This window comes from Trinickia diaoshuihuensis, assembly GCF_003390925.1.
GTDB classification, from domain to species: Bacteria; Pseudomonadota; Gammaproteobacteria; order Burkholderiales; family Burkholderiaceae; genus Trinickia; species Trinickia diaoshuihuensis.
In genome coordinates, this window is record NZ_QUBS01000024.1 from 113,231 (window position 1) to 169,761 (window position 56,531).

Annotated in this window: 53 protein-coding genes and 2 pseudogenes (1 of these 55 cut by a window edge); 32 read left to right on the forward strand and 23 right to left on the reverse strand. The window is 62.8% G+C overall.

The genetic code is table 11. The features are described from left to right. The 6 genes from DXT59_RS06510 to DXT59_RS06535 form a co-directional block, all read left to right on the forward strand. Positions 1-515 carry the 3' portion of an ATP-binding cassette domain-containing protein gene (locus tag DXT59_RS06510; RefSeq protein ID WP_116136096.1) on the forward strand. It extends 1,423 nt beyond the left edge of the window, so only the last 515 of its 1,938 coding nucleotides appear in the window; its start codon lies beyond the left edge, outside the window; its stop codon occupies positions 513-515. A 282-nt stretch (positions 516-797) separates the two neighbouring features. Beyond that, positions 798-2,783 carry a DNA topoisomerase IV subunit B gene (locus DXT59_RS06515; RefSeq protein ID WP_116136097.1) on the forward strand — a complete coding sequence of 662 codons (1,986 nt, stop codon included), beginning with the start codon at positions 798-800 and terminating at the stop codon, positions 2,781-2,783. Positions 2,784-2,848: 65 nt separating this feature from the next. Continuing rightward, a complete protein-coding gene (gene parC, locus DXT59_RS06520) occupies positions 2,849-5,164 on the forward strand; it encodes a DNA topoisomerase IV subunit A (protein WP_116136098.1) in 2,316 nt (771 codons plus the stop codon). A 41-nt stretch (positions 5,165-5,205) separates the two neighbouring features. Next, positions 5,206-5,664, forward strand: a complete 459-nt coding sequence (locus DXT59_RS06525) for a CopD family protein (RefSeq protein WP_116136155.1) — start codon at positions 5,206-5,208, stop codon at positions 5,662-5,664. A gap of 136 nt (positions 5,665-5,800) precedes the next feature. Next, the gene (locus DXT59_RS06530; RefSeq protein WP_116136099.1) at positions 5,801-6,385 is read left to right on the forward strand and encodes a chromate transporter; all 585 of its coding nucleotides are present in this window, start codon (positions 5,801-5,803) and stop codon (positions 6,383-6,385) included. After that, positions 6,382-6,999 carry a chromate transporter gene (locus DXT59_RS06535; RefSeq protein ID WP_116136156.1) on the forward strand — a complete coding sequence of 206 codons (618 nt, stop codon included), beginning with the start codon at positions 6,382-6,384 and terminating at the stop codon, positions 6,997-6,999. The genes DXT59_RS06530 and DXT59_RS06535 overlap by 4 nt, the downstream gene beginning before the upstream one ends. A 37-nt stretch (positions 7,000-7,036) precedes the next feature. Here DXT59_RS06535 and DXT59_RS06540 read toward each other — a convergent pair whose 3' ends face one another. The 7 genes from DXT59_RS06540 to DXT59_RS06570 all read right to left on the reverse strand — a co-directional run bounded on the left by DXT59_RS06540 (position 7,037) and on the right by DXT59_RS06570 (position 15,479). Further along, on the reverse strand, positions 7,037-8,284 hold the full coding sequence (locus DXT59_RS06540; protein ID WP_116136100.1) for a chromate transporter: 1,248 nt from the start codon (positions 8,282-8,284) through the stop codon (positions 7,037-7,039). Positions 8,285-8,331: 47 nt separating this feature from the next. Next, on the reverse strand, positions 8,332-10,683 hold the full coding sequence (locus tag DXT59_RS06545; RefSeq protein WP_116136101.1) for a bifunctional diguanylate cyclase/phosphodiesterase: 2,352 nt from the start codon (positions 10,681-10,683) through the stop codon (positions 8,332-8,334). A 322-nt stretch (positions 10,684-11,005) separates the two neighbouring features. Further along, positions 11,006-11,890 carry a PhzF family phenazine biosynthesis protein gene (locus DXT59_RS06550; protein ID WP_116136102.1) on the reverse strand — a complete coding sequence of 295 codons (885 nt, stop codon included), beginning with the start codon at positions 11,888-11,890 and terminating at the stop codon, positions 11,006-11,008. Positions 11,891-11,904: 14 nt separating this feature from the next. Then, positions 11,905-12,369, reverse strand: coding sequence for a RidA family protein (locus DXT59_RS06555; protein WP_116136103.1), 465 nt, complete (start codon positions 12,367-12,369; stop codon positions 11,905-11,907). Positions 12,370-12,473: 104 nt separating this feature from the next. Further along, entirely contained in the window at positions 12,474-13,670 is a 1,197-nt protein-coding gene (locus DXT59_RS06560; RefSeq protein WP_116136104.1) for an aminotransferase-like domain-containing protein, read from the reverse strand. Positions 13,671-13,759: 89 nt separating this feature from the next. Next, entirely contained in the window at positions 13,760-14,728 is a 969-nt protein-coding gene (locus DXT59_RS06565) for a DMT family transporter (RefSeq protein WP_116136105.1), read from the reverse strand. 43 nt (positions 14,729-14,771) lie between these two features. Then, positions 14,772-15,479 carry a VOC family protein gene (locus tag DXT59_RS06570; RefSeq protein WP_116136106.1) on the reverse strand — a complete coding sequence of 236 codons (708 nt, stop codon included), beginning with the start codon at positions 15,477-15,479 and terminating at the stop codon, positions 14,772-14,774. A gap of 158 nt (positions 15,480-15,637) precedes the next feature. On the opposite strand from DXT59_RS06570, the gene DXT59_RS06575 reads away from it, so the two are divergent. The 6 genes from DXT59_RS06575 to DXT59_RS06600 all read left to right on the forward strand — a co-directional run bounded on the left by DXT59_RS06575 (position 15,638) and on the right by DXT59_RS06600 (position 21,306). Further along, entirely contained in the window at positions 15,638-17,107 is a 1,470-nt protein-coding gene (locus tag DXT59_RS06575; protein ID WP_116136107.1) for an aminotransferase-like domain-containing protein, read from the forward strand. 132 nt (positions 17,108-17,239) lie between these two features. Further along, positions 17,240-19,132 (forward strand): molecular chaperone HtpG, encoded by a 1,893-nt coding sequence (gene htpG, locus DXT59_RS06580; RefSeq protein ID WP_116136108.1) that lies wholly within the window; start codon positions 17,240-17,242, stop codon positions 19,130-19,132. Further along, positions 19,132-19,872 (forward strand): chorismate--pyruvate lyase family protein, encoded by a 741-nt coding sequence (locus DXT59_RS06585; protein ID WP_116136109.1) that lies wholly within the window; start codon positions 19,132-19,134, stop codon positions 19,870-19,872. The genes htpG and DXT59_RS06585 overlap by 1 nt, the downstream gene beginning before the upstream one ends. Further along, a complete protein-coding gene (locus tag DXT59_RS06590; protein ID WP_116136110.1) occupies positions 19,869-20,369 on the forward strand; it encodes a DNA-deoxyinosine glycosylase in 501 nt (166 codons plus the stop codon). The genes DXT59_RS06585 and DXT59_RS06590 overlap by 4 nt, the downstream gene beginning before the upstream one ends. Before the next feature lie 305 nt (positions 20,370-20,674). Further along, positions 20,675-20,965 (forward strand): type II toxin-antitoxin system ParD family antitoxin, encoded by a 291-nt coding sequence (locus DXT59_RS06595; protein WP_116136111.1) that lies wholly within the window; start codon positions 20,675-20,677, stop codon positions 20,963-20,965. 62 nt (positions 20,966-21,027) lie between these two features. Then, on the forward strand, positions 21,028-21,306 hold the full coding sequence (locus DXT59_RS06600) for a hypothetical protein (protein ID WP_162877972.1): 279 nt from the start codon (positions 21,028-21,030) through the stop codon (positions 21,304-21,306). Between the two features lie 349 nt (positions 21,307-21,655). Here the strand turns inward: DXT59_RS06600 and DXT59_RS06605 are convergent, their stop codons facing one another. Next, positions 21,656-22,612 (reverse strand): LysR family transcriptional regulator, encoded by a 957-nt coding sequence (locus DXT59_RS06605; RefSeq protein ID WP_116136113.1) that lies wholly within the window; start codon positions 22,610-22,612, stop codon positions 21,656-21,658. A 158-nt stretch (positions 22,613-22,770) separates the two neighbouring features. On the opposite strand from DXT59_RS06605, the gene DXT59_RS06610 reads away from it, so the two are divergent. The 7 genes and pseudogenes from DXT59_RS06610 (at position 22,771) to DXT59_RS06640 (ending at position 27,218) form a co-directional block, all read left to right on the forward strand. Beyond that, positions 22,771-23,331 (forward strand): flavodoxin family protein, encoded by a 561-nt coding sequence (locus DXT59_RS06610; RefSeq protein ID WP_116136114.1) that lies wholly within the window; start codon positions 22,771-22,773, stop codon positions 23,329-23,331. Continuing rightward, positions 23,328-23,627, forward strand: a complete 300-nt coding sequence (locus DXT59_RS06615; protein WP_006498287.1) for a hypothetical protein — start codon at positions 23,328-23,330, stop codon at positions 23,625-23,627. Before DXT59_RS06610 ends, DXT59_RS06615 begins: the two co-directional genes overlap by 4 nt. Before the next feature lie 133 nt (positions 23,628-23,760). Next, the gene (locus DXT59_RS06620) at positions 23,761-24,786 is read left to right on the forward strand and encodes an aldo/keto reductase (RefSeq protein WP_116136115.1); all 1,026 of its coding nucleotides are present in this window, start codon (positions 23,761-23,763) and stop codon (positions 24,784-24,786) included. Beyond that, the gene (locus DXT59_RS31095; protein ID WP_240324418.1) at positions 24,787-25,329 is read left to right on the forward strand and encodes a putative quinol monooxygenase; all 543 of its coding nucleotides are present in this window, start codon (positions 24,787-24,789) and stop codon (positions 25,327-25,329) included. Between the two features lie 203 nt (positions 25,330-25,532). Then, positions 25,533-25,866 (forward strand): annotated as a pseudogene (locus DXT59_RS06630) (uracil-DNA glycosylase family protein); the annotation flags it as partial. Positions 25,867-26,113: 247 nt separating this feature from the next. Next, positions 26,114-26,662 (forward strand): hypothetical protein, encoded by a 549-nt coding sequence (locus DXT59_RS06635; RefSeq protein WP_116136116.1) that lies wholly within the window; start codon positions 26,114-26,116, stop codon positions 26,660-26,662. Further along, the gene (locus DXT59_RS06640) at positions 26,652-27,218 is read left to right on the forward strand and encodes a hypothetical protein (RefSeq protein ID WP_116136117.1); all 567 of its coding nucleotides are present in this window, start codon (positions 26,652-26,654) and stop codon (positions 27,216-27,218) included. The genes DXT59_RS06635 and DXT59_RS06640 overlap by 11 nt, the downstream gene beginning before the upstream one ends. Before the next feature lie 193 nt (positions 27,219-27,411). Here the strand turns inward: DXT59_RS06640 and DXT59_RS06650 are convergent, their stop codons facing one another. Together DXT59_RS06650 and DXT59_RS06655 are read right to left on the reverse strand one after the other, a co-directional pair. Further along, positions 27,412-27,810 carry an HVO_A0114 family putative DNA-binding protein gene (locus tag DXT59_RS06650; RefSeq protein WP_240324419.1) on the reverse strand — a complete coding sequence of 133 codons (399 nt, stop codon included), beginning with the start codon at positions 27,808-27,810 and terminating at the stop codon, positions 27,412-27,414. Between the two features lie 122 nt (positions 27,811-27,932). After that, positions 27,933-28,789: pseudogene (locus DXT59_RS06655) on the reverse strand (oxidoreductase). Between the two features lie 118 nt (positions 28,790-28,907). Here DXT59_RS06655 and DXT59_RS06660 point away from each other — a divergent pair. After that, the gene (locus DXT59_RS06660; RefSeq protein WP_116136157.1) at positions 28,908-29,888 is read left to right on the forward strand and encodes a LysR family transcriptional regulator; all 981 of its coding nucleotides are present in this window, start codon (positions 28,908-28,910) and stop codon (positions 29,886-29,888) included. Between the two features lie 79 nt (positions 29,889-29,967). On the opposite strand, the gene DXT59_RS06665 is transcribed toward DXT59_RS06660, so the two are convergent. Together DXT59_RS06665 and DXT59_RS06670 are read right to left on the reverse strand one after the other, a co-directional pair. Next, positions 29,968-32,622, reverse strand: coding sequence for a two-partner secretion domain-containing protein (locus tag DXT59_RS06665; protein WP_240324420.1), 2,655 nt, complete (start codon positions 32,620-32,622; stop codon positions 29,968-29,970). Positions 32,623-32,773: 151 nt separating this feature from the next. Beyond that, entirely contained in the window at positions 32,774-33,397 is a 624-nt protein-coding gene (locus tag DXT59_RS06670) for a glutathione S-transferase family protein (protein ID WP_116136118.1), read from the reverse strand. Positions 33,398-33,586: 189 nt separating this feature from the next. Here DXT59_RS06670 and DXT59_RS06675 point away from each other — a divergent pair, with 189 nt between their 5' ends. Beyond that, entirely contained in the window at positions 33,587-34,114 is a 528-nt protein-coding gene (locus DXT59_RS06675; RefSeq protein ID WP_116136119.1) for a hypothetical protein, read from the forward strand. 22 nt (positions 34,115-34,136) lie between these two features. Here the strand turns inward: DXT59_RS06675 and DXT59_RS06680 are convergent, their stop codons facing one another. Further along, entirely contained in the window at positions 34,137-36,776 is a 2,640-nt protein-coding gene (locus DXT59_RS06680; RefSeq protein WP_116136120.1) for a two-partner secretion domain-containing protein, read from the reverse strand. Between the two features lie 76 nt (positions 36,777-36,852). After that, positions 36,853-37,569, reverse strand: a complete 717-nt coding sequence (locus tag DXT59_RS06685) for a surface-adhesin E family protein (RefSeq protein WP_116136121.1) — start codon at positions 37,567-37,569, stop codon at positions 36,853-36,855. Between the two features lie 149 nt (positions 37,570-37,718). On the opposite strand from DXT59_RS06685, the gene DXT59_RS06690 reads away from it, so the two are divergent. The 7 genes from DXT59_RS06690 to DXT59_RS06720 all read left to right on the forward strand — a co-directional run bounded on the left by DXT59_RS06690 (position 37,719) and on the right by DXT59_RS06720 (position 44,813). Further along, positions 37,719-38,270, forward strand: a complete 552-nt coding sequence (locus DXT59_RS06690; RefSeq protein ID WP_116136159.1) for a DinB family protein — start codon at positions 37,719-37,721, stop codon at positions 38,268-38,270. A 128-nt stretch (positions 38,271-38,398) separates the two neighbouring features. Further along, a complete protein-coding gene (locus tag DXT59_RS06695; RefSeq protein ID WP_116136122.1) occupies positions 38,399-38,536 on the forward strand; it encodes an entericidin A/B family lipoprotein in 138 nt (45 codons plus the stop codon). Between the two features lie 296 nt (positions 38,537-38,832). Next, positions 38,833-40,377: a methyl-accepting chemotaxis protein gene (locus DXT59_RS06700; RefSeq protein WP_116136123.1), complete on the forward strand. Its 1,545-nt coding sequence runs from the start codon at positions 38,833-38,835 to the stop codon at positions 40,375-40,377. Positions 40,378-40,540: 163 nt separating this feature from the next. Continuing rightward, positions 40,541-41,506: a class I SAM-dependent methyltransferase gene (locus tag DXT59_RS06705; protein ID WP_116136124.1), complete on the forward strand. Its 966-nt coding sequence runs from the start codon at positions 40,541-40,543 to the stop codon at positions 41,504-41,506. A 242-nt stretch (positions 41,507-41,748) separates the two neighbouring features. Continuing rightward, the gene (locus DXT59_RS06710) at positions 41,749-41,991 is read left to right on the forward strand and encodes a DUF3311 domain-containing protein (protein ID WP_116136125.1); all 243 of its coding nucleotides are present in this window, start codon (positions 41,749-41,751) and stop codon (positions 41,989-41,991) included. Continuing rightward, the gene (mctP, locus tag DXT59_RS06715) at positions 41,988-43,538 is read left to right on the forward strand and encodes a monocarboxylate uptake permease MctP (protein ID WP_116136126.1); all 1,551 of its coding nucleotides are present in this window, start codon (positions 41,988-41,990) and stop codon (positions 43,536-43,538) included. Before DXT59_RS06710 ends, mctP begins: the two co-directional genes overlap by 4 nt. 138 nt (positions 43,539-43,676) lie before the next feature. After that, entirely contained in the window at positions 43,677-44,813 is a 1,137-nt protein-coding gene (locus DXT59_RS06720; protein ID WP_116136160.1) for an FUSC family protein, read from the forward strand. Here the strand turns inward: DXT59_RS06720 and DXT59_RS06725 are convergent. The 5 genes from DXT59_RS06725 to DXT59_RS06745 form a co-directional block, all read right to left on the reverse strand. Further along, positions 44,788-45,207: a VOC family protein gene (locus tag DXT59_RS06725; RefSeq protein WP_116136127.1), complete on the reverse strand. Its 420-nt coding sequence runs from the start codon at positions 45,205-45,207 to the stop codon at positions 44,788-44,790. The two genes, DXT59_RS06720 and DXT59_RS06725, sit on opposite strands and share 26 nt — an antisense overlap. Positions 45,208-45,241: 34 nt before the next feature. After that, positions 45,242-46,195 carry a transaldolase gene (tal, locus tag DXT59_RS06730; RefSeq protein ID WP_116136128.1) on the reverse strand — a complete coding sequence of 318 codons (954 nt, stop codon included), beginning with the start codon at positions 46,193-46,195 and terminating at the stop codon, positions 45,242-45,244. 161 nt (positions 46,196-46,356) lie between these two features. Then, positions 46,357-47,580 carry a benzoate/H(+) symporter BenE family transporter gene (locus DXT59_RS06735; RefSeq protein WP_116136129.1) on the reverse strand — a complete coding sequence of 408 codons (1,224 nt, stop codon included), beginning with the start codon at positions 47,578-47,580 and terminating at the stop codon, positions 46,357-46,359. A gap of 98 nt (positions 47,581-47,678) precedes the next feature. Then, positions 47,679-48,854, reverse strand: coding sequence for a vWA domain-containing protein (locus tag DXT59_RS06740; protein WP_116136130.1), 1,176 nt, complete (start codon positions 48,852-48,854; stop codon positions 47,679-47,681). A gap of 49 nt (positions 48,855-48,903) precedes the next feature. Beyond that, complete coding sequence (locus DXT59_RS06745; protein ID WP_116136131.1) at positions 48,904-49,746, reverse strand: AAA family ATPase; 843 nt, start codon at positions 49,744-49,746, stop codon at positions 48,904-48,906. Between the two features lie 248 nt (positions 49,747-49,994). On the opposite strand from DXT59_RS06745, the gene DXT59_RS06750 reads away from it, so the two are divergent. Both DXT59_RS06750 and DXT59_RS06755 read left to right on the forward strand, forming a co-directional pair. Beyond that, a complete protein-coding gene (locus DXT59_RS06750) occupies positions 49,995-50,363 on the forward strand; it encodes a c-type cytochrome (RefSeq protein ID WP_116136132.1) in 369 nt (122 codons plus the stop codon). A 51-nt stretch (positions 50,364-50,414) separates the two neighbouring features. Then, complete coding sequence (locus DXT59_RS06755; RefSeq protein WP_116136133.1) at positions 50,415-50,783, forward strand: c-type cytochrome; 369 nt, start codon at positions 50,415-50,417, stop codon at positions 50,781-50,783. Positions 50,784-50,929: 146 nt separating this feature from the next. Here DXT59_RS06755 and DXT59_RS06760 read toward each other — a convergent pair whose 3' ends face one another. Beyond that, entirely contained in the window at positions 50,930-51,361 is a 432-nt protein-coding gene (locus DXT59_RS06760) for a DUF1841 family protein (RefSeq protein WP_116136134.1), read from the reverse strand. Positions 51,362-51,560: 199 nt separating this feature from the next. On the opposite strand from DXT59_RS06760, the gene DXT59_RS06765 reads away from it, so the two are divergent. Beyond that, complete coding sequence (locus DXT59_RS06765; protein ID WP_116136161.1) at positions 51,561-52,493, forward strand: DMT family transporter; 933 nt, start codon at positions 51,561-51,563, stop codon at positions 52,491-52,493. 49 nt (positions 52,494-52,542) lie between these two features. On the opposite strand, the gene nth is transcribed toward DXT59_RS06765, so the two are convergent. Both nth and rsxB read right to left on the reverse strand, forming a co-directional pair. Continuing rightward, positions 52,543-53,187, reverse strand: coding sequence for an endonuclease III (gene nth / locus DXT59_RS06770; RefSeq protein ID WP_116136135.1), 645 nt, complete (start codon positions 53,185-53,187; stop codon positions 52,543-52,545). Between the two features lie 31 nt (positions 53,188-53,218). Beyond that, on the reverse strand, positions 53,219-54,040 hold the full coding sequence (gene rsxB / locus DXT59_RS06775; protein ID WP_116136162.1) for an electron transport complex subunit RsxB: 822 nt from the start codon (positions 54,038-54,040) through the stop codon (positions 53,219-53,221). Positions 54,041-54,330: 290 nt separating this feature from the next. Between rsxB and DXT59_RS06780 the strand changes: the two genes are divergently transcribed. Further along, positions 54,331-54,963 carry a TetR/AcrR family transcriptional regulator gene (locus DXT59_RS06780; RefSeq protein ID WP_116136136.1) on the forward strand — a complete coding sequence of 211 codons (633 nt, stop codon included), beginning with the start codon at positions 54,331-54,333 and terminating at the stop codon, positions 54,961-54,963. A gap of 76 nt (positions 54,964-55,039) precedes the next feature. Here the strand turns inward: DXT59_RS06780 and DXT59_RS06785 are convergent, their stop codons facing one another. Then, positions 55,040-56,317, reverse strand: coding sequence for a polyhydroxyalkanoate depolymerase (locus DXT59_RS06785; RefSeq protein WP_116136137.1), 1,278 nt, complete (start codon positions 56,315-56,317; stop codon positions 55,040-55,042). Between the last annotated feature and the right edge of the window lie 214 nt (positions 56,318-56,531).

Consider the following 56,531-nt stretch of genomic DNA (forward strand, 5'->3'; position numbering starts at 1 on the left):
TCGATATTCCCACCTTGGAGTTGCTCGAGGAGTTGCTGGCGGACTACGACGGTACGGTGCTGCTCGTCAGCCACGATCGCGCGTTCCTCGACAATGTCGTGACCTCGGTGATTGCCTCCGAAGGCTCCGGGGCGTGGCGCGAATATGTGGGCGGCTTTACTGATTGGCAGACGCAAAGCGAACGCGCCGAGCGGCTCGCCCAGGAAGCGGCCGCCAAAAACGCCCCGAAGCCGGAGCCGCGCGAGGCGGTAGCCAAGGAGAGCGCGGCGGGGCGCAACGCCCAGCGTACGGTCAAGCTTTCGTTCAAGGAACAGCGGGAGCTCGAAGCGTTGCCCGAGACGATCGCCGCCCTCGAAGCGGAGCAAAAAGCGATCGGCGCCCAGCTCGAGGACGGCTCGATCTTCGCGCGCGACGCGAAAGAAGGCGCCCGGCTCACCGAGCGCTACGCCGCGATCGACGACGAGTTGTTGGCCGCGTTGGAACGCTGGGAGGCGCTGGAGGCCAAGCGTAAGTAGTTCGTCGGGTGTCAGGCGGGCCGCGTTCCGCTCGGCGGCCCCGCGGATGGCCGCCCCGCCGATCACCGCCCGGTAGCCGCCGGCCTCGCCGAATTGCCGCATCAAACGAAACCAGTAAAATACGGCGCGACTATGGCGGACAGGCATCCGGCGCAGCCGGCCGCGCTCGCTTCGCGGGCACGCCGGCCGCCGCCGTTGTTTCGATTCGCTTTTTTTTGAACTTTCAACGCTTTGTCCACGCGGATATCCACACGCGCTGTGGACAACGACCTACACGAGACCATGTCCACGAAAAAGCCAAGCACCGCGTACAGCGAGGCCTCGATCAAGGTGCTCAAAGGGCTCGAGCCGGTCAAGCAGCGGCCGGGCATGTATACGCGCACCGAGAATCCGCTGCACATCATTCAAGAAGTCATCGACAACGCATCGGACGAAGCGCTCGGCGGTTACGGCCGCCAGATAACCGTTACGCTGCATGCCGATCAATCCGTGTCCGTCGAAGACGACGGCCGAGGCATTCCGTTCGGCTTGCACCCCGACGAAGGCGTGCCCGTCGTCGAGATCGTCTTCACCCGCCTGCACGCGGGCGGCAAGTTCGACAAAGCGGCCGGGGGCGCCTATACGTTCTCGGGCGGTCTGCACGGCGTCGGCGTTTCGGTCACGAACGCATTGTCGTCCCGGCTCGATGTGACGGTCTGGCGCGACGGTAAGGTGGCCCAAGTCGGTTTCTCGCATGGCGACGTCATCCGTCCGCTGACCGTACGTCCCGTCGAGAGAGGGGAGAAGCGCACCGGTACGCGTGTCACGGCATTGCCCGACCCGAAATACTTCGATTCGGCCAATCTGCCGCTCGGCGAACTCCAGCGGCTCTTGCGCTCGAAAGCGGTGCTGCTGCCGGGCGTCGAAGTCGTGCTCGTCAACGAAAAAACGGGTGAGCGCCAGAGCTGGAAATACGACGACGGTTTGCGCGGCTACCTGCTCGAAGGCATGGCCGGCAGCGAACTGTTGATCCCGCTGTTCGAAGGCGAGCGCTACGCGGACAGCACGCGCGCGAGCGAAGATTCGTTTGCCGAAGGCGAAGGCGCGGCGTGGGTGGTGGCCTGGAGCGAGGAGGGGCCGCTGCAACGCGAGTCGTATGTCAACCTGATCCCCACCCCGGCCGGCGGTACCCACGAATCCGGCTTGCGCGACGGGCTCTTCCAAGCGGTCAAGAGTTTCGTCGAGTTGCATAACTTGCAGCCGAAGGGGGTGAAGCTGCTGGCGGAAGACGTGTTCGCCCGCGTCTCGTTCGTACTGTCGGCGAAGGTGCTCGATCCGCAATTCCAAGGTCAGATCAAAGAGCGCTTGAATAGCCGCGATGCCGTGAAGCTCGTGTCGTCCTTCGCGCGCCCGGCGCTCGAGTTGTGGCTCAATCAACACGTGGACCACGGCAAGAAGCTCGCCGAACTCGTCATCAAGCAAGCGCAGGCGCGCACGCGCGCTGGGCAGAAGGTCGAGAAACGCAAGAGTTCGGGCGTCGCGGTGTTGCCGGGCAAGTTGACCGACTGCGAATCGACGGATATCTCGCGCAACGAGCTTTTCCTCGTCGAAGGCGATTCGGCCGGCGGGTCGGCCAAGATGGGCCGGGACAAGGAATTCCAGGCGATTCTGCCGCTGCGCGGTAAGGTGCTCAACACGTGGGAAACCGAGCGCGATCGACTCTTCGCGAACAACGAAGTGCACGATATCTCGGTGGCGATCGGCGTCGATCCGCATAACCCGGACGACAACGTCGACCTCTCGAACCTGCGTTACGGCAAGATTTGTATCCTGTCCGACGCGGACGTCGACGGCGCGCATATCCAGGTTCTGCTGCTCACGCTGTTCTTCAAGCACTTCCCGCAACTGATCGAACGCGGTCACGTCTACGTGGCGCGACCTCCGCTGTTTCGCGTCGATGCGCCCGCGCGCGGCAAGAAGCCGGCGCAGAAGCTTTACGCACTCGACGAAGGCGAGCTCGAAGCGACGCTCGACAAGCTGCGCAAGGACGGCGTGCGCGAGACGCAGTGGTCCATCAGCCGCTTCAAGGGTCTCGGCGAAATGAGCGCCGAGCAACTCTGGGATACGACGATGAACCCCGATACGCGGCGGCTCATGCCGGTCGCGCTCGGCGAACTGGAATACGAGGGCACGGTGTCGCGCATGACCATGCTGATGGGCAAGGGCGAGGCAGCGGCACGCCGTAGCTGGCTCGAAGAAAAAGGCAACGAAGTCGAAGCCGATATTTGATGCAAGGCAACGCCTTGGCTACGCGCACTTCTTCTAGCGCCTCCTGAACACGGACACTATTTTCGATGGATCAACAAGACGATCTGTTCGCACCGGCCGCCGCGCCCGACGGCGAGTCGCTCACGCTCGGCCATTACGCCGAGCGCGCTTATCTGGATTACGCGGTGAGCGTGGTGAAGGGCCGCGCCCTGCCCGACGTCTGCGACGGACAAAAACCCGTGCAGCGCCGCATTCTGTTCGCGATGAACGAAATGGGGCTCGGCGCCGACGCGAAGCCGGTCAAGTCGGCCCGCGTCGTTGGCGACGTGCTCGGTAAATACCATCCGCACGGCGATCAATCGGCGTATGACGCGCTCGTTCGGCTCGCGCAAGACTTCTCGATGCGCTATCCGCTCATCGACGGCCAGGGCAACTTCGGCTCGCGCGACGGCGACGGCGCCGCGGCGATGCGTTACACGGAAGCCCGTCTGACGCCGATCGCGAAGCTGCTGCTCGACGAAATCGACGAGGGCACCGTCGATTTCGCGCCGAACTACGACGGCTCGTTCCAAGAGCCGAAGCTCTTGCCCGCTCGCTTGCCGTTCCTGTTGCTGAACGGTGCGTCGGGGATCGCGGTGGGTCTGGCGACCGAAATTCCCTCGCACAACTTGCGCGAGGTCGCCGCCGCGGCGGTAGCGATGATTCGCCATCCGAAGATCTCGCATGCCGAGCTGATGGAGCATTTGCCCGGCCCCGATTTTCCGGGCGGCGGTCAGATCATTTCGAGCGCGACCGAGATCGCGGCCGCCTACGAGACGGGCCGCGGAAGCCTGAAGGTGCGCGCGCGCTGGAAGATCGAGGATCTCGCGCGCGGGCAGTGGCAACTCGTCGTCACCGAACTGCCGCCGAACACCTCGGGCCAAAAGGTGCTCGAGGAAATCGAGGAACTGACGAACCCCAAGATCAAGCTCGGCAAGAAGTCGTTGAGTCCCGAGCAGATACAGACGAAGCAGACGATGCTCGCGCTGCTCGATGCGGTGCGCGACGAATCGGGCAAGGATGCGCCCGTGCGCCTCGTGTTCGAGCCGAAGTCGAGCCGCATCGATCAAACCGAATTCGTCAATTCGTTGCTGGCTCACACGAGCCTCGAATCGAACGCGGCGCTCAATCTCGTGATGATCGGCTCCGATGGGCGGCCGCGTCAAAAGGGCATTACCGAAATCCTGCAGGAGTGGATCGGCTTCCGTTTCGCGACGGTCACGCGCCGTACGCGCCATCGTTTGACGAAGGTCGACGATCGGATCCACATCCTCGAAGGGCGGATGATCGTCTTCCTGAACATCGACGAGGTCATCCGCATCATCCGCGAGTCGGACGAGCCGAAGGCGGCGCTGATGAGCGCGTTCGGTCTGAGCGAGCGGCAGGCCGACGACATTCTCGAAATCAGGCTGCGTCAATTGGCGCGCCTCGAAAAAATCAAGATCGAGAAGGAGCTCGAGGCGCTGCGCGAAGAGAAGTCCAAGCTCGAGGAGTTGCTCGCGAACGAGTCGTCGATGAAGCGCCTGATCATCAAGGAGATCGAGAGCGACGCGAAGCAATACGGCGACGAGCGGCGCACGCTCATCCAGCAGGAAAAGCGCGCGACGCTCGAGGCGCGCGTCATCGACGAGCCCGTGACGGTCGTCGTGTCGCAGCGCGGCTGGGTGCGCGCCCTCAAGGGCCATGGGCTGGATACGGCCGGTTTCACGTTCAAGGACGGCGACAGTCTGTATGCGGCGTTCCAATGCCGCACGCCCGATACCCTCATCGCCTGGGGCAGCAAGGGCCGCGTGTATTCGGTTGCCGTGGCGATGCTGCCGGGCGGTCGCGGCGACGGCGCGCCGGTCACCTCGTTCATCGACCTCGAAGCCGGCACGCACCTCATGCACTATTACGCGGCGAGCGCCGAGCAGCCGTTGTTGCTCGCGTCGAGCAACGGGTACGGCTTCGTTGCGCGCGTGGGCGATATGGTCAGTCGCGTCAAGGCGGGCAAGTCGTTCATGACCATCGACGAAGGCGCGCAGCCGCTCGCGCCGATGCCCGTTTTGCCGCAGGCAACCCAAGTCGCTTGTTTGTCCAGCGCGGGACGGCTCGCCGTGTTCGGGCTCGATGAGATGAAGTCGCTTTCGGGCGGCGGACGCGGGATCATTTTGATGGGGCTCGACGAGGGCGAAAAGCTCGTGCAAGCGTTGGCGATCGCGCCAGCGGGTGTCGTGCTGCTCGGCACAGGCCGTGGCGGCAAACCGCAAGAGGAACGTCTGGCGGGAGCGGCGCTCGCGCCCCACGTCGGTAAGCGCGCTCGCCGCGGCCGCGCGCCCGATACGCGGTTGAAGGTCACGGCGTTGCGGCCCGCGCTCGATTGACGCATCGATTGGAACGAACGTTCTTGGAGAGTCTCATGTCCTTGTCGATTGCGATGGACGTTGCGCTGTTCGTGCACTTGGCGGCCGTAGTGGTCTGGGTGGGCGGCATGGTGTTCGCGCATTTTTGTTTGCGTCCGGCGTTAGCCGATGTGTCGCCCCAATTGCGGTTGCCGCTGATCGAGGCCGTATTCGAGCGGTTCTTCAATTGGATCGGCGCCTCGGTGATCGCCGTCCTGATTTCGGGTGGCTTTCTGATGTCGCGCTTCGGGGGCTCGCACGCGCCGTGGCAGATCAATCTCATGGCGGCGTTGGGCGTCGTCATGATGATGATCTTCGGGCACGTGCGTTTCGCCGTCTTTCCGCGGATCCGCCGTGCCGTCCAGGCGCAACGCTGGCCGGATGGGGCGCGCGCCGTCGATACGATGCGCCGGCTCGTGCTCGTCAACCTCGTCCTCGGGCTCGCGACGATCGTTGCCGCCGTGCTCTCGCGCGGGTTTTGACCGGGTACTAGTAGGCTCTTGGCCGAACTCTGAGCGATCAGGAACCTGGTTGCGTGCGCAACGATTACGATTGATTGCACGCAGCCTTTTTGCAAGCCTCTTGCGCCATACTCGAGGCTTTACGACCGATTCGCCGATGACTCAATCCGATCCAGCAAGCGGCGCGTCCGATGGCCGTCCGAGGCCGCTCTTCGGTATTGCGCCGTCGGTGCTCTTTCGCACCTTCGGCGAAATGAGCCTCTACGGCTTCGGGGGCGTGATGCCCTGGGCGCGGCGCATGCTGGTCGATCGCCGCCGCTGGCTCGACGACCGGGAATTCGCCGAACTGCTTGCGATCGGGCAGATTCTCCCCGGTCCCAATATTTGCAATATGGCGGTGATCATCGGCTATCGCGCATGCGGTTGGCGCGGTGCGCTGGCTGCGATCGGCGGCTTGCTCGCCGCGCCGTTCGTGATCGTCCTCGTGCTTGGCGCGCTCTATCACCGCTTCGGGGCGCTCCCGGCGGTTCAAGGTGCGTTGCATGGAATGACGGCCGTGGCCGCGGGGCTGGTGCTGTTGACGGGCATCAAGCTCGCGCAAAGCCAGCCCCGCACGATCCGTGGTCTCGTGTTCGGCTTGCTGTCGCTCACGGCGGTCGGCATCGTCCGTGTGCCGCTCGGTTGGGCGATGCTCGTGTTGATCCCCACTGCGCTGCTCGTCGAATGGAGGGCCTCACGATGATTCTGCTCGAGCTTGCGTGGCGCTTCGCGTTGGTATCGGCGATCGCGTTCGGCGGCGCGACGGCCGTGATGCCGGAAATGCACCGCTTTCTCGTGCAGCAGAACCATTGGATCGACGACACGACGTTCGCGGCGCTGTTCGCGATCTCGCAAGCATCGCCCGGGCCGAACGTGCTGTTCGTCGCGCTATTCGGCTGGCAGGTCGCCGGCTTGGCGGGAGCGATCGTCTCGACATTGGCGATGTGCGGACCGTCGTCGATGTTCGCACTCGCGTTCGAGCACTACACGGGGGCGCATCGCGACGCGCGCTGGATGATCGTATTTCGGCGGGCGCTTGCGCCCGTCACCATCGGCTTGCTGATGGCGACGGGCGCCATCCTCGCGCGCGGCACCGATCGCTCGGTGGCCACCATTGCATTGACGATCGCGACCGTGGCCGTGGGACTGCGCACGATGCTGATGGCGACGGGCGCCATCCTCGCGCGCGGCACCGATCGCTCGGTGGCCACCATTGCATTGACGATCGCGACCGTGGCCGTGGGACTGCGCACGAAGATCAATCCGCTCTGGCTCATCGCGGCGGGCGCAGTGATTGGCGTGCTGGGCTACGCGTAAGCCTCACTCGCGCAAGCGGGCGAGCTTCGATACACGATCAATAGCCGAGGGTGCGCGCCCCGCCGTATACCGCCGCGACGATGGCATAGATGGCGTAGACGGGCAATTTCAAACGAACGAGGCAAAGGAGCGCGAACGCGGCCGTGACGAGTTGCGCGGGCGCACGAGGAACATGCTCGACGATGTGGACGACGGCCGTCAGTAAAAACGCCGTCGTGGAGGCGCGCAATACGCGCATGCCGTGTTCGAAGCGCGCATTCTCCTCGAGCCGGTGCAAGTGCCGGCGCGTGAACACGATGAGGATGGCCGACGGTACGAACAGCGAACACGTCGCCACGATGGCTCCGGGCAAGCCATGCACGAGGTAACCCAGAAACGGAACAACGTTCAGTAGCGGACCGGGCGAGACCGGGGATAGCGCGAAGGCGAGCGTGAACTCGCGCGCCGTGACGCCGACAGCGGGCGTCTCGAACAATGCCCTGAGCACGGGCAACGCGGAGAACCCGCCACCGAATAAGGTCATGCCGGCTCCCGCGAGGCGAGGCCAGAGCAGGCGCGCCGCATAATCGGGCGGCAGCGGAACCGCGAACAGAGCGATCAAGGCAAGCACGACGAGGACGATCAACTTGTCGGTGACTCCGAGCGAAACCCCGAGCTTGCCGCCGCGCGCCGGGCTCGCTAACCACCCCGCGGCGAACGAACCCGTTAGCAACAGCACGAACGAAGCGGTGCCGTGCACGGTCAGCAGTACGACGCAGGCGACGAGGGCCGCTGCCCATTCGAGCGGTTCGCGCACGAGCGCGCGGGTCTGCCGGTACCACGTGATGCCGATGAGCACGGCCAGCACGGCGGCGAAATGGTCGATGAGACCGGGGGTTGCGAGCGCGTGGATGAACGAGGCGTGATAGAAGGTCGCCAAGGCCGTCATCGTGCTAAAGAACGGCAAGACGGCGGCGATGCCGGCGATGCAGGCGCCAATGCGCCCGCGCAATGCGTAGCCGACTTGCACGGCCACGTTATAGCCGACGGCGCCGGGCGTCATCCAGGCGAGGGCCACGAAATCGGAATATTGGACTTGAGTGAAGCGGCGCTCGCGCGCCACGTAGTGCATCTCGAGCTGAGCCATCAGCGCGAGCCCACCCCACGAAAGCGCGGATAGAGCGAATACCACCCGAAACAGCGTCCATAACGGCTCGGGCGCGGGATCGGGCGCCTTTGACTCAGCGGCGGGCGCGGCGCCCACGGTGCGCGAAGCGCGTCTTCCGCGCGTGCTTGCTTCGCCCATCGATCGGTCCTTCGGTTCGCTCCGGAATCGGGCGCATCGCCGATGCGCTACGCCGATTGTTTGCTCGTGTTCTTTTGCGTCTTGCCTTGTGTCCCGAACGGCTCGTGCATATCGCATACGCCGAAGCGTTCGAGGAGCGCCTGAATTCCCTCCGCGGGCACCGGGCGCGAGAACAAGAAGCCTTGCGCCTGGATATTGCCGAGGGCCGACAGCCAAGCGATCTGCTCCTCCGTCTCGGTGCCTTCCACGACGACGGTCAACCCTAGCGAGCGCGCCAGATTGACGATCGCAGAGACCATGACGCACACGCTGCGGTCGGCGGGGATCGCTTGAACGAACGAGCGGTCGACCTTGAGCGTGTCGACCGAGAACCGGTTCAGGTACGAGAGCGACGAATAGCCGGTGCCGAAATCGTCGAGTGCGATGCCGACGCCGAGCCGCTTCAGTGCGACGATTTTTTCGGAAACGAGTTCGGGGTACTCCATCATCGCCGTCTCGGTGATCTCGAGCTCGAGCCGATGGGCGGCGATCCCGCTGTCTTCGATCGCGCGCGAAATCGTCTCGTACAAGTCGCCGCGCCAGAACTGTACCGCCGAAATATTGACGGCGAGCGACAGCGTCTCGTAGCCGTCGCGCTGCCAGGCGGCCAATTGGCGGCAGGCCGTTTCGATGACGAAGTCGCCGATCGGCACGATGAGGCCCGTCGACTCGGCCACGGGGATGAATTCGCTCGCGGAGATCACGCCTTGCTGTGGATGGTTCCAGCGCGCGAGCGCTTCGAAGCCCGTGATGCAGCGGCGCGCCAGATCGATCTTCGGCTGGTAGACGAGGAACAGTTGGTTCTCGGCCAGCGCGACGCGCAGTTGCTGCTCCCATTGCATGAGGTGATCGGCGCGATGCGAGAGGTGCGGCGAATAGAACTGATAGCAGTTCTTGCCGGCGTCCTTGGCACTGTACATCGCGAGATCGGCTTTTTTGAGCAGGTCGATCTCGCTTTCGCTGCCGACCGAATACAGGGCGATGCCGATGCTCGCATGCAGGACGAACGAGGTGCCGCGCACGTCGAACGGATGCTCGAAGATTTCGCGCACGCTCTCCGCGAGTTGCACGGCCTGGCGTTCGACGTCGCCGCCTTTGAGCACCACGACGAACTCGTCGCCGCCGATGCGCGAGAGCACGCCCGCGCCGCCGACCGCATCCGATAGGCGCGAGGCCGTCATTTGCAGCACGATGTCGCCGGCGTTATGTCCAAGCGTGTCGTTGACCGTCTTGAAGTTGTCCAGGTCGATGAACAAGATGGCGAGCCGCCCCACGTTGGCCGGATCGCCGACGTCTTGCCGCAGGCTTTGCATCGTCGCATAGCGGTTGCGCAAGCCGGTGAGCAGGTCGTACTCGACGAGGTGCGTCATTTCGCGCTCGCGTCCGAGCAGTTTGCCGATGAGCCCCGTCGCGACGGCGAAGAAGCCGAGCATCGCGAGCGAGATGAAGCTCGCCATCAGCAAGTAGACGTTGCGCGTGTGGTTGTAGTCGGCGAATTCCTCGGCCTGGGATAGCCCGACGAGCACGCCCATCGGATAGCCGTCGATATGCCGGTACGAAACGATCCGCTTCACGTGGTCGATCGGGTCGGTCATCGTGCCCGAGACGTGTTCCGAGATCGGGTAGATGCCGCTCGCGGAGAACGCGCCGGCGGGATCGCGGGCCACGCCGGTGCGGCGCGCGAGCACGGCGCCGTTGTCGGAGATCACGGCAATGACGCCGTCCTTGCCGATCGCTGCGTTGTTATAGAAATCGCTCGTGAAGTAGCCCGGGTCTTCCGAGACGACCACGACGCCCGCGAACGAACCGTCGAGATGGTTCAGGCGGCGCGTCATCTGCAGCGTCCACTGATGGGAGACGCGGCCCAGCACGGGCTTGCTGATATAGAGCTGATCGTCGTTCTCGTGCTCGTGCACTTTGAAGTGCTCGCGATCGGAAAGATCGATCGGCGCCGGGTTCGGCTCGGCCGTACTCGATACGAGGATGCCGTGCTCGTTGATGATCGAGACTTGCACGAGCGTATCGCTTTGCACGACCCCTTTCTCGACGGTACTCGCGAGATCGAAGCGCTCGGGGCTCTTTTCGTACTCGTATTTAACGAAACGCGTGATCTGGTCGACTTGGTGAATGGCTTTGACGGTGTGCTGCTCGAGCGCGGCGGAAAGAATCGCGGCCGAGGCCGTCGCTTCCCGGTAGGTCGAGTCGCGCTCGACCGATAGCCGAGCCGAGATCACCGTCCACAGTAGCGCAAGCACGAGTATCCCCAGCGCCGGGATCGCAATCAGCGCGCGACGGCGTGAGCCCGCGGCGTTGGATCGCGTGCGGGTGTCTCTCGTGGAATGAAGCCGGGCGAAATTCATCGGGGCAGTGAGTATTTTGGAAGGCTTCGAATACCGCAGACGTTCCTCATCGAGGATATTACTGAATGGATAAAAATTAAGATAGCGTCCGTTTATCGGGTAAACGTTCGTCGCACCGGGCACGATTTCAGCAATGGTATTCCCATTTCATGACCGTGCACGTCGTGGATGCACATTCCACGGCCGTTCGGCATCGACGAACTGCCGCCGGACCGGCCGTATGCGCTGCGCGGGAGCGCATCGGAAATTTCGCTAAGTGGAATATGGAGGGGAGGGAAGGGAGCGGCAAGCGCCGCTCCTTGAGGGTAGCCGCGCGAGCGGCTTAGGCGATGCGGAAGGTGCCGTCGACGATGGTCGTCGAACGGCCGCCGACCCAAATGGCGCCGTCCGCGCCGTATTCGACCGAGACTCGGCCTTCGCGCCCGATCGCCGTACCCTGGCGGACCGTGTAGCGCGTGCCCGGACGGCGCTCCCGCGCCGCGAAGAGACTGGCGAGGCCCGCATTGGCGCTCCCTGTCACGGGATCCTCGTAGATCGAGTGGTTGCTGTCGATGACGATGCAGCGCACTTCGAGCGTCGCCGGGCCGCCTGGTGCATGATGCGCATAAAAAGCAAGCCCTGTCATGCCCACTTTCCGCACAATGTGCGCGGCAGCGACCGGATCGAACTCAATCGAGATACACGTGTTAGGCGAATCGACCCCGACCGCAAGCCACGGTGTGCCGTTGTCGAGGCAGCACGGTTCGATGTCGCCGAAATCGATCTCATCGTTGCCGAGCGCGGCCTTCAGTGCTCGCTGGTCGTCCGCGTCGAGCGGCTCAATCCGTGCTGGCGGTGCCGCGAACGCCATCGAACCGTCGTCGCGCAACGCGATCTCGACGAGTCCAACCCCGCATTGCTGAACGAGCCGGCCCGGTTGCCGCGGCCGATACCCGCTTTCGAGCAGCGCATGCGCCGTACCAAGGGTCGGATGACCGGCAAACGGCAACTCGTACGCAATCGTGAAGATGCGTACCCGGTAATCGGCGCCGGGCTCGGTCGGCGCGCAGATGAACGTCGTTTCCGACAGGTTCGTCCAACGCGCGATCGCCTGCATCTGCTCGTCGCTCAGGCCGTCGGCATCGAAGACGACGGCCAATGGATTGCCTTTGAACGGCGCCTCCGAGAACACGTCGACCTGCTTGAAGCGGACTTGGCGTGCGCTCATCGATGCGCTCCCGGTTAGGCGAGTTCCGCGATGAGCTCGATTTCGACGCACGAGCCGGTCGGGATTTGCGCCACGCCGAACGCCGAGCGCGCATGCTTGCCGGCATCGCCGAACACTTCGCCGAAGAGCTCCGATGCGCCGTTCGTCACAAGGTGCTGCTCGGTGTATTCGAGCGTGGAATTGACGAGGCTCATCACTTTGACGATGCGCTTGACGCGGTTCAGGTCGCCCGTATGCGCGTGCAGCGTGGCGAGCAGGTCGATTGCGACCGAGCGCGCGGCAACCTTGCCTTCGTCGGTCGTCATGTTCGCGCCGAGCTTGCCCACCCACGGCTTGCCGTCTTTCTTGGCGGTATGGCCCGACACGAACAGGGTGTTGCCGGTTTGCGCCGCCATGACGTAAGCGGCGGCCGGCGTGGCCGAGGCGGGCAATTCGATGCCGAGTTCCTTGAGCTTGTCGTAGACGTTTTGGTTTGCCATGGCGGTTCCTCGAATGGATAGGTGAAAGAGACAGTACGATGAGCCGTCGATCCGATCGGCCCATGCCCCGCCGTCGCGCGGCGAAGGCATGGGATTTTAAGCGGTTACATCCGCTCGCGGATCAACTTGGCCAGACGTGCGATGCCCTCGTCGATGCGCGCAGGCGGGACGGTCACGAACGACAGGCGCAGTGCGCTGTGATCGGCATCGTTCGCATAGAACGGGGCGCCCGGCACGAATGCAACGTTATCGGCCACGGCGGCTTCCAGCAGTTTCATCGTGTCGATGTGCTTCGGCAAGCTCGCCCAGATGAACATGCCGCCTTCCGGGCGGTTCCAGGTGACGCCCGCGGGCATGTGGCGTTCGAGCGCCGCGAGCATCGCCTCGCATTGATCGCGATACAGCGCGCGGATCGTCGGCACGTGTTCGTCGAGAAAGCCGTCCTTGATCACTTCGTACACGACGCGTTGCGTGAAGCTCGGCGTATGCAGATCGGTGGCTTGCTTGGCCTGCACGAGTTTGAAATGCAATTCCTCGGGGGCAATGACGTAGCCGAGACGCAGGCCCGGCGCGAGCACCTTCGAGAACGAGCCGCAGTGGACGACGTGGTCGGGCGCCATCGACAGCAGGGTCGGCAGTGGTGCGCCGGCGTAGTCGAGCGCGCCGTAGGGATCGTCTTCGATCACGGGGAACGGGCTCGTACGGGCGAACTCGGCCAGCGCGCGCCGGCGTTCGAGCGGCAGGCGGCGTCCCGTCGGGTTTTGGAAGTTCGGCTGGGCGTAGAGCAGCCGCGCGTCTTGCGTCAGCGCCGGCGTCAGGCCTTCGGGGATCAAGCCGTTCTCGTCGGTCGGCACTTGTACGTAGCGCGGCTCGTACATCGAGAACGATTGCAGTGCCCCGAGATAGGTCGGCGTTTCGACGAGCACCGGGCTCGCGGGATCGATCAGCACCTTGCCGAGCAAGTCGAGCGCTTGCTGCGAACCGGTCACGATGAGCACCTGGCTCGGGCGAATCGTGACGCCGTTCTTCGAGTAGCGGGCGGCCACCCATTCGCGCAACGGCGCGAAGCCCTCGGTGGCGCTGTACTGAAATGCGGCGGCCGGGGCGTCGCGCGTAACACGCTCGCAGGCCTCGCGCAGGCGCTCGACCGGGAACGTCACGGGCGAGGGCAGGCCGCCCGCGAACGAGATGACTTCGGGACGTTCGGTAACTTTCAGGATCTCGCGGATGGCGGAGCTCGTGAGTTTGCGTGCGCGCTCGGAAATGCGCCAGTTCGTGTGCGGCAGATCGCTGTGATCCATGAAACGTCTCCTTAGTACTCGATGGTGGTTGAGTTGGGTTCCGTCGTCGCTACCGAAACATGGGTAATGTTTCGAGACGAGAAGCGCGATTATCGCGCGAGTCGTCCCGTCGCGGGTGCCCCAGTTGCGGTTGTTGCGGCGGCCGTTGTCGCGCCGGCCGATGCCGCGCCGGCCGTCCGGACGGCCGCCTTGCGGCCGAGCATCACGGTGGCGATGACGGCGAGGGCGAACAGCCAGGTCGACGGCGCGACCGTTTCGCCGAAGAAAAGCGACGCGAATGCGATCGTGAAGAATATCTGCAATAGCTGCACTTGTCCCACTCGGGCGGTTCCCCCCATGGCCAATCCCGCATACCAGGCAAAAAATCCTATGAATTGCGAGAAGAGCGAGACATAGCCGAACGCGACCCAGGTGCGCAGCGCGAACGGCCCCGGATGGGCCACGTGCTGCTCCCAGCCGAGCCAACCGACCGGAATCAGCAGAAGCGGGGCCGCCAGCACGAGCGCCCAGCAGATCACCTGCCAACCGCCCAGTTCGCGCGCGATGCGCGCGCCTTCCGCATAGCCGAGCGCGCCGACGGCGACGGCGGCGAGCATGAATAGATCGCCTGCTTGAAGCGCTCCGCCGCCCGCATGCAGGGCATAGCCGACGACGAGCGCGCTGCCGATGGCCGCGCTCGCCCAAAACGCCGGCGAAGGCCGTTCGCGCGAGAGCCAGGCGGCATAGATAGCCACGAACAGGGGCTGCAAACCGTTGACCAGCGCGCCGTGCGAAGCCGGTACGGTCTTCATGGCCCAGGCAGACAGGACGGGAAAGGCCACGATCACGCCGAGCGCGGTGACCGCCAGACCTTTCAGTTGAGCGCGGTTGGGCAGGCGCTCGCGGCGCCACGCCAATAGCGCCGCGGCGGGCACGGCGGCGGCCAGCGCCCGGCCTAGACCGTTGAGCACCGGATTGATTTCCTGGACGACCACGTGGGTCATCGGCAGGGTCAAGCTGAAGATGATGACGCCCAGCAAGCCGAGCAGCATCCCTTGCGTTTCACGAGAATGGGTCATTAAAAGCGCTCCAAGCGATCGGGTTGGGCGGTGCGCTCGCGCGTCAGGCGAGGGTACGCACGCCGTTCGGCGTTTCGATTTCCGCCATCAGCGCGGCTTGACCGTCGGCGGCGCCTTCCAACTCGATCAAATGGGCGGCTCCGAGCCATTCGAGGTGGGTTCGTAATTCGTCGGCGCGCGGATGACGCGCCTTCAGCGTTTTGAGCGCTAAGCCCGTCTGCGGCAGACGCGCGCTCGGGTGCGCTGCCGTATCCCATTGAATCAGTGTCGGCACGATTCCGTCTCCGGCGCCTTGCCAGGCCGGAAAGCTGCCGTCGGCGGGCACCGTCAGCCGCCAAGTCAACTCGCCGCGGGCCATCGGCATGACGTCCGGGATGCGCGCCGGGTATTGGGCCTGCCAGCGGCCGAGATCTTTCGGACGCGCCACGCGCGCGACCCAGTGCGTGAGAGCGGGCCCACGCTCCAGCCGGGCATGCATGGCCGGCTCGTCTAGGGCGAACAACCGTGGCCGGCGCGGCGGCGCCGATTCGTTGCCGGCGCGCTCCGGTTCGGCATCCGGGTCGATGGCGATGACTTCCAGATAGGCACCGCCCCACAGGCCGAGGAGCCGGTTGTGCGTGCCCATCGCGACGTGTTTGCCGCCGGCGACGGGTTCGACGCCGAGCGTCTCGGCGATGAAGCGAGCGCCTTCTTCGAGCGTACGGGCGGCGACGACGAGATGATCGAGTTCCAGCGCGTAGGTGTGTTTCATTGCAAAAGCGGGTGAGCGGCGATGTGCGGCGCGAGTGATCTGTCGATGAGCGCACCGGTCCCGCCGGATTAGAATCAACGATCACTTTAATCGGCATGGCCTGCACAGTAACTGTACAATCGTATCGATACTTTTCGGTACAGTTCACCGCCACCGCCATGTCCACCGCGCTTGATCAAATTCCGGCCCCGCATGGGGCGTCGTCCTTGACGCTGGTCGAGCAGTTGGTTCAGTGGGCGCGGCGTCGTATCGAGGAGCGCGTATTCCGGCCCGGCATGCGGATGCCATCGATCCGCAAACTCGCGCAGGATAAATGCGTTTCGCGCTTTACCGTCGTCGAGGCCTATGAGCGGCTCGTCGCGCAGGGTTACTTGGAGTCGCGGCGCGGCTCCGGTTTTTACGTGCGCGAACGCGTCGCGAACGGGCCCGGTGAGCGCGGCTCGGCGGCGGGACGGCAGGATGCCGCCGCGGCGCCCCGGCCGATCGACGTCGTCTGGCTCGTGCGTAACACGCTACACGCGGGACCGCCCGACAAAGGTCCGGGCCTCGGGTACCTGCCGAGCCATTGGCTCGACGGTGAACTCGTGGCGTCGGCACTTCGCGCCCTCGCGCGGCAAAGCGCCGGGCAATGGCTCGGCACCGGGACGGCGCAAGGGTTTTTGCCGTTGCGCCACCAACTGCAGACACGCCTCGAAGAGTTGGAAATCGGGGCCGCGCCCGATCAGATCGTGCTCACGTCCGGTATCACGCAGGCGATCGATCTGATCGCGCGCCTTTACGTCGAACCGGGCGATGCGGTCATCGTCGGCGATCCGTCATGGTTTCAGATGTTCGGCAGGTTCGTCGCCCAAGGCGCGCGCCTCGTCGGCATGCCGTACACACCCGCCGGCCCCGACCTCGATGCGCTGGAGGAGCAGGTCAAGACCTGGCGGCCGAAAATGCTCGTCATCAATTCGGTGCTGCACAATCCGACCGGCACCTCGTTGTCGCCGGCGCAAGCCTTTCGTATTTTGCGCTTGGCCGAGGAATACGATTTCGTCGTGGTGGAAGACGATATCTACGGCGATCTGTGCCCGCCGAGCCACCCCGTTACGCGCCTCGCCACGCTCGATCAGCTCGGACGCGTGATTTACCTAGGCAGTTTTTCAAAGACGCTGACGGCGAATTTGCGAGTGGGTTACGTCGCCTGCGCGCCCGAGGTTGCACAGGCCATTGCCGATCAGAAGATCCTGATCGGCATGACGACCCCCGAGTTGAACGAACGGCTGCTGTACAAAATCTTGACCGAAGGGCATTACAGGCGATACGTCGAGCGCCTGCGGGCGCGGCTCGATCCCGTGCGCGAACGCTCCGCCCGCATGCTCGAGCAGGCCGGATTCTCGCTTTTTTCGATGCCGACCGCCGGCATGTTTTTATGGGCCGATGCGGGGGTGGATGCCGACGCCTTCGCCGCGGCCGGGCAGGAGGCCGGGTTTTTGCTCGCTCCGGGCAGTTTGTTTTCTCCGCACCAGTCGCCGACCACCTGGATGCGCTTCAACGTCGCCAATTGCGGCGATCCGGCGCTGCCGGGCTTTCTGGCCGATTACATCGAGACGAGCCATCGCGTCGCCCGGCCCTTGAAAGATTAGGCGTGCGCCCCCAGTTAAAGGGCCGTTCTCGCGTTGCGACGCGTTGCGACTGCTCGCCGGGCGCGGGCGGCGCGCGAATCGTCGTTTTCCGTCATTTACGAACCGTAACCGTACGCAAAGGAACTTGAGACCATGGCACAAGAAACCATGAGCTTTCAGGCAGAGGTCAAGCAGCTTCTGCAATTGATGATCCATTCGCTTTACAGCAACAAGGAAATTTTCCTGCGTGAGTTGATCTCGAACGCGTCCGATGCCGCCGACAAGCTGCGTTTCGAAGCCATCGCCAACAGCGCGCTGTACGAGAACGATCCGAACCTGCGGATTCGCGTGTCGTTCGATAAGGAGGCGCGCACGATTACGATCGACGACAACGGCATCGGTATGAGCCGCGACGAGGCGGTCTCGCATCTCGGTACGATCGCCCGGTCGGGCACCAAGGAATTCTTCTCGCAACTGTCGGGCGATCAGCAAAAGGATGCGGCGCTGATCGGCCAATTCGGCGTCGGCTTCTATTCGGGCTTCATCGTCGCCGATAAGATCACCGTCGAAACGCGCCGCGCCGGGTTGCCGGCTCAAGAAGGCGTGCGTTGGATCAGCGCGGGCGAGGGCGATTTCTCGGTCGAGACGATGGAGCGCGCGCAACGCGGGACGACGATCACGTTGCATCTGCGCCCCGAAGAAGACGAATTGCTTTCGTCGTACCGGCTCAAGTCGATCATCCGCAAATACTCCGATCACGTTGCCTTGCCGATCCTCATGAAGAAGGAAGAGTGGGATGCGGACAAGGGCGAGATGGTCGTCAAGGAAGAGGACGAAACGGTCAACCAGGCCAGCGCGTTGTGGACTCGGCCCAAGAACGAGATCGAAGACGAGCAGTACAAGCAGTTCTATCACCACATTGCTCATGACGAGCAAGACCCGCTCGCATGGACGCACAACCGTGTCGAAGGCCGCAGCGAATACACGCAATTGTTGTATGTGCCTGCGCACGCCCCGTTCGATTTGTGGAATCGCGACCATCGCAGCGGCCTGAAGCTGTACGTCAAGCGCGTGTTCATCATGGACGACGCGGAGCAATTGCTGCCGACCTATCTGCGTTTCGTGAAAGGCGTGGTCGATTCGGCAGATCTGCCGCTGAACGTCTCGCGCGAAATCTTGCAGGAAAGCCGCGACGTCAAGGCGATCCGCGAAGGCGTGACCAAGCGCGTGCTGTCGATGTTGGAGGAGATGGCCAACGCCGAGACCGAGGAAGGCAAAGCCAAGTACGCGACGTTTTGGAAGGAATTCGGCCAAGCCTTCAAGGAAGGCCTCGGTGAAGACTTCGCGAACCGCGAACGGATCGGCAAGCTCGTGCGTTTCGCGTCGACGCATAACGATTCGGCCGAGCAGACCGTCTCGTTGGCCGACTACGTTTCGCGCATGAAGCCCGAACAGACGAAGATCTACTACGTGACGGCCGATAGCTGGCAAGCCGCAAAAAATAGCCCGCATCTCGAAGTGTTTCGCAAGAAGGGGATCGAGGTGCTGCTGTTGACCGATCGCGTCGACGAATGGGCGCTGGCGTATTTCACCGAGTTCGACGGCAAGCCGCTGGCGAGCGTGGCGCGCGGCGATCTCGATCTCGATGCGTTCGACGACGAAGAGAAGAAGGCGCATGAGGCGATCGGCGAAACGATGAAGCCGCTCGTCGAGAAGATGAAAGACGTGCTCAAGGACAAGGCGAAGGACGTGCGCTTGACGTTCCGCCTGACCGATTCGCCTTCGTGTTTGGTCGCCGACGACGGCGAGATGACGGGGTATCTGCAACGGATGTTGAAGGCGGCGGGGCAAAAGACGCCTGAATTCCATCCGATTCTCGAGATCAACCCCGAACATGCGCTCGTGAAGGCGCTGAGTCCCGAACAGGGCGACTTCGCCGATTGGTGCAATCTGCTGTTCGATCAGGCCGTGCTGGCCGAGGGCGGCACGCTCGACGATCCGGCCACCTTCGTGAAGCGCACCAATGCGCTGCTTTTGGCGCGCTGATGCACGCCGCGCGTCTGCGCTACGACGCCGCTAGCCGCGCCTGGCGCGCGGCGCGGCGGCCTCGCTCCACGTTCGGTCAGAACGATTGGCTCACGCGCGGCGGGTCTCTCACCGCGCATTTGCGCGCACTCGGCGACGTGCAAGTGCGGGTCACGCGCGAGGCGGTCGATTGCGCGTGGCCTGACGAGTGCGCGGCGCTGCGCGTGGCGCCGCGCACGCGCGTTTGGGTGCGGGAGGTCGTGCTCGAGGTGGATGGGGTGCCGTTCGTGGCCGCGCATAGCATCGCGCCGCTTGCCGCCAGTCGAGGCGTTTGGCAAGCGATGCGGCGGTTGCGGACGCGCCCGCTTGCCGAGTTGCTGTATGCCGATAGCAGCGTGGCGCGCTCGGTACTGGTCAGTACGCGGCTTGCGCCGAGGCATCCGCTTGCGGTGCTCGCGCGACGTGAAATCGCGGGGCGTGCGCCGCATGCACTGCTTGCGCGCCGATCGGTATTCGTTCGCCATGGCGCGCCGCTCATGGTGACCGAGTGTATGTTGCCTGCGTTGTGGGCGCGTCTCGATGCGCGCGGAGCGGGTGATGCACTGGGCGATGCGGGTTCGTCTTCGCATGCCCATTCCCATCTTCCTCACGATCGCGGCGGACGCCCGGCGCGTCCTTCGCATGCGGGGCATGCGCCGAGCCGGGCAGCCGAGCGTCTATCGCTTGCGCCGCGCGTCGCGCGCTCGTCGTCGTCATCGTGACGTTCAAGCATTCGTTTCCACCGGTCGTGAATGAGCAGACTCGCGTGCTCGTGCTCGGCAGCTTGCCGGGGGAAGCGTCGCTCGCTCAGAGTCAGTACTACGCGCATCCGCAGAATCGGTTCTGGCATCTGATCGGGGATGTGATTGGGGTGGCGTTGCCGGGGATGGCGTATGAGGCGCGGCTCCAAGCGCTGCTCGATCATCGAGTCGGGTTGTGGGACGTGATTGCGAAGGCTCGGCGAGAGGGTAGCCTGGATAGCCGTATTCGAGATCATGCGACGAATGATCTGGCGGCGCTGGTGACGGCTTTGCCAAATCTCGCGGCGGTGGCATTCAACGGCGGGACGGCGGCGAAGATCGGGATGCAGGCATTGGCCGAAAGTCGCCTATCGCTCGATCTTATAAAGCTTCCTTCCAGCAGCCCGGCGTATGCGGCCGTTCCTTACGCCGAGAAATTAAGGGCGTGGGAGGCGTTGCGCAGGTGGTTGGTGGCGTAATTTCCCCAATGACGATTCTCTCCGCAGCGCGGAGAGTGTTTGCTCGCCCGGTGATACTTCCCTGATGGATCCAGTGGCGCGGCTGCCCCGCAATTCCTAACCGGCGATTGGGAAATCCTGCTCGTTCGACGCGAGTCTGAGGGGTTTCTTGACTACTGGTTTTGAGATGTATCCGGTGATAGGGTGGCGCTTTCGGCCTCGGCGCGGACAGCACGGGACAACGTTCGTTGAGCACTGATCCCGCCCATATAGCCCATCCTACCAGGTGTATGATAGTGTCATACTGAAAGGATAGGGGCCAAATCATGGCTAGTGAACGCTTGACGATTACGTTGACGCCTGAACTGCTCGACTTCGTCCGCGAGCAAACTGCGGGCGGTGACTACAACAGCGATAGCGAGGTGATCAGAGACGGACTTCGGCTACTGAAGGAGCGCGACAAGGCTGTTCGGCAATGGCTAGCAGAGGAGGTGGTCCCTGCCTACCTCCAATACAAAGCCGACCCGGGAACTGCAATGACCCGGGAGCAGATTGAGGAAAAGCTGAATCATGATCGTCGCAAACGTCGTCGGAATAAATCGGGGTCTACTGGGTGAGGAAGTATAAAGTTCAGTACTTGCAGTCGTTCTATGAAATGCTTCAGGACATAGAGTTCTACATGGTTGACCATGATCGTTCCGATGCTTCAATCGATCGCTACAGGTCCACCGTGTTCGACACGTGCGAAACGTTCGCCACATTTCCGAATCGTGGCACCAGTCAGGGTGACCTGATGGCCGGGCTTCGAACGTGGAACATTGAAGGCGAGACTATCCTCGCATACGCCGTGGATGACACGGCGTCGACGGTTACGTTCGCGGGCATCACATACGGCGGCCAAAACTGGACGGAGATCTTCTCTATGCATTCGTCGGGATTCCGGCGCTCACGCCATTGACGGTCGTATCGATGTGGGAACGGTCGGCGATGCGATCGCATTTCCTATAAAGCCGCACTGACAAAACACTGGGCGGGCTTTGGTTGTCAGCCAACGAATCTGACTTTGAGAGTTCGTGGTTGACACGCAAAAGCGCGACTCGCCAGCACGCTGAGAGTGCAAGCGGTTGACCGGCTGCAATCGACCCAGAGCCGCCCTTCACCGCATCGGACGTGCCCCGTCGGTTTGTAGATCTTCAGCGGTCGCTCGATGAATACTTCCGGTCGTCGCGATGCTGCACACGCAGTTTCCACGCGGAACCACACGTTTAATAATGCAAGCCGAGGTCACACTGAACGATGGCTGGCTGCTACACGCTATAGATATCCAAGGCATCCGTAGGCACATGCAATTTGCTATCCGCCGTTAGCGCTTCCAGCAGATGTTTCACGGTGACTTGCACTCGTGGCGCGACAAGCGCCCGGTGTGGATACTGCATCACCATCTCGTAGCTTCCGGGATGGTGAAACCTGTGGAGAATGACCTTCAGCGCACCGGAACGCAACCGATCCCACGCAAGATGCACCCCGACCTCCGCGATGCCAACGCTATCGCACGCCGCCTGCACCAGCGATTCCGGTGCGGATAGTGTCAGCATTGCCTTGCCGGAGGGGTCGATCGTCGTGATGCTTTTGTCGTCGCCCGTGAAGTTCCATGGCGCGACCTGGCCGCTCAGGAATCGCCGTGCAATGAGCCGGTGCGCGTGCAATGCATCCGGCGTTTCGGGCACGCCATGGTTCGCCAGATAGTCGGGAGACGCTACCAGTACCGTATTCAAGCGACAAATGGGGCGAGTCACGAGCGCGGAATCCGGGATGTTGCCGCCTCTCACCGCAATGTCGTAGCCGTCCCGGACAATATCGATGACCCGATCGTCGAAATCGACCTCGACCGACAGCGCCGGGTAGCGAGCGAGCAGCGCGGGCAGCGCCTGAAGCACGTGGTTATGCCCGAAGGCGGCACTCGTCGAAATCCGCACGCGCCCGGCCGGCTCGGCCCGCCGGGCGGAAACCGTATCGATCGCGGCATCCAGTGTTTCAAGTGCGATGCGCGCGTGGCGTAAAAAAGCCTCGCCTTCCTCGGTGAGTTTGAGTGTGCGGGTCGTCCGGTTCATCAGCCGCACACCCAATGCTTTTTCGAGGCCCGCCACGTTCTTGCTCACGGCAGCCGACGTCACGCCCAATTGTCGGGCCGCTGCCGCAAAACTTCCCGCATCCACTGCCTGGACGAGAGAAATGATGGCTCGAACACGCTGCGAAGAATCCACATTTCCTCCATGACCGACATCGCGCCGACCTGTCGTCGCGCCGCCCGATTCTAAACTTGCAGTTGAGGGTGGTTCAACCCTGCCAGAACTTCCCGTAATGAGTGACGCTGGTGACAATGGCGGACATCGCCCGTCCGTCCGAAGCTTGCGAGTCTTCAATGCTCATCACGATCCTCTATGACAGTGGCTATGGTCACACCGCGAAACAGGCCCAAGCCGTTGCAGACGGCGTTCGTCGCGTGCCGGGTGCCGAAGCGCAGTTGATCGCCGTTGCAGATGGCGATACGCCCTGGGAAAAACTCGCCGCGAGCGACGCGATCATCTTCGGTTCGCCGACCTACAACGGCACCGTCAGCGCGAGGCTCAAAAAGGTGATGGAGGACTCGACGCGGCCCGCGTGGATTCCCCAGTCGTGGCGGAACAAGATTGCCGCAGGCTTCACGAATTCGGGCGCCATGCACGGCGACAAGCTGAATTCCCTCGTCACGATGGCGCTGTTTGCCGCCCAGCACGGGATGATCTGGGTCGGCCTCGATATCTTCCCGGGCAAGTCGCCGCAGGAGAAGAATCGTGTCGGCGGATGGCTAGGCGCGATGGCGCAATCGGATGATGCATCACCGGACATCACCCCCATCGGGAGCGATATCGATACCGCTGCGCATCTGGGCGAGCGCGTCGCTCACGTGACCAGCCAGTTCATGTCAGGAGCCGCACGATGAAATTGCTTTGTCTCGACGTCCCGCTGCCGGGGGCCAGCCCGGACGCCTATCAGCCCCACCTTCTCGAAGAAGTGCGCCATGCGTGGCATCTGTATAAAACGGGCTTCGTGCGCGAAATCTCGTTCCGTCAGGACCGCCCGGGCGTCGCCATCATTGCCGAAAGCGATTCGGTCGATGCCGCGAGACAGGCGCTCGCCGAGTTTCCGCTGGCCAAGGTCGGCCTGATCGACTGGGAGATCATTCCGCTCGGCCCGTTCGTCGGCTGGGAGTCCCTTTTCGCGTCGCGCGACGCTTGACTGCTTCGGCAGCGTCTATCGCGGTGTCGGTCCGTGGTTGTCGTGTAGCGGTGACACCGGACAGATCGTCAACCACGGGCCTGCCGCAGGCTGCCTATCGGCGTGATGTGATCATAGATCTTCGAAGGTGAACATGGAATATGTCAATCTGGGCCGAACGGGCCTGAAAGTATCTCGTCTTTGCCTGGGATGCATGAGCTACGGGGAGCCCGCCCGCCTGCCCCAGCCTTGGTCCCTCGATGAAGCGGCCTCCCGCCCGTTTTTTCGGCAAGCGCTCGAGGCGGGCATCAACTTCTTCGACACTGCCAATATCTATTCGGGCGGAAGCTCCGAGGAGATCACGGGCCGAGCGCTCAACGACATGGCCCGGCGCGAAGAGGTCGTTGTCGCCACCAAGGCGTTCTTTCCGTGGCGCAATTCACCCAATACCGGGTTTCTCTCGCGGAAAGCGCTGCTTCAGTCGATCGACGACAGTCTGACCCGCCTCGGCATGGACTACGTCGACCTCTACCAGATCCACCGTTTCGACCACGGCACGCCTGTGGAGGAAACGATGGAGGCGCTGCACGACATAGTGAAGTCAGGCAAAGCCCGCTACATCGGCGCATCGTCGATGGAGGCATGGCGCTTCGCGAAAATGCAGCACGTCGCGGAACGCAACGGCTGGACACGCTTCATCTCCATGCAACCGCAGTACAACCTGCTCTATCGGGAGGAGGAACGCGAAATGTTGCCTCTTTGCGCCGACCAGGGCATCGGGGTCATTCCGTGGAGCCCGATGGCGCGCGGCAGGCTGACGCGCGACTGGAGCGAAACCACGCGCCGCACGCAGAACGATGCCTTTGCGCTGCAAATGTACCGGAACGCTGAAATCCAGGACCGGAAGGTGGTTGACGTCGTCGCGCGTATCGCCGAGGCGCACCATGTGCCGCGCGCGCACGTCGCACTGGCGTGGCTGTTGACGAAGCCGGCGATCACCGCGCCGATCATCGGGGCAACGAAGCCCGAGCATCTGGCAACCGCCATCGCCGCGCTCGACTTCTCGCTGACGCAGGACGAAATCGCCGCGCTCGAAGCGCCGTATGTCCCCCATCCGGTGGATGGCATCGTGCCACCGCTTCCGGAACATCCGCCGACGATTTCAGTGCCGCGGAACTGAATGTCGCGAGCGGCGGTACGTTCGATGGCGGTAGCTTGCGAACTCGCCGCCGCCGTTGAACGTACCGCCGCTGGACGAACATCGAATGCGAAAATAGATATGAAGGACCCGTTCATCGAGTGCCGACGCCTTATCCTCTTCGCGCTCGTTGTGATGTGTTGGGTACGGCCGTTGGGGCAACACGGTAACGTCCATGCGCAGGAGCCAAAAATGTTAGTCCGTATCTCCGAAATCGAGATATTCAATCAGCATCTCGAAGCATATCGGCGCATCTTGAACGAGGAGGCTGAGGCGTCGATGCGCGTCGAGCCGGGGGTAGTGTGCATTTTTCCGATGGCTCAAAAGGATAGCCCGACGCACATCAAGATTGTGGAAATTTATGCGAGCCACGATGCGTACGACGCACATATCCAGTCGCCGCATTTCAAGAAGTACAAGCGTTCGACGCTGGACATGGTGAAGTCCCTGCGACTGGTTGACATGGATGGGCTGGATGCTGACGCAATGCCGCTCATCTTCAGGAAATTGAGGGGTCGGTCGTAACAAACACCGGCCAGATGTGAAGAATGGATCGCCATGAAAACGTGCGTGTCCGTTGTCGGAACTCGACCTGCCTACCGGATGTCTTGTTGCTGTTGTTGGTCCACGACCGCTTTTGGCCGATTCCTGACGAAGCGACGATAGTGTGAGGTGTTGGTAACTGAGGCGAACCATGTGGCCGGAGATGTCAAATTGACCAAAACCCCAATCGGTTCTGGCATTTGGTGGGCGATGTGATTGGTGTGGCGTTGCCGAGGATGACCTACGACGCCCGCCTGCAAGCGCTGCTCGATCATCGGGTAGGGCTGTGGATGTGATTGCGAAGGCCAAGCGTGAGGGTAGCCTCGATAGCCGTATTCGAGATCATGCGACGAATGATCTGGCGGCACCGCGGCGAAGATCGGAATGCAACTGTTGGCCGAAAGCCGTATGTCGCTCGATCTCATCAAGCTACCGTCGAGCAGCCCGGCTTATGCGGCCGTGCCGTACGTTGAAAAGTTAAGGGCTTGGGAGGCGTTGCGAAAGTGGCTGGCGGCGTAACGTAGCCGAAAGGGGATTCTCTCCGCAACGGGGAGAGTGTTTGCTCGCTCGGCGATATCTCCTAATAGATCCGGTTCTGGGATTTCCCTGAAATTCCGAGTCAACGATTCGGGAATCCTGCTCGCTCGACCCGAGTCCGCGGGTTCCTTTGCCACGGGTTTTGAGATGAATTCGGTGGTAGGCTGATGTCTTGAGCGCGGGTGCCGATGAAAGCCTCGCCACGCCGCATCGACATGCACGATTGTGAGTGGAGCAACAGGTGCCGAAAGGCCACCGTGAGCGCATTGTGACGATATACAGGATCAACAGTGACCGCGCCCAAACCGGAACCCCCGCTCTTCTCCCTGAGGAGTATGTGCAACGCGTTGAGACTTTCCTGGTCGAAGCGAGGGAGTGGTGTGAAAGGCATGGTCTGGCCGTCGAAAGAGGTGTCGTGAAGTTTAGGGAAGAGCGAATGGCCGAATATGATGCGCCAACCCTCGCGATTTCGACGGACGGTATGCCAGTCGCGAAGATCCTGCCGGTTGGATCTAAGATCATTGGCGCGCAAGGAAGAATCGACCTGGTTGGCCGAGTGACGAGGCATGCGTTCCTTTTCTATGTTGGCAAAGGTCCCGTGATTTCTGAGCAAACCGTCGTAGCGGGACAACCCACACGCGCCTCATCGATGCCGATGCTTTCTGGTGTTGATGGAGACGGTTGGTACTGGATTGAGGCAACAGTCAGACGAGCGAAACGCGTCGAAGAAACTCTGTTCCTCGACTTGCTTACGGACGTCTCCGATTATGAATTCTGACAACCCGCTCGCTCCAGTCTATAAGGCGTTCTCTGTAGCGAGCGATTGCTTCAAGGTCGTTACACGTACTATTCAAGTCCAGCACGAGGAGCTTATCCGTCGCACTCAGTTCATCGGAGCCACTGAGGAGGAAGCAAACACGGTGCTTCAAGACGTGGCAAAACAGGCTGCTGACCTCGCCATCTTGGCACTGTTTGCCACGTTCGAGCGATTTGTCATCGAGCATCTAGAGACAGCGAACCGTCTGCTTGCCGAAGGATACCCGCAGCAGTACTCGGCGAAACTGGCGGAGAAATTCGGGAGTGAGGTTGAATACTGGAGATTTGGCGAAATTCTCGACCTCTTTAAGGGCGAAGTCGATGTCGATCTAGTCGGACAGGTGAAGCAGATCAAACAATATCGCGATTGGATCGCTCATCAAAACCCGAACAAGCCAACCCCAACGCAGGCCACGCCCGAAACCGCCTTCGACGTGTTGACGAGGATGATCGAGCAAATTCGGCGGACTCACACGCCGCCGGTGGCCCAGGAAGCGGCTGAGGCTGCCGCCGGCTGAATGCGGTTCAATGGACGAGGCTGAGCGGATGTCAAATTGACCAAAGGATCAACCGGTTCTGGCATTTGATCGGGGATGTGATTGGGGTGGCAGTGCCGGGGATGGCATACGAGGCACGATTGCAGGCGCTGCTCGATCATCGCGTGGGGTTGTGGGACGCGTGATCGCGAAGGCGCATGGCAGACGCATGACTTTAATCAAGAGTGAGTCGGCCGGCATCATCCAAAAGACATTTCCAGTTCCACGCCGCAGTACTTGACGCGCGGCGCGACTTCTCGACCCTTGCCTTCTTCGAAGTGAACGAGCCCGTATCGCTCCATGGTTTGGTTCGAAGTGTCCGTGAAAGATTGGACTTCGCGCGGCCGGAACATTCGGCCAACTCACTCAGCGACGCCGGTTTCGTCTCCGCGATGAGCGCTAGCAACGACCGATTTCTGTCGGAAAGCACCTGTGCCGGCGTCTCGAGTGACTGGAACCAAACTTTCGGTTCATCGGGACCGGGCACATATTCACCCCGCGCGATTGCCATCGTCCGAGCCTTGTATTGCTCGAGTGATGCGATTCCGACGTTCAAGACGTTGGTTGTGCTCATGTTGACTACTCCTCGTCGATCGACTCGCTGCGGGACTGTCTGCGCAAACTGCTTCAGCGCGGATATCGCCCATGAGCCGTTGGCATACGAGTCACCAACGCCAAGCCGCCGCCTCCCTCCACTCACGCCGCGAAGTCGGTCGATGCCGACAACGCTCTCCATGCCTCCGTCTCCTGTGTCACGTAGGCATTTTTCTCGGCGATCGCAGCGAGCGTATCGGTGCCGAGCGCAAGCCGTAACGGCGGGTTCGGCGCGTCCACCAGCGTGATGATCGCCGCGGCCAGCTTCGCGGGATCGCCCGGTTGGTTGTGATTCAACTGCACGGCCTTGCGACGGACGGCACCCGAGGTATCGTCGTAGTCGTCGATGACGTCCGGCGCGACGACCAGCGACGAGGCATCCAGAAAGTCCGTACGGAAATACCCCGGCTCGACGACGGTCGCTTGAATGCCGAGCGGTTTCAACTCGGCATGCAACGCTTCGGTGATGCCCTCGACGGCGAACTTCGTCGACGAATAGACGCCGAATCCCGCCGCGGCCCGATAACCGCCGATCGACGAAATATTGATCACGTGCCCCGAGCGATGGGCGCGCATGACCGGCAACGCCGCGCGCGTGACGTTCAGCAAGCCGAAGACGTTCGTATCGTACATACGGCGGACGTCCTTGTCGGCGGACTCTTCAACCGCGCCCAACAGGCCGAAACCGGCATTGTTGATCAGCACTCGATACGCCCGAACTTTTCGACGGCCGCTCGTACCGCCGCCTTCGCTTGCGCTTCGTCAGTCACGTCGAGTGCAACGGGCAGCAGCGCGGCCGATTCGCCGAGACGCTCGACGATGGCCGAGGCGTTACGTCCGGCGGCCACGACCGCATTGCCGTCGGCGAGCGCCGCCTCGGCGATCAATGCGCCGATGCCGCGCGATGCCCCCGTGATGAACCATACCCGCTTGAAGCCGCCGTGTTGAATGTCAGCCATGATTTCACTCCTGGTGTGTGATGAAGTGACGCCATGGTAGGTCTGGCGATTGACCCGAACTAGATGCCTTTCACTGGAGGCATAATCAACTTTTATTTGCGAATTAGGGATGCCCGACATGAACGAAATTCGTGCGATCACTACGTTCGTGCGCGCCGCGACGCTCGGAAGCCTGCGCGGCGCGGCCGTCGATCAAGGCATCTCGCCGCAAGCGGCCAGCCATGCCGTGATGCAACTGGAGAAGGAATTGGGCGTGCGGCTCTTTCACCGCACTACGCGCAAGTTGAGCTTGACGGAGGAAGGCCAGCGTCTTTTCGACAGCGTGAAGCCGGCGCTCGACATTTTTTCATCCGCGCTCGACGAGGCCCGGCGCTCGCAAGAAGAAGTGGCCGGCATGCTCCGGGTGAGCGCCCCGCGAGCGCTGGGGCTCCCGGTGCTGTGGCCGTATTTCGAGCAATTCCAGACGCTGTACCCCAACGTGCAACTCGAAGTGCAATTCGACGATCAGTTCACGGATCTCGTGACCGACCGCGCCGATGTGGGATTCCGTGCCGGACCGCCGCCATCGGGCGGTTCGATTGCTCGCCGGCTCGTGCCGATTCAGCTCATCGTCTGCGCGTCGCCGGAATACATCGAGCGCAATGGCGCGCCGCGCACCATCGATGAACTGTTTCAACATCGCTGCACAGGGTTTCGGCGCGCAAACACGGGCAAGCTTGCGCAATGGCAGTTCCGGCTTGGCGATGAGATCGTCTATCGCGACGTGCCCGCCGCGCTTTGCGTCAACGATACGGAGATGGAAACGCAGGCGGTGCTATCGGGTCTTGGCATCGGGCAATTGGGCAGCTTCAACGCAACGACCTACATCAGAAACGGACGGCTCGTCCCGCTGCTGACCGAGCACGTCGCCGAGCACGGCATGATCTATATCTACTACGGGCATCGGACCGAACAATCGCGGCGCGTGAAGACTTTCATCGACTTCATGATCGAACGCATGGCCGGCAACCGGGCGTTCTTTCTCGATCCGTCGGAGCTTCGCGCCGCGCGGCCGGCGCGGCGGGCGAAACGGGGAGACGGATCGCTCGCGGGCAATTGAGCAAAAGGAGCCTATATGGTTTCGGCGCGCCTTCTTCCTCACCCGGCTCGGGCGCGCCGATCCTTTCGCGACGTGACGCTCAAAGCGGCGGCTGCACTTGCCAGCGCAAGTAGGGATGATCGGCGCCGCGCGGCATCACCCATGCGCCCGAGGAGCTAAAGTCCCAACCGGAAAAACTTGCGGGGTTCGACATTTGCGAAGTGGTCAACCCGTTCGAAGCCAGAAAAGCCGGGTCGCCGCTCACACCGACCGAGGTGCCGGTGGTCTCCTTATTCCAGTACACGTCGTTTCCGATACCGACGCCACTGCCCAGCCCGATACCAAAGCTGCGTACTTGCGGCCCAGTGGGTGACTGTATCGGCGGGGCAACTATGCGGCCGGTGGCGAACGATTGATTGATCCAGCCTCCGTTCCCGCCCACGAGCGCCGCTCCGCGACTGTAAATCGAGCTATTGAGATAACCAAGAGCCACGACAGTGCCTGTCGCGTAGGATTGGTTGATGAAGCCTTGGTCATTGGAATAGACGAGCCCAGCGCCGTCGCCGCATTGAACGGCGTTGCATGCGGTGGCGTCCACGGTCCCTGTCGCGAACGACTGATTGATATTTCCCCAGAAGTTCTGGTAGACGAGCCCCGCTGCGCCGGCGCAATTCACATCGGAGCATGCGCTTCGCACGAGGCCCGTTGCGTACGATTGTGTGATCGTTCCACCCTCGTTCACACCGACGAGTCCTCCAGGCCCCGGCACAAATCCGTTGCCGGCACCCGCACCTGTGCCTTGAACTTCTCCTGATGCGTGCGATAGAGCGATAAGGCCGTTGCTTTCATTCATGCCGACAAGACCTCCCGCCGCCGATGCGGTGACACTCGCACTGCTGCTGGAGTACTCGATCGTGCCGTTGTTGTCGCCTACTAGCCCACCGGCCGTCGAGAGATTCCTGGGAACGGAGTCGTACACCGTCCCCGAGGTGTTGACACGCAAGATGGTCCCCTCGTTCTTGGCTGCCAAGATTCCCGCCTGCCCGTACGTTTGTCCGTTTTCCGGTTCACCAAACGTCACACTGCCGTTGACGTTCAGATCTCGAACGACGGCGCTCTGGCCTATGTCAGCGAACATCCCTAGCGCAGCGCTGGGGCCCCCGGACATTGTCAGCGAGCTGATCGTGTGGCCTCGTCCATCGAATTGGCCGGTGAAGGGTGTCGTACTACTGCCGATCGGCGTGAAAAACGGAGGCGTCTGCGTTCCGCTTGCATCGATGTCCGCACCAAGCGCATAGTTGCTCGCCAGATCGGCAGAGACGTGGCCGAGATCACTCATATTGTTGATCAGCTTGTACGCGGTGATTTGAGTGACGAGTCCACTCTCGGTCGGCGACAGCCATGACGCGTTGGCGAGTATGCTGCCGGGGTGGTAGCCGCCATTTAGGTCGTAATACGCGCTGACGAAGCCCTGACTTCCCGACCAATCGATCGTGCCGTTATCGACGATCCCGCCGCCGTTGTCGATCGCCTGCGCATCGGCGCGCAGCGTCAAACTGCCGGCGCCGTCGTTTTTCAACTTCGCCGCAGCTTCGATCGTCAACGAATGGTAGGCCGCGAGCGTGAGCGATGCCGCGCCGCCCCAATGCAGACCGGCAGCGACGTCGAGATCGCCCGTAGTGCCGCCCGCGCCCGTCGTTTGAATATTGAGCGAAGTGCCCTGGTTCAGATTGTTCTGCAATACCTGTGCATCGACGCCGTCGAGCGTGAAGGCGGGCAGCGTGACGTTCCAGACATTGGCCTTCACCGTGGGACCGCCCGCGATGCGCAGCCTCGCGGCGGTCGTATCGACGGTGCCTCCGCTGCCGTCGGAATTGGCGGCTTGCAGCGTCCCATCGATCCAGACCCGGCCCGCATCGGCAACGAGCCAGACATGACCGTCTCGTGTCCTCGTCCCCGTGGCGCGCAGCACCGCGTGATTGCCGGCGAGTGCATAGACATTGCCGTCGGCCGCTTGCAGGCTGATCTGCGCCGCTTCGATATCGCCGCGATTGACGACGGCGCCGGCGCTGCCTTTTTGCACGAATACTTGTTGGCTTCCCGTCGAATCCTGCAAGAGCACTTGTCGGCCGGCGACCAGCTCCGTGCTGCCGCTCGGCGTGCTGATGGCGCCGACGTTATCGACTTCGCCGCTCGCGATCATAAAGACATCGCCGCCGGTCGAGGAGATGGTGCCGAGGTTGACGACGGTACCTTTTGCACTGCCCGATGGACTCGAGAAGGTGAGGGGGCCGCCGTTCATGAACGCGGAATTATCGACATCGAGCGTGGAGGCGACGAAGCGGCCCGCTGTTGTCACAACGCCGCTACTCCCGACGACCACGCCGTGCGGGTTGATCAAATAGAGGCTGTTGTCGGCTGTCAACGAGCCGAGAATAACGGACGGATCTGCCCCCGTGACGCGGTTCAGCGTAGGGCCGTTACCGTGGATGGCGACCCGGTTGCCGGCGCCGATCGAAAAGCTTGTCCAGTCGATGATGTTGCGTCCCCCTGCCGTGTCGACAGTGAGCGAGGTCGCGTCGCCAGACATGTGGCCGGCGCCGGCGACGAAGCGTCCGCCTTGCGGCAACGCGCCGGCGGCGAGGGCGAGAGCCGGCATGGCGAGCGAGACGGCGAGGAAGATCGGCGCAAGCGTTGGATGCGCATCGCGCCGCGAATCATGTGAGCGTGTCCACCTCGAGGCGAAAAGTTTCACGGTTACCCCTGCATTGTCAGAATCGCGATTCACGTAAACCGATCCCGGCTGCAAGCGCGAGTCCGATGACGGGATCGGGCTAAAACCCCGCTATCATATTTAGTTATCCTAAATAGAATATTGCCAAAGTAACAGTCGATCCCGCCATCGGTTACGGCAGTCCGTTTTTGCAGTAATCGAGAAAGCCGGGCCGATCGCTCAATCGGTCGAAATACCTGGAAACCGCCGGGAAATGCGGGTGCTCGAACGGCGTGCCGAACCAACGATTCACGGACAAAGCGATCGGAATATCGGCTAGCGAAAACCTGGGGCCGGCGACATACGCGCCGGTGGACTGCAGCCGACCGTCCAGTATGCGCATGTGTCGCGTCCAATGATCGATCGACGCTGCTGTCTCTTCCGCATCCTGGTGCGAGGGGGACTGCCGCACCAGGCTCATAAACGCGTAGCTCCACGACCGGTTGAGATCGGCGGCTTGCCAATCGATCCACTGATCGATGCTCGCGCGTATGACGGGGTCCGCCGGATAGAGATATGCGCCCTCATAACGTGACGCCAAGTAGCGAATGATGGAGTTCGATTCCCAAAGAACGAAATCGCCATCGCGTAGGACCGGCACTAGACCGTTCGGATTCAAGCAAAGAAATGCCGGTGTTTGCGTGGATCGAAATCCGGTCCCCCAATCCTCTCGCTCGAACGGGAGATTCAATTCAGCGCAAGTCCATAGTACTTTGCGAACGTTGATAGACGATGCTTTTCCAAGGATTTTCAGCATGCCGATTTTAAAGACGGTCGAGTGCGACGAGTCTATGCTTCGGTCTATCGCTCGAACCATGTACAGTTCGTCGAAATTTTGCCGTTGCAGTTGTCTTGTCCCTTCGTCATAGCGCGGGGTTCGCGGTGCGATGGCCAGGTAGAATCCATGGATTGCGCATGTCGCGCCGTCCGAATGAGTGAATCCGCCATGACCGATCCATCGCTTCCGTCGCCCGAGGTTGCAGCCGAAGGACCCATCGCCGAAGTTCCCGAAACCGTGCACGAAGACGGTTTATGGCGCGACGGCGGGTGGACGGCGCGCGTGATCAAGAACGAGGAAGACGACGGATGGGCCGTCGAGATGATTAAGGACGGCGAGCCGGAACCGGCACTGGTCGGTCCGTGGACAATGGGTCGCAATAAGAAGGATCCGAAGCCGCTCGACGTATCGGCATTCAACACGCTCGTGAAAACCGCCTCGGAAGTCTTGCGCCGGCATGAGCAGCAGTTGCGTGCGCAGTTACACAAACGCGTGACCGTGGCGGACGCCACAGGCGACGTGCAACTCGACATTACGCTCGATATCGTTCCCGACGAGGACGAACCTTATGCGTTGTTGACGGCGCTCGACGCGTTTGGCGAGCAGCTAGCGCAGGTGCAAGTGGCTCCCACCTTCAAGCTGAGCAAGACAAGCGCCGCAAGCTGGGTGGCGAACGAGTTTCGCCGGCCCGGCTGAGCACGGGTTCGTCGCGGGCGAGCTACTGCTGCGCCTCGAGTTGCCATCGCAAGACGGGATGATCGGTACCTGGCGTCATGGCCCATGTGCCGCTCGAACTGAAATCCCACCCCGAGAAGTTCGCGGCGTTCGACATTTGCGCGGTGGTCAGGCCGTTTGCCGTCGAGACGGGCGTGCCCGACGCCACCCCGGTGGCCGCGGCGGTCGTTTGCTTGTTCCAATAGACGTTGCGCGCGATGGACCCGGTATTGTTCACGGTAATGCCGGCGCTTGCGCCTTTCGGGCCGGTCGGCGGGTCGATGGCGCCGGGTTCGACCAACCCGGTGGCGAAGGATTGATCGATCTTGCCGGCGTTGTTGTAGACGAGCGCCGAGCCGGAGCCGCAATTGGAAGGATCGATGCATCCGTTCGCGATGACTCGGCCGGTCGAATACGACTGACTGACCGCGCCGGTGTTTTGCAGCACGAGCCCCGCCGCATACCCGCAGCTCTGCGCGCCGCAGCGCCCGGCCTCCACGTCGCCTGTCTCGTACGATTGGCTGATCACCCCATAGTAGTTGTCCGACACGAGTCCCGCGGCTCCGCCGCAATGCGAGTCGTTGCATTGGCCGACGACGACGCCCGTTGCGTACGATCGCATGATCGTCCCGCGATTGTCGCTGACGAGACCGGCGGGACCGTCCGCGGTAATGACGACGGCGGTTGCGCCTTGAACTTGGCCGGAAGCGTGCGAGTCTGAAATCAGCCCGTCGTTCTCGCCGACGAGGCCGCCCACGGTGCCGGAATTGAGGATCGCCGCGCTGCTCGAACGTTCGATCGTGCCGACGTTCACGCCGACGAGCCCTCCCGCGATCGAGATGTTTTGAGTGGCCTGCACATCCCACACGCTGCCCGACGTATTCACGCGCAAGATCGTCCCTTCATTGAAACCGGCCAAGATCCCCTCGGTGCCGTCTTCCCAGTTGTTTTGCGGATCGAGCGCCATCGCGATATTGCCGTTGACGTTGAGGTCTCGCACGATCGCGCTCGCACCGATTGTGCCGAACAGGCCGATCGATTGCGGGCCGGTGCCGCGCATCGTCAGCGAACTGATGGTATGGCCGCGTCCGTCGAACTGACCCATGAATGCGGAATTGTCGTTGCCGAGCGGAATGAAGGAGCCGTCACCAGATGCGGTTGCCACGATGTCCCTGCCGAGTGCGTAGTTGCCCGCCAGATCGTTGTTGACGTTTTCCAGATCCTTATAGAAATTGATGAGCTTGTAGCTCGTGATCTGGGTTTGGAGGCCGCTGTCGGCCGGCGCGGTCCATGATCCGCTGGCGAGAAGGTTCCCTGGGGTGTAAGTCCCGTTTATGTCACGGAACAAGCTGACGATGCCTTGGCTCGTCGACCAATCGACCGTGCCTTTATTCGTGATACCGCCGCCGTTGTCGATCGCTTGCGCATCGGCACGCAGGGTCAAATTACCGTTGCCGTCGTTCTTCAATTTCGCGGCGGCTTCGATGGTCAGAGAATGGTAGGCGCCGAGCGTGAGCGATGCCGCGCCGCTCCAGTGGATAGTCGACGCCACGTCGATGTCGCCCGTCGTACCCAGGGCACCCGTCGTTTGCAGATCGATGGACGTGCCCGCGTTCAAGTTGTTCTGGAAGACGGGCGCATCGAGGCTATCGATCGTGAGGCCCGGCGTGGTGATGTTCCAGACATTCGCCTTCACGCTTGGGCCGCCCGCGATTCGCAGGGTGGCGGCGTTCGTATCGACCGTGCCGCCGCTGCCGTCCGCGTTGCGCGCTTGGATTGCGCCATCCATCCAGACCCTGCCCGTATCGGCGACGAGCCAGACGTGGCCGTCGCGTGTCTTGGTGCCCGTCGCCCGCACGACGGAATGTGCGCCGGCTAGTGCATAGACGTTGCCGTCGGCTGCCTGCAGGCTGATTTGCGCCGCGTCGATCGTGCCGCGATTGACGACGATGCCGTGGCTCGCGGTTTGGACGAACACTTGTTGGCTGCCCGACGTATCGTGCAGCAGCACCTGTTGGCCGGCGACGAGCTCCGTGGTGCCTTGCGGCGCGGTGATGGTGCCGACGTTGTCGACTTCGTTGCTCGTGATGAGGAAGACGTCGCCGCCGCTCGATGTGATCTTGCCGAGGTTCACGACCGTGCCTTTGGCCGTCGTCGATGAATTCGCGAATGTCAGCGGCGCGCCGTTCATGAACGCGGTGTTGTCCGTGTCGAGCGACGAGGCGACGAAGCGGCCGCCCGTTGCGATCACGCCGCTTTGCCCGACCACGATCCCTTGCGGATTGATCAGGTAGACGCTGCCCGTGGCCGAGAGCGTGCCGAGAATCGACGAGGGCGTCGTACCGGTGACGCGGCTCAACGTTGCCCCCGCGCCGTTGTCGATGCTGACTTGATTGCCGCTGCCGATGGAAAAGCTGGTCCAATCGACGACGCCGCGACTCGAGGTTTGGTTGATCGTGAGCGATGTCGCGTTGCTGGAGATGGACCCCGACCCCGCAACGAACCGCCCGCCTTGCGGCAATACGCCGGCGGCAAGGGAAATCCCGGGTACGGTCAGGCACAGGGCCCAGAAGATCGGCGTGAGTCGTTGGAGCGGCGGGCGCGATGCGCGGCGCGCGTGTTCGATCCTCGAGGCAAGAGGCATAGCGGTTACCCTCGTCGTTCAGAAACGTTCGTCCCGGAACGCGTGTCTTGCGCGAGGGGGACCGGTCATGGTCCGTTCATATTATGAATTTTTCGCCGGTTCGGCAGCGCCAAAACCCCGTTAGAACGCGCCATCGTGTTGGGGGAGCGCTCGTGGTCGCGGCACTGGCTGCTTGGCTCTGCCTCAATTGTCGAACCGAGTTTTCGATGCTCTTTTTCTGCTCGGGCGTCATACCTGAAATGCCGCTATTTGCTGCGATCGGCGTTTCAGGCTTTATCCGAAGCGGGTAGCGAGCGTCGTTCGGCCAATTGCTATGCGCCTGCGCGCAGGCAAGTTCGGCTTCGGCGCCGATCAACGAATGCGCAAAGATGTCTTGCCGGTTTTGTTGCTCGCCGTCGGAGAGCGGTTGCGATCGTACCAAGTCGCCATTCGCTCGTCGGGTATTGACGTGCAGGATCGAAAACTTGCCGCCGGCGCAATCGAACAGATAGTGGGCTTCCGCTACCTTGTAGCTGTAGCTCGTCGAGGGATTTTGAATCTTTTCGTAGGTGTCCCTTTCCCACGCCGTAATGGCACCATCGCCGTTTTCGCGCACGGAATTCAGATCGACTTCCGCCTTTGAAAACAAAGTCAACGAATAGGGCGGTACGGCCTTGACCCAGCGAGGCGGTGCTTTTTGCTGGGGATCCGCGGGTAATGCCGCGAGGGCGTCCCCGCTTGGTGCGCGTCGCTCGTTGCTCGCGCATCCCGCGCATAGCGTGGCGATCAGTGCGCAGAGTATCGTCAACTTCATTGTTGGATCAGGCCGGTCGTTGTTATGAATGAAACGCGGTGCGCACTCGAGCGGGTATTATGCCACCGGCTATGTCGCACCCGATCCGCGATGCGGCACCGGCAATGCCCGAGCCCGGCTATCCACTCAAGTCAAAGGAGAACAAGGTGATGAGCGCGAACGACCTTTTATCGCGAATGCTGAAGTACCAGGCCTGGGCAAACTCGGAAGTGCTCGAGGCGATGAAAGGACTCGACGCCGACCGGCATGCGGCCGAAAGGCATGCCACGCTTCGGATCATGAATCATTGTCTCGTCGTCGGCAAAATATTCGCCGCGCACCTCGTCGGAAGAGAGCACGGGTTCGCGGCGGACAATACGCCCGATACGCCTGAACTCGAGGTACTGCATTCGGACCTCGCGCGTGTCGATGCGTGGTTTCTCGAATACGTCGACGCCGCCGCGCCCTCCGTGCTGAGCGAGTCGGTTCCGTTCGCCTTTACCGACGGCGACAAAGGTTACATGACCCGCGAAGAGATGCTTACCCATGTCGTGATTCACGGCGGCTATCACCGCGGGGAGACGGTCGCGGTATTGAAGCGCGTTGCGCTCGCCGTCGGACCGCAGTTCAAGTTGCCGCGCGATACCTACGCGGTCCATCTGCATGGAGCCGAGCCGTCGCGCCGAGCCCAAGGCCTCGCTATCGCCGCTCCGTCGGTTTGATCCGCCGTAACGAAATGGTGTCAGGCACACCCCTTGCTCAACAGCCGGTAAGCGATCATTCGACGCTCGTCTTGCTCAACAGCCGGTAAGCGATCATTCGACGCTCGTCTTGCCAAGGGAGGACTCTCATGACACGACTCATCGCGCTGTTGTTGTTTGCAAGCACACTTGGGTTGACCGCCTGCCATACGGTCGAGGGCGCCGGCCAAGATATTTCGAAGGGCGGCCAAGCCATCAGCAATTCGGCGGAGCGTCATTCCGACTAGCCGCCCATTGCCGCGCTCGGATACTTAAGCGCGCTTAATCCAGGCATATCAATCAGCCATCGTTTCGGCTGATCGGACCTCTGGATCGCAATTGTCGACTGCCGATTGCCGATTCAGAGGTCTTTCACTTTGCGCGCGAAAATAATACGACGATTGCGCGGCGCGGCAAATCGCGGAATTGCAAAGTACACCTCAAGTTCCCCGTAAGACAGCCGTTAAATCGTCGTCGGCACCCACCGCGGTTATTGGCCGCATCGGGCCGCCGCCCCGTCTTACACTTTCTGAGGTTTTGTTCGATGCGCAACAACGTGCCTGTCACCGGCCGGGAACATGAGTTGTCCGATGACGCAACCCTCATGTCGACAACCGACGCGCAAAGCTATATCACTTATGCAAATTCGGCGTTCGTCGAGATCAGCGGCTTCTCCGCCGAGGAATTGGAGGGGCAGCCGCACAACGTCGTGCGTCACCCGGACATGCCGCAGGAAGCCTTCGCCGATATGTGGGCCACGCTCAAAGGCGGCGAGCCTTGGACGGCGATCGTCAAGAACCGGTGCAAGAACGGCGACCATTACTGGGTGAGGGCCAATGCGACGCCGGTCGTGCGCGGCGGACGTCCGATCGGCTATATGTCGGTGCGCACGAAGCCTTCGCGCGAGGAGATCTCCGCGGCGCAAGCGCTTTATGCGGATTTTCGCGAGGGCCGTGCCGGCAATCGCGCGTTTCATAAGGGGCTCGTCGTCCGCAAGGGATGGCTCGGCTTTACTAGCGCGCTCAAGACGATGTCCGTGCGCTGGCGCATCCGCACGGCGCTGATCGCGTTGCTGGCGATGCTCGTCGGCGCCGCAGCGGCGGCCGGGCAAAGCGGCGCCGGACTCGGCGTATTCGGCGCGGCGGCATGCGTCGCCTGCGTGCTCGCGTCGCTTTGGCTCGAAGCGCAGATCGCCGGGCCGCTCGAACGGCTGCGCGAACATGCGCTCGAGGTGGCGTCGGGACAAGGGCGGCAATTGGCCGAAGCCGGCCGCGTCGACGAGATCGGCATGACGCTGCGCACCGTCAATCAGATGGGGCTTATGTTCCGCTGGCTGGTCGACGACGTCAGCGAGCAAGTACGTCACGTGCAGCAATCGATCAATGAATTCGCGCAAGGCAATATCGACCTGAGCTCGCGCACGGAACAAGCGGCGTCGAGCGTGCAACAGACGGCGTCCTCGATGATGCAAATGACGTCCACCGTCAAGAGCAACGCGGAGACGGCGGCAGCCGCGAATCAGCTTTCGAGCACCGCGAGCGAATCGGCATCGGCGGGCGGGCGCGCGGTGTCCGAAGTCGTGCATACGATGAACGACATCACGACGAGCTCGCGCAAGATCGCCGACATCATCGGCGTGATCGACGGCATCGCATTCCAAACGAACATCCTCGCATTGAACGCGGCCGTGGAAGCGGCGCGCGCGGGCGAGCAAGGCCGCGGCTTCGCGGTCGTGGCCGGCGAGGTGCGCAGCTTGGCCCAGCGCAGTGCGACCGCGGCCAAGGAAATCAAATCGCTGATCGACGCGAGCGTCGAGAAGGTCGATTCGGGCGCCAAACTCGTCGACGACGCGGGCCGCACGATGGACGATATCGTCGCGCAGGTGAAACGCGTCTCCGACTTGATCGCGGAAATCAGTTCGTCCACGAACGAGCAAAGCGCCGGCGTGCTGCAAGTCGATCGCGCCGTCAGCGAGCTCGACAACATCACGCAGCAAAACGCGGCGCTCGTCGAGCAGAGCACGGCCGCCCTAGCTAGCCTGAAGCAGCAAGCGACGCGCCTCGTCGATGCCGTCGGCGTGTTCCGCTAAGGGATCGCGCCTCGCGACATCGCGCTCGCTTCGACGGGTACCGCGCCAGTACCGATAGAGGCGAACGCGTTCCGCCCACCGCCCGCGAGTGCGGGCGGTGCCGCGGACAGTGCTATCCTCTCGTCCGATTCAACCCTGCGCTTGCGGGCGCACTCATCTTTCCATGACCGATCTCATCAAGCGCGCTTCGGCCGAAGCGCGCGCTTTTGCACGCGGCAAGCGTGAGCAACGCGACCAACGCGACCAACGCAACGAACGCAACGAACGCAACGAACAAGGCAAACGCAAGCGTTCGCGCGCCGGCGCAGCCGACGATTTGGAGCACGACGCCGCACCGCGCATCGAGTTGCCGCGCAAACCGCGTTTCGCGCCCGTCACCTTCTCGGAAGAACGCGGCGTGCGCTATCTGCACTTCGGTACCGAGTGGGTGCAAGGCGCGATGCGGATCAACAAGCCCGACCGGATCGAGCTCGAGTACGCGGAGCAGATGATGGCCTGGCTGCTGTTCTTGGAAACGCCGAAACGCGTCGTTCAACTCGGCCTGGGCGCCGCGGCGCTGACCAAGTTCGCCTATCGCTTCTTGCCGCGCGCGCATGTGGAAGCGGTGGAGCTCAATCCCGCGGTGGTCGTCGCGGCACGTACGATGTTCGCCTTGCCGCCCGATGATGCGCGCCTGACGGTGCACGAGACCGATGCCTGGGATTTCGTGGGTGACCGCGCCAATCACGGCACGATCGGCGCTTTGCAGATCGATCTATACGATGCGACGGCGCGCGGCCCCGTGCTCGACACCGTCGCGTTCTATCGTGCCGTGCGCGCCTGTCTGACCGGGGCCGGTGTGGCAACGATCAATCTGTTCGGCGATCATCCGAGCTTCGTGCGCAACATGAAGCACTTGAACGCGGCGTTCGACGGCCGGGTGATCGCGCTGCCCGAAGTGCACGAGGGTAATCGCATCGCGCTCGCGTTCTCCGGTCCGGCGCTCGATGTTTCGTATGCGGCGCTCGAGCGCCGCGCCCGGTTGCTCGAAGCGAAACTGGGCTTGCCGGCCCGTCGCTGGATCAAGGCGCTGCGCGAGGCGAACGCGGCGCGCACCGCGAACGCACCGGCGGATACGTTCAGTATTTGAACGCGCAACGAACTGCCCGCCCGCGCCGTGCGAACGCGCGCCGGGCGGGCTTGCCGCGTGCGGCGCAGCCCCGGGTCTGTCCCGCTTGACCGCTCGGGCAACGCTCTTATACTCTTCCCAAGCTTAATAAGCTGAACGTTGCCGGCCGGCCGCTCCATATGGGGTTTCGGAACGGTTCAATTCGGGTCGTCGCCTTCGCGGGGATGTCCCGCGGGGTGAAAAAGAGTAAAAGAGGAGACGTCATGGCTCACAACGCCGACGCCAATCGAGCCTCCAAGCACTGGCTCTGGCTGCTGGTCGTGCCCTGGATCGCAATGATCTGGGTACCGTCGTACAACAAGATCGATCCCCAACTGTGGGGCTTTCCGTTTTTCTATTGGTACCAGTTGTTCTGGGTACTCATAAGCGCCGTCATCACGGGCGTCGTCTATTTCAAGACCAAATCGCGTTCGACGCCGGGCGCCTCTGCCGGAGACGCTCGATGAACGCAACAGCAACCTTCGTCTTCGTCCTGTTCTTCATCGGCGTGACGATCCTCGGTTTCGTCGCCGCGCATTGGCGGCGCGGGGACTTGGCCCATTTGGAGGAGTGGGGTCTGGGCGGACGCCGCTTCGGCACGATCGTCACGTGGTTCCTGCTCGGCGGCGACTTGTATACCGCCTACACGTTCGTGGCCGTACCGGCGCTCGTGTTCGGCGCGGGTGCGACGGGCTTTTTCGCGCTGCCCTATACGATTCTGATCTATCCGTTCGCGTTCGTCGTCTTCCCGAAGCTGTGGGCCGTCGCTAAACGTCATGGCTATGTCACGTCGGCCGACTTCGTGAGCGCCCGCTATGGTAGCCGTACGCTTGCGCTGGCGGTCGCGGTGACGGGCATCGTCGCGACGATGCCCTACATCGCGCTGCAACTCGTCGGTATCGAAGTCGTGATCGGCGGGCTTGGGTTCGACACGTCGGGATTCGTCGGCGATCTGCCGCTGATCATCGCGTTCGCGATTCTCGCCGCCTATACTTATACGTCGGGCTTGCGCGCGCCGGCCATGATCGCCGTGGTCAAGGACTTGCTGATCTACATCACGATCATCGCCGCGATCATCGTCATTCCGGCGCAACTGGGCGGCTTCGGTCACATTTTCAGCATCGTGCCGCCCGCCAAGCTGCTGCTGAAGGCACCCGACGTCTCGAGCATGAACGGCTACAGTGCCTACGCGACGCTGGCCGTCGGCTCCGCGCTGGCGTTGTTCCTCTACCCGCACTCGGTGACGGCGATCTTGTCCTCCTCCTCGGGGAACACGATCCGCCGCAACATGGCGATGCTGCCCGCGTACTCGCTCGTGCTCGGCTTGCTGGCGCTGCTCGGCTACATGGCGCTGGCCTCGGGCGTGAAGGATATGCCCGAGTTCGCGCCGTACTTCAAGGCGTTCGGGCCGAACTTCGCCGTGCCGGCGCTGTTCCTGCACTTCTTCCCGTCGTGGTTCGTCGGCGTCGCGTTCGCCGCCATCGCGATCGGCGCGCTCGTGCCGGCCGCGATCATGTCGATCGCCGCCGCGAACTTGTACACGCGCAACATCCACAAGGAGTTCGTCAATCGCAACATGTCGCACGATCAAGAAACGGGCGTCGCCAAGCTCGTTTCGCTGATCGTCAAAGTCGGCGCCGTCGCGTTCATTCTCGGTCTGCCGCTGACTTACGCGATCCAGTTGCAGTTGCTCGGCGGCATCTGGATCATCCAGACGCTGCCCGCGATCGTGCTCGGCCTGTACACGCGTAAGCTCGACCCGCGCGGCCTGCTGGCGGGCTGGGCGGTGGGTATCGCCGTGGGCACGTGGATGGCCGCCTCGACCGGCCTCAAGAGCTCGATCTTCGCGATTCATCTCGGCGGCTATGCGATCCCCGGCTATGCGGCCGTCTGGTCGCTGATCGTCAATCTCGCGGTCGCGATCGTCGTCAGCGTCGCCGTCCGTGCGATCGGCATGAGCCATGCCGAAGACCGTACGCGCCCGGAGGACTATCTGGACGTGGTAGAAGGCTAAGCGCACCGGGCCGCTCGCTCCATGCGAGCGGCCCGGCACGTTGATAAAAGAGGCGGCCGAGTGCCGCCTCTTTTTTCGGCCGTCGTATTCGACGTCCGTATCGACGCGCCGCCGCATTTCGCCGACAATTGCACGGTGATGATCCGTTTCCGCCCCGTCCGCTGGCTTGCGAGTTCGCTCGCGAGCGTTCTGGTTTCGCCGTACTACCGCTACCGTCATGCAAGCGTGCTGCATGCCGTGCGCGTGGGATTGGCCATGCTCGCCTCGATTCTCGTCACGACGGGCATTCACGTGCCGAACGGCATTTGGGCTTCCGTGACGGTGCTCGTCGTTATCGGCGGGTTGCAGCACCACGGCAACATTCGTAAGAAGGCCGCCGATCGTGCGCTTGGCACGCTGCTGGGCGCGCTTGTCGGGCTCGCGCTGATCGCACAGTTGCACGTGATCGGGTCGATGCCGCTCACCTATTTGCTGATGGCGATCGCAACGGGGGTCTGCGGGTACTACGCGATCGGCAAGGCCGGCTACATCGCACTGCTGACGGCGATCACGATCTGCATCGTCGCCGGCCACGGCGACAGCACGATCAATACGGGCTTATGGCGCACGCTGAACGTTTTGATCGGTATCGTCATCGCGCTTGCGTTCTCGTTCGCCTTACCGCTTTACGCGACCTATTCGTGGCGCTATTTGCTGGCGCGTAACCTGCGCGACTGCGCCCGCATTCGCGGCAGGATCGCACGGGGCCGTCCGCTCGATGTGGAAACGCATGTCGCGGCTTTCGCGGCGCTGAACGGGCGGCTCGTGAAACTGCGCTCGCTGATGCCCTCGGTTGCCAAGGAGGTCGATATTCCGCTGAAGCGCTTGGAGGCGATACAGCGGCTCCATCGTTCGACGTTGAGCGCGCTCGAGATGATGTCGACGAGTGCCGCGATGCATCCGTCGGCCGGGGCCGAGATGGGCGACGATGCCCGCGCCGAGCGCGACGCGTTGCTCAGAATGGCCCGCGCGCTGCGCTTCGGCTCGCATTCCCGCGCGGGACAGCGCTTGGCCGTGCCGTCGCTCGGCTCGCCCGTGTCGCTCGCAGGCGATGGCGAGCGAAGCGGGGCGCCCGACGACACGATGCCGGGACCGCGCTGGATCGCGGGCTGGTTCGCGCAGCAAGTCGAGGTGCTGCGCGCGTTGCTGGCCGATACCGAACCGCATTGGCACATCGAGGGCGATGCGGCCGCCGCGCGCTGGGCCAAGGCTACGGCGCCGAATTCTCGACGTTGACCATCCAAGGCACGCCGAACTTGTCGACAACCATGCCGAAGCCTTTCGCCCAAAACGTCGGTTGCCAGGGAAAACGAATCTGCCCGCCTTGCGCGAGTGCTTCGAACAGCTTCTCGCCTTTAGCCGGACTATCGAGCGATATGGAGATGCTGAAGCCCGAATAGGCCGGCGCGGCTGTTTCGTTGGGATTGCCGTCGGTGGCCATCAGCGTCGTCTGACCGACCTTGAAAGAAGCGTGCATGATCCGTTCGCCCGCTTCTCCCTCGGCGGCAAACTCGCCCGGGGCATCCTTGTGGCGCATCTTGAACGTGACTTCCGCCCCGAGCGCTTGCTCGTAAAACGCAAGCGCTTCCTCGCAGCGTCCGTAAAAATGCAGATACGGTTGAACCACCATGGCGATTACCCCCTTCGTCTGCGTGAAATCGGGCTCAGCGCAGCGCCTCGATCAGCTTTTCGAGCTTGATCGCGTCGGCCGCGAACGCGCGGATCCCTTCCGCGAGCTTTTCGGTGGCCATCGCATCGTCGTTTAGTTGGAAGCGGAACGACGGCTCGTCGATGGCGATGCGTTCGATTTTCTCGCCTTCGCTTGCCTGCGGCGAAAGCTTGCGTTCGACCGTTTCGTTGCTGTCATGCAGCTTTTGCAGCAGATCGGGGCTGATCGTCAGCAAGTCGCAGCCCGCCAGCTCGATGATTTGATTGGTCGTGCGGAAGCTCGCGCCCATGACCTCGGTCTTGTAGCCGAAGCGCTTGTAGTAGGCGTAGATGCGGCGCACCGATTGCACGCCCGGATCGTTCGCGCCGCCCATCTTGGCCTCGTCCCAATCTGCGCCGGCTTGCTTCTTGTACCAGTCGTAGATGCGGCCGACGAACGGCGAGATCAGCTTCGCGCCGGCTTCGGCGCACGCCGCGGCTTGCACGGGCGAGAACAGCAGCGTCATGTTGCAGTTCACGCCTTCCTTTTGCAGGACTTCGGCTGCGCGCACGCCTTCCCAGGTCGAGGCGAGTTTGATCAGGATGCGCTGGCGGTCGATCCCGGCGGCCTCGTAAAGCTTGATGATTTCGAGGCCCTTGTCGATCGAGCGCTTGGCGTCGAACGAAAGACGCGCATCGACCTCGGTCGATACACGCCCCGGGATGATCTTCAAAATTTCGGTGCCGAACGCGATCAGCAAGTGATCGATGATCGCGGTGGCGGGCTTGCTTGCGTGCTCGCGCACGGTTTTCTCGAGCAGGGGCTTATACGCGTCTTTCTGCACCGCCTTGAGGATCAAGGACGGGTTCGTCGTCGCATCTTGCGGCTTGTATTGCGCGAGTTGCTGGAAGTCGCCCGTATCCGCGACGACGATGGTGTGCTGCTTCAGTTGGTCGAGAGCGTTGGTCATGGTCGATTCATTAGCGCTTGACAGCGCCTCCGCTATGGGTTGGATGAGGGTCGCACGCTTAAACCGCCTAGGCGGCGCGACCCGCTGCAAATGTGACTATTTTAGGCCCGTCGGGTTCAGGCTGCGAAGGCGGCCCGAAAATGCGCGTCGGCGGCCGATCTCTACGGCCGCCGAGCGTTCAGCACCACTTGCGTGATCACGCCGGCGACGAGTCCCCAAAACGCCGATCCGATCGAGAGCAGCGTTAGACCCGAAGCCGTCACCATGAACGTGACGAGCGCCGCTTCGCGCTCGCGGACATTGCTCATCGCATTGGTCAGGCCGCTCATGATGGAGCCGAACAGGGCTAGCGCCGCCACCGATACGACGAGCGCTTTCGGCAAGGCGGCGAACAGCGCGGCGATCGTCGCGCCGAAGATGCCGGCCACGAGGTAGAACAAGCCGCACCAAAGGGCCGCGGTATAACGCTTGTTGCGATCCTCGTGCGCTTCCGGGCCCGTGCAGATCGCCGCCGTGATTGCCGCGAGCGTGACGCCGTGCGATCCGAACGGCGCGAGCAGCATCGAGGCGATGCCCGTCGTCGAGATCAGCGGCGCCGACGGTACCGAATAGCCGTCGGCGCGCAGTACCGCCATGCCGGGCATGTTTTGCGACGCCATCGCCACGACGAAAAGCGGCACGCCTAGACTGACGGCGGCCGACAGCGAGAAGTGCGGCGCCGTGAAGACCGGATGCGCGAGCGCGACGTGAAAGCGGCTGAAATCGATGAGTCCGAGCCCGGTTGCAACGGCCGTGCCGGCGACGAGCGTCGACAGAATCGCGTAACGCGGCGCGAGACGCTTCATGAACAGGTAGACGAAGAACATCGTCAACACGAGCGTCGTCTGGTATTGCGCCGCATGAAAGATCTCGATGCCGATTTCGAACAGGATGCCGGCCAATAGGGCCGCCGCGATGCCGGCCGGCACGCGTCTCATGAGCGCGTCGAACCAGCCCGTCAGGCCGACGGCGGTGACCAGTAGCGCACTGACGATGAATGCGCCGATCGCATCGGCGTAGGGAACGTGCGGCAATGCGGCGATGAGCAGCGCGGCGCCGGGCGTGGAGAAGGCGACCACGACGGGCGTGCGAAAGCGCAGCGACAGTCCGATCGTGGAAAGCGCCATGCCGATCGACAGCGCCCAAATCCATGAAGAGACTTGCGCCTCGGACAGTTGCGCCGCGCGGCCCGCCTGGAACACGAGCACGAGCGAACTCGTATAGCCGGTCATCATCGCGACGAATCCGGCGACGATCGAATGCAGCGACGTATCGGCGAGCGGGCGCACCAGGGCGCGGCGGATCGAAAAGGGACCCGGCAGTTCGGGCGCGGAGGGGGAAGTCATGGATGCTTGAGACGAGGCGGCGGCTAAAAGGGAAGGCTAAGCGGGAAGGCTAACCGACATAACGGCTATACGACTCGAAACGCGTGCGAGGCGCGGGGTTATTTACTGAGCCTGCGCATTGCCGTCTCGAGCCCCGCGAGCGTCAGCGGGTACATGCGTTCGCCGAGCAACTGCCGAATGATCGAGACGGATTGGCGATACTCCCACAACCCTTCGGGCTCCGGGTTCAGCCACGCGTGGTGGGGAAAGCGGTCGGCCAGGCGGCGCAACCACACGGCGCCGGCCTCTGGGTTGTTGTATTCGACCGAGCCGCCCGGTTGCAGCACCTCGTACGGACTCATCGTGGCGTCGCCGACGAAGATCAGCTTGTAATCGGGCGTGTATTTGTGCAGGACGTCCCAGGTCGGCATGCGCTCCACGTGCCGGCGCCGGTTGCTCTTCCACAGATGGTCGTAGACGCAATTGTGGAAGTAGTAGAACTCGAGGTGCTTGAATTCGGCCTTGGCCGCGGAAAACAGTTCCTCGGTGCGCTTGATGTGGTCGTCCATCGAGCCGCCTACGTCGAGCAGCATCAGCACTTTGACCGTATTGTGCCGCTCCGGCACCATCTTGAGATCGAGCCAGCCCGCGTTCGCGGCCGTACTGCGGATCGTGTCGGGCAGATCGAGTTCGTCGGCCGCGCCTTCGCGCGCGAAGCGGCGCAGCCGCCGCAACGCGACTTTGATGTTGCGCGTGCCGATTTCGACCTGGTCGTCGTAATCGCGGTAGCCGCGCGCCTCCCAGACTTTGACGGCCGTTCGATTGCCGGCCGATTGACCGCCGATGCGCACGCCCTCGGGGTTGTACCCGCCATTGCCGAACGGCGAGGTGCCGCCCGTGCCGATCCATTTGCTGCCGCCTTCGTGGCGCTCCTTTTGCTCGTCGAAGAGTTCCTTCAAGCGCTCCATCAGCTTGTCGAGCCCGCCCATCGCTTCGATTTGCGCCTTTTCCTCGGGCGTGAGTTCGCGACGCAACCGTTGTTCGAGCCAGTCGAGCGGGAGTTCGAAGGCGGCGTCGGTTCGCGCTTGAGCGCCGCGAAAGTAGGCGCCGAACGCTTGATCGAACTTGTCGAAGTAGCGCTCGTCTTTCACCAGCGTGAGCCGGGCCAGATAATAGAACTCGTCGAGCGACGGCGCGATCACGCGCTCGCGCAACGCTTCGACGAGCGTCAGGTATTCCTTGACCGACACCGGCAACTGAGCGGCCCGCAGCGAGTAGAAAAAGTCGATCAACATGGCCGATGCCTCTCCATGCGCGAGCGCTTAAGCGGCCGCGCGCCTTCGGTTACCGATTATGGCGATTCATGAACACCAAGCGCTCGAGCAGGCTCATGTCCTGCTCGTTCTTGAGCAGCGCCCCGGCGAGCGGCGGTACGACTTGCTTTTGATCGACCGCGCGCAGCGCCTCGGCGGGGATGTCCTCGGCGAGCAGCAGCTTGAGCCAATCGAGCAGCTCGGAGGTCGAAGGCTTTTTCTTCAGGCCCGAGACGGCGCGCAGCTCGAAAAAGCTCGTCAACGCCGCGCGCAGCAAGTCCTCGCGGATGCCGGGGTAATGCACGTCGACGATCCGCTGCATCGTCGCCGGGTCCGGGAATTGGATGTAGTGAAAGAAGCAGCGGCGCAAGAATGCGTCGGGCAGTTCCTTCTCGTTGTTCGAGGTGATGACGACGAGCGGGCGGTGCTTGGCGCGCACGACCTCGCGCGTCTCATAGACATGGAATTCCATCCGGTCGAGCTCGCGCAGCAAGTCGTTCGGAAATTCGATGTCGGCTTTGTCGATTTCGTCGATCAGCAGCACGGCGGGCACGTCCGATTCGAACGCCTGCCAGAGCACGCCCTTGACGATGTAGTTCGCGATGTCCTGTACGCGCGCGTCGCCCAACTGCGAATCGCGCAGGCGCGAGACGGCGTCGTATTCGTACAGACCTTGCTGTGCCTTCGTCGTCGATTTGATATGCCACTGGTAGAGCGGCATGCCGAGCGAGGCCGCGACCTCCTCCGCCAGCATCGTCTTGCCCGTACCGGGCTCGCCCTTGATCAGGAGCGGACGCTTGAGCGTCATCGCGGCGTTGACGGCGAGCTTGAGATCGTCGGTGGCGACGTACTGGGACGAGCCTTCGAAGCGCATGGCGGCATGCTCTCTAAGAAAAAAACCCAGTATAAGTCAGAAGGGCTAGGCGGCTTCCTCGAGCCGCTTTATGGTGTCGGACGGCGCGTGCCCGCCGGCGCCGGGTGGACGCCCGGGCGAGCGGCGCGGTACAATTGCCGCGATTTTTTTGGCCGCTCGTTGCGTTTCCCCACAACAAGAACGGCGCAGCGCCATTGCCCGCAGGCTTTTAGCGGGCGCTCGTTTCCCCTCAAGCCAGGTTAGAACCTATGAACTCTTTCGTCGGCAAACATGTCGTGACCGCAGCGCTTGCCGCGCTCGCGGGGTTTGCGGTGAGCGCGCAGGCGGCCGATGTGGTCGGCAACGCAAAGGCGGGCCAGGGCAAGGTCGCCATGTGTATTGGGTGCCACGGTATCCCCGATTACCGCACCGCGTTCCCCGAGGTCTATCGCGTGCCGATCCTCGGCGGCCAGAACCAGCAATACCTCGAAAACGCGCTGCACGCGTACAAGAAGGGCGACCGCCACTTCCAGACGATGCATGCGATCGCGGTGTCGCTGTCGGACCAGGATATTGCCGATATCGCGGCGTACTACGCCTCGCAAACGCCGGCGTCGAAGAACAATCCCGACAAGTGACCGTCCCATCGGACGCTTTCAGCCACCTCATTTCGCGGGATAGGAGAATTCATGAACAAACCTGATCAGGCATTGCGCTTCGTCGGGGCGGCGCTCGTCGCGGCCGTCGGGGCGGTGGGTTCGGCCCATGCGGCCAGCATCGACAACGGCAAGGCGCTCGTCGAGCAGCACAACTGCGCGGCATGTCACGGCGCGACGTTCACCAAGCCCGTCAGCGGCGATTACCCCAAGCTGGCCGGCCAACACGCCGACTACATCGTCATGTCCCTGCGTCAGTATCAAATGGGCACGGGCAACCCGAACTTCGGCCGCAACAACGCCATCATGCAGGCCCAGGTGCAAGGCTTGTCGCTGAGCGACATGAAGGACATCGGCGCCTACCTCGAGTCGCTCCAGGGCGAACTCGTCGACAAGAAGTAACGCCGGACGCCCCGGCCGTCATACGATAGGCCGCGTTCGCCGATGAGAAAACACCCCGCTTTTCGAACGGGGTGTTTTTTTATCGGCTGCGTGTCCTGCGTCGAGGTCGTATGAGAAGGTCCTGCGACACGTTGTCGCAGTTCCCGTCAATCTCTCGATGCGCGGCGCTCGATCCGGGCCAGGTAGGCGTCGGTATCGGGCGGCGTGTTGGTGCGCTGCGCCTCCCAGATGGTCTCGCCGAGGCAGTCCATGATTGCGTGCTGCGCCTCGTGCGTCGAGCCGAGCCGCGCGGCGAGCCGGTCGTGCGCGGCGCGAATGCCGGGCGGCTGATCGATCGAAAGTTGCTCGCTGATCGCCAAATGCATCGATAGATGCAAAAACGGGTTCGTGCGGCCCGCCTCGGGCGCGTACTCGGCCGCGGTGGTGGCCTCGTCGGCCAGTTCGGCATGGTATTCGGGGTGTTCGACGATCCAGTCGGCCGCGATCGCTTCGAGCGGCGTGAGGATTTCACCCGCGCGCTGCTTGCGCCAGGTGTCGATGAAAAAGCGTCGGACTTCGTCGCGGCTCGGGTTGAACATCGTGTGAATCGACCTCCGTTTCGGTGATGCCGCGTGGCGGGGCCCTGCCGCGGCCGCCGCTCGGAGGCAATCGGGTATTTTACGCCCCCTAGCGCGGTACGCGCCGGGTCCCGTATCGCGGGTAGAATCGACCGCCGCCGCGTTGCCCTCTGTGCCGTTCATGCCGTCGGCGGCAACGACAATCACGATCCTCTCGCAGATGCCCGATCTCAACGCCCACTCCCGCGCCGATATGGTGCGCGGTGCTTTACTCGTTGCCCTGTCGGCCAGTGCGTTCGGCGCGATGGCGATCTTCGGTCGCTATGCCTATGCGGGCGGCACGGATGTACTGGGTTTGCTTACGCTTCGTTTCGTGATCGGCGGCACGCTGCTCGCGGCGATCGCCTGCCGCCGAGGGGTGCGTTGGCCGCGGGGCCGTGCCTTGGCCGGCATCGTCGCGATGGGCGCGCTCGGTTACGTGGGGCAGTCGCTGTGCTACTTCGTCGCTTTGCAGCACGCTCAGGCGAGCCTCGTCGCGCTGTTGCTTTATTTGTACCCGGCCTTCGTGACCGTATTGGCCGCGCTATGGCTAGGCGAGCGGCTCACGCGCGTGAAGGCCGCGGCCCTCGTGCTGTGCCTGGCGGGCTGCGCGGTGATGGTCGGCGGCGGGCACGGGGAGCCGCTCGGTATCGGGCTCGGACTGGCGGCGGCCGTCGTGTATTCGCTTTATATCGTAGCCGGTGCGCGCCTGACGCGGGGCGTCGATCCGTTGGCGACGACGGCCGTGGTCTGCTTGTCCGCGGCGGCCGTCTTTTGCGGCGTTTCGATCGTACGCGCATCGTTGGGCATGCCGCCGCATCTGCCGGCAACCGCACTTGCCTGGGCGGCGCTCGGCGCGATCGCGCTCGTCTCCACGGTCACCGCGATGCTCGCGTTTTTCGCGGGACTCACGAGGCTCGGCGCCGCGCGCACGTCGATGCTGTCGACCCTGGAGCCTGTGGTCACGGTCGTATTGGCGGCCGTATTGCTCGGCGAGCGTCTGACGCTGGTCCAATGGTGCGGCGGCGCTGCCGTCCTGGCCGCGGTCCTTTGGCTCGTGCGCGCCGGAGGCGGCCCGCACGAGCAAGCCGTGGCGCTGGAAGGCAACCTTTAGATCGCGGCCGAAGCAGCGCGCACGGTCGAGCAAGCGCGCCGCGGCGAAGTCAAAGTTCGGGCGGCGGCGTTTTCGGCCGGTACTCGCATAGCGGTTCGATCGCGCAGTGCCAGCATTCGGGGCGGCGCGCCTTGCAGACGTAGCGTCCGTGCAGAATCAGCCAGTGATGCGCGTCGTGGAGAAACTCGCGCGGGGTGAACTTCTCGAGCGCGGCTTCGACCGCGCGCACGTCCTTGCCCGGGGCGAGCCCTGTCCGATTGGCAACGCGAAAGATGTGCGTATCGACGGCGATCGTGGGCTGTCCGAAAGCCGTGTTGAGCACGACGTTGGCCGTTTTGCGGCCGACGCCGGGCAGACTTTCCAAGGCTTCGCGCTGCGCGGGCACCTCGCCGCCGTATTGCTCGAGCAAGATGCGGCAGGTGGCGATGACGTTTTTCGCCTTGGTGCGGTAAAGCCCGATCGTCTTGATGTACTCGACGACGCCTTCTTCACCGAGCGCGAGCACGGCTTGCGGAGTATTGGCCACCGGAAACATCTTGCGCATGGCCTTGTTGACCGATACATCGGTCGCCTGCGCCGACAGCATAACGGCGATCAGCAATTCGAACGGCGTCGTGTATTCGAGTTCGGTCGTCGGATGCGGATTGAGGCTTTGCAACGTCTCGTAGATGGCGCGTCGTTTTTGTGCGTTCATGCTGCGCTTGGGCGGACGGTTGGGGGGGCGGTCAGGGTTCGCTAGGCGTGGCCGGGCCATTGGGCTCGTCGTCGCGATCCTCGCGCGGCGGGGCCAACCGTTGCCGCCGTGCTTCGGCGGCATCGATCTGGGCTTGCACGTCCGCGGTGACGTTTTCGACGTTTTTCGGCGCGATGCCTTGCGCCGCCAGCGCTTCCTTCTTTTGACGGGCCCGTTCCATCGCGGCCTGAATAATGGCGCGCTTTTTCGCGGCCTCGTCTTGCTCCGTGGGTTGTGCCGCGCAGGCAGCCGCGCTCGCGGCCGCTTCGGCGCGGCGTGCCGCGGCGCGCGCTTCGGACGCTTGCCGCTCGCGCGCGAGACGCGCGGTGCGCAGATCGTGCCGCATCCTGGCCGCATCGGCTTGGGTCTGGCTCCAGGCATCCCAGCCGGTGCGCTGGCCCGTGACGGGCACCATCGCGATGCAGTCGACGGGGCAGGGCGGGACGCACAAGTCGCAGCCCGTACAAAGTTCGGCGACGACGGTATGCATGAGCTTGGGGGCGCCGACGATCGCATCGACGGGACAAGCCTGCATGCACAAGGTGCAGCCGATGCACAGCGTCTCGTCGATGACGGCGAGCGGTCGTGCCCGCTCCTCGCCGTTGCCGGGATTGAGCGCGATGACCGGCTTGCCGAGCAGCGCGGCGAGACGAGCGATCCCTTGCGCACCGCCGGGCGGGCACTGATTGTAGTTCGCCTCGCCGCGCGCGACGGCCTCGGCGTAAGGCCGGCAGCCGTCATAACCGCACTTCGTGCATTGCGTTTGCGGAAGCAGATCCTCGATGCGGTCTGCGAGAGTTACACGATCGATCACGTTGAAAACGTCAAGAAACAAGCGGGCGACACAGCGAGCGCGCGGCACGCGCCGCCAGGCGTTGCGCGCTGGATGGGTGCGCGGGGCGCTTCGCGTGCGGGAAAAGAGCGCATTATCGCCGATTTCCCGGATTGCCATTGGTCACCCTTGTGCCATAATCGAAGCGCTTTTTCGCACGAGGCGCATGCAGTTTCCCAAAAAAATGGCGCGCTCGTTCACGCTGCCGGCGTAGGTCAAGGAGGGCCGGGCGCGTGACGGGGCAACGCGGCTCACGAAGCAAAAAGGCCACCATGAATCAATCGAAAATCAAAAGAGATCCAGAAGGGACGCGGCGCCGGATTCTGCTGGCCGCGGCCGAGGAATTTGCGAATGGTGGTTTGTTCGGCGCCCGCGTCGACCAGATTGCCCGGCGGGCGGAGACGAACGAGCGCATGCTCTATTACTACTTCGGTAGCAAAGAGCAGCTTTTCACGGCGGTACTCGAACACGCTTTCGGTGCATTGACCGAAGCGGAAAAAACGCTCGATCTGAACGGCATTGCGCCCGTCGAAGCCATCACGCGGCTTGCGCACTTCGTTTGGGACTACTATCGCGATCATCCCGACTTGCTGCGTCTCATCAACAACGAGAATTTGCACGAGGCGCGCTATATCCAACGATCGTCGCGTATTCGCGAAATGATTTCGCCGATCGTGGCGACGCTGTCGTCCATATTGGAACGAGGGCAGCGCGCGGGACTCTTCCGCGCGAATATCGATCCTTTGCGCTTGTACGTTGCGCTCTCCGGCCTCGGCTACTACATCGTGTCCAATCGATTTACGCTCGAAGCGTCGCTGGGCCGCGATTTCAGCTCGCCCTCGGAGCGCGCCGAGATGATGCGGATGAATACCGAGTTGTTGCTCGCGTACCTGATGCGCAAATAGAGCGCCGGTAGCGCCGGCGAGCCCGGACGCGAAATGGGCCGCATCGCGCGATGCGGCCCATTACCTGCCCATGCGCTTACGCTTCGATCGGCTCGCGCGCGCGTTTCGTTTCGCGATTGTGCTCGAGAATGAAATCGCGCAATTGCGGATAAATGATCGTGCGCCACCGGCGGCCCGAAAAGATGCCGTAGTGGCCGCACTTTTCCGCCGTGAAGTGATGCTTTTCTTTCTCGGGGATGCCCGTGCACAGGTCGTGCGCGGCACGCGTTTGGCCGCAACCCGAGATGTCGTCCAACTCGCCCTCGATCGTAAAGAGCGCCGTCTTCTTGATGTCCTGCGGACGGACGAGCTCCCCGTCGATCTCCCACGTACCTTCGGCCAGCCTGAATTCTTGGAAGACGATGCGGATCGTATCGAGGTAATACTCGGCGGCCATATCGAGCACCGCGTTGTACTCGTCGTAGAAGCGGCGGTGCGCCTCGGCGTCGTCCTCGTCGCCGCGCAACAGGCTCTGATAGAAGTCCCAATGCGAGGCTGCGTGGCGTTCCGGGTTCATCGCGACGAAACCGGCATGCTGCAGGAAACCCGGATATACATGGCGCCCGACGCCCGGATAGTTCGGCGGCACCGTATGAATGACGTTGTTCTCGAACCATTGGTACGAGCGCTGCATGGCCAGCGAGTTGACCGAGGTGGGACTGCGCCGCGCGTCGATCGGACCGCCCATCATCGTCATCGTACGCGGCGTGTCTTCGCCGCGGCTCGCCATCAACGAAATCGCGGCCAGCACGGGCACCGTCGGTTGGCAAACGGAGAGCACGTGCAGGTTCTTCGCGCCGATGTGACGAATGAATTCTTGGATATAGGCGACGTAATCGTCCAAATGGAAGGCGCCGTCTTCCAACGGGACCATCCGCGCGTCGACCCAATCGGTGATGTAGACCTTATGGTCCTGCAGCAGCGTACGGACCGTATCGCGCAACAAGGTGGAATGGTGTCCGGACAGCGGCGCGCATACCAGCACGATGGGCTCGTCCTTCAATTGCGCCACGGCGTCCGAATCGTCGGCGAACCGTTTGAAGCGCAGCAGCCGGCAAAACGGTTTTTCGATAATCGTTTGTTCGATGATCGGGATGTTATGACCGTCTTTGACGATTTGATGAATGTCGAACTCGGGCTTTTCGTAATCCTTGCCGAGCCGATACAGCAATTCATAGCCTGCCGACAGGCGCGTCGCGCCGGGTACATAAGCGAAGGGGCTCGCCGGGTTGGCGAACGATTTCGACGCGGCTTGCGCCCAGGCGGTCAGCGGGTTCAAGAGCGCGCGCTGAAACTCGTAAAACTGGTAAAGCATGGTTTGGGGCTCCCGCGGGGTAGGGACGGGGCAATAAAATGCGGCGCTCGGCGTCGCGGCTGGGTACCGCACGGGTTGCTCGTTGCTGGCTCGTGGCGATTCTTACTCGGTTGATGATAAAGGAGAAACGCCCTTGGTTGCAATGCAGCATTCCGGCGTGCCGGCCCAGGACTTTCCCGGATACTGCTGCGCAGCAATCGTGCCGATAGCGGCG

Excerpts from the sequence above, each read along its gene's own strand:
- DXT59_RS06515 (WP_116136097.1), top strand. The coding sequence starts at position 798 with ATGTCCACGAAAAAGCCAAGCACCGCGTACAGCGAGGCCTCGATCAAG.
- parC (WP_116136098.1), top strand. The coding sequence starts at position 2,849 with ATGGATCAACAAGACGATCTGTTCGCACCGGCCGCCGCGCCCGACGGC.
- DXT59_RS06530 (WP_116136099.1), top strand. The coding sequence starts at position 5,801 with ATGACTCAATCCGATCCAGCAAGCGGCGCGTCCGATGGCCGTCCGAGG.
- DXT59_RS06535 (WP_116136156.1), top strand. The coding sequence starts at position 6,382 with ATGATTCTGCTCGAGCTTGCGTGGCGCTTCGCGTTGGTATCGGCGATC.
- DXT59_RS06540 (WP_116136100.1), bottom strand. The coding sequence starts at position 8,284 with ATGGGCGAAGCAAGCACGCGCGGAAGACGCGCTTCGCGCACCGTGGGC.
- DXT59_RS06545 (WP_116136101.1), bottom strand. The coding sequence starts at position 10,683 with ATGAATTTCGCCCGGCTTCATTCCACGAGAGACACCCGCACGCGATCC.
- DXT59_RS06550 (WP_116136102.1), bottom strand. The coding sequence starts at position 11,890 with ATGAGCGCACGCCAAGTCCGCTTCAAGCAGGTCGACGTGTTCTCGGAG.
- DXT59_RS06555 (WP_116136103.1), bottom strand. The coding sequence starts at position 12,369 with ATGGCAAACCAAAACGTCTACGACAAGCTCAAGGAACTCGGCATCGAA.
- DXT59_RS06560 (WP_116136104.1), bottom strand. The coding sequence starts at position 13,670 with ATGGATCACAGCGATCTGCCGCACACGAACTGGCGCATTTCCGAGCGC.
- DXT59_RS06565 (WP_116136105.1), bottom strand. The coding sequence starts at position 14,728 with ATGACCCATTCTCGTGAAACGCAAGGGATGCTGCTCGGCTTGCTGGGC.
- DXT59_RS06570 (WP_116136106.1), bottom strand. The coding sequence starts at position 15,479 with ATGAAACACACCTACGCGCTGGAACTCGATCATCTCGTCGTCGCCGCC.
- DXT59_RS06575 (WP_116136107.1), top strand. The coding sequence starts at position 15,638 with ATGTCCACCGCGCTTGATCAAATTCCGGCCCCGCATGGGGCGTCGTCC.
- htpG (WP_116136108.1), top strand. The coding sequence starts at position 17,240 with ATGGCACAAGAAACCATGAGCTTTCAGGCAGAGGTCAAGCAGCTTCTG.
- DXT59_RS06585 (WP_116136109.1), top strand. The coding sequence starts at position 19,132 with ATGCACGCCGCGCGTCTGCGCTACGACGCCGCTAGCCGCGCCTGGCGC.
- DXT59_RS06595 (WP_116136111.1), top strand. The coding sequence starts at position 20,675 with ATGGCTAGTGAACGCTTGACGATTACGTTGACGCCTGAACTGCTCGAC.
- DXT59_RS06600 (WP_162877972.1), top strand. The coding sequence starts at position 21,028 with ATGGTTGACCATGATCGTTCCGATGCTTCAATCGATCGCTACAGGTCC.
- DXT59_RS06610 (WP_116136114.1), top strand. The coding sequence starts at position 22,771 with ATGCTCATCACGATCCTCTATGACAGTGGCTATGGTCACACCGCGAAA.
- DXT59_RS06615 (WP_006498287.1), top strand. The coding sequence starts at position 23,328 with ATGAAATTGCTTTGTCTCGACGTCCCGCTGCCGGGGGCCAGCCCGGAC.
- DXT59_RS06620 (WP_116136115.1), top strand. The coding sequence starts at position 23,761 with ATGGAATATGTCAATCTGGGCCGAACGGGCCTGAAAGTATCTCGTCTT.
- DXT59_RS31095 (WP_240324418.1), top strand. The coding sequence starts at position 24,787 with ATGTCGCGAGCGGCGGTACGTTCGATGGCGGTAGCTTGCGAACTCGCC.
- DXT59_RS06640 (WP_116136117.1), top strand. The coding sequence starts at position 26,652 with ATGAATTCTGACAACCCGCTCGCTCCAGTCTATAAGGCGTTCTCTGTA.
- DXT59_RS06650 (WP_240324419.1), bottom strand. The coding sequence starts at position 27,810 with ATGAGCACAACCAACGTCTTGAACGTCGGAATCGCATCACTCGAGCAA.
- DXT59_RS06660 (WP_116136157.1), top strand. The coding sequence starts at position 28,908 with ATGAACGAAATTCGTGCGATCACTACGTTCGTGCGCGCCGCGACGCTC.
- DXT59_RS06670 (WP_116136118.1), bottom strand. The coding sequence starts at position 33,397 with ATGCTGAAAATCCTTGGAAAAGCATCGTCTATCAACGTTCGCAAAGTA.
- DXT59_RS06675 (WP_116136119.1), top strand. The coding sequence starts at position 33,587 with ATGACCGATCCATCGCTTCCGTCGCCCGAGGTTGCAGCCGAAGGACCC.
- DXT59_RS06680 (WP_116136120.1), bottom strand. The coding sequence starts at position 36,776 with ATGCCTCTTGCCTCGAGGATCGAACACGCGCGCCGCGCATCGCGCCCG.
- DXT59_RS06685 (WP_116136121.1), bottom strand. The coding sequence starts at position 37,569 with ATGAAGTTGACGATACTCTGCGCACTGATCGCCACGCTATGCGCGGGA.
- DXT59_RS06690 (WP_116136159.1), top strand. The coding sequence starts at position 37,719 with ATGAGCGCGAACGACCTTTTATCGCGAATGCTGAAGTACCAGGCCTGG.
- DXT59_RS06695 (WP_116136122.1), top strand. The coding sequence starts at position 38,399 with ATGACACGACTCATCGCGCTGTTGTTGTTTGCAAGCACACTTGGGTTG.
- DXT59_RS06700 (WP_116136123.1), top strand. The coding sequence starts at position 38,833 with ATGCGCAACAACGTGCCTGTCACCGGCCGGGAACATGAGTTGTCCGAT.
- DXT59_RS06705 (WP_116136124.1), top strand. The coding sequence starts at position 40,541 with ATGACCGATCTCATCAAGCGCGCTTCGGCCGAAGCGCGCGCTTTTGCA.
- DXT59_RS06710 (WP_116136125.1), top strand. The coding sequence starts at position 41,749 with ATGGCTCACAACGCCGACGCCAATCGAGCCTCCAAGCACTGGCTCTGG.
- mctP (WP_116136126.1), top strand. The coding sequence starts at position 41,988 with ATGAACGCAACAGCAACCTTCGTCTTCGTCCTGTTCTTCATCGGCGTG.
- DXT59_RS06720 (WP_116136160.1), top strand. The coding sequence starts at position 43,677 with ATGATCCGTTTCCGCCCCGTCCGCTGGCTTGCGAGTTCGCTCGCGAGC.
- DXT59_RS06725 (WP_116136127.1), bottom strand. The coding sequence starts at position 45,207 with ATGGTGGTTCAACCGTATCTGCATTTTTACGGACGCTGCGAGGAAGCG.
- tal (WP_116136128.1), bottom strand. The coding sequence starts at position 46,195 with ATGACCAACGCTCTCGACCAACTGAAGCAGCACACCATCGTCGTCGCG.
- DXT59_RS06735 (WP_116136129.1), bottom strand. The coding sequence starts at position 47,580 with ATGACTTCCCCCTCCGCGCCCGAACTGCCGGGTCCCTTTTCGATCCGC.
- DXT59_RS06740 (WP_116136130.1), bottom strand. The coding sequence starts at position 48,854 with ATGTTGATCGACTTTTTCTACTCGCTGCGGGCCGCTCAGTTGCCGGTG.
- DXT59_RS06745 (WP_116136131.1), bottom strand. The coding sequence starts at position 49,746 with ATGCGCTTCGAAGGCTCGTCCCAGTACGTCGCCACCGACGATCTCAAG.
- DXT59_RS06750 (WP_116136132.1), top strand. The coding sequence starts at position 49,995 with ATGAACTCTTTCGTCGGCAAACATGTCGTGACCGCAGCGCTTGCCGCG.
- DXT59_RS06755 (WP_116136133.1), top strand. The coding sequence starts at position 50,415 with ATGAACAAACCTGATCAGGCATTGCGCTTCGTCGGGGCGGCGCTCGTC.
- DXT59_RS06760 (WP_116136134.1), bottom strand. The coding sequence starts at position 51,361 with ATGTTCAACCCGAGCCGCGACGAAGTCCGACGCTTTTTCATCGACACC.
- DXT59_RS06765 (WP_116136161.1), top strand. The coding sequence starts at position 51,561 with ATGCCCGATCTCAACGCCCACTCCCGCGCCGATATGGTGCGCGGTGCT.
- nth (WP_116136135.1), bottom strand. The coding sequence starts at position 53,187 with ATGAACGCACAAAAACGACGCGCCATCTACGAGACGTTGCAAAGCCTC.
- DXT59_RS06780 (WP_116136136.1), top strand. The coding sequence starts at position 54,331 with ATGAATCAATCGAAAATCAAAAGAGATCCAGAAGGGACGCGGCGCCGG.
- DXT59_RS06785 (WP_116136137.1), bottom strand. The coding sequence starts at position 56,317 with ATGCTTTACCAGTTTTACGAGTTTCAGCGCGCGCTCTTGAACCCGCTG.